Here is a 57,671-nt window from a genome sequence, read left to right on the forward strand (position 1 = left end):
AAATCAGCCTCGCTGCTGAGGAGCTTTCTCCCGCGGTGATCGCACAATATCTCTTTGATTTGGCAAAAGAATACAACCGCTTCTATGCGGATCTCCCCATCTTCCATGAGAAGGACCTGGCCGTCCAAGCCTTCCGCGTAGCGCTCTCCGCATTGACTGCAAAAACAATCAAAAAGGGAATGAGTTTACTTGGTATATTGGTACCAGAACGCATGTAAACTATGAAATCGAACTTGGCAAAAAAGTCCTACTCTGGGATTGTACCAATCCTGTGAGATTCTCCCGAATCAAGTTCGGGACAGGCTATGTGTCCATTAAAAAACAAATTATTAACACATGAAAATACTATCCTTAATAATCAGCATTGCCCTGCTCGCCTGCGGCAACAGTTTGGAAAGACCCGCTGACCAGGCAGAACTTCACCCCTCATTTGACCAAACTATGGAAAGCTCCTTCTACGACTTCAAGATGAAAGACATCAATGGGAAAGAAATTGACTTTTCTGAGTTCAAAGGCAAGAAGCTGCTCTTGGTAAACGTGGCTTCCAAGTGCGGCTACACTAAGCAGTACGCGCAGCTGCAGGAACTCTACGCAGAGCACGGTGACGACATCTTGATCCTTGGCTTCCCGGCCAACAATTTTGGCGGTCAGGAGCCCGGCTCCAACGAGGAAATCAAAGACTTCTGCTCCACGGAGTACGGCGTGACTTTCCCCATGTTTGAGAAGATCTCCGTGGCAGGTTTTGACAAGCATCCACTTTACAGATGGCTCTCTGACGCTTCGCAAAACGGCTGGAACAACGAAGAACCGAGCTGGAATTTCTGTAAGTATTTCATCAATGAAAAGGGCGAACTCGTGAAGTTCTTCCCTTCCAAAGTGGCTCCGTTGGACGAAGAGATTCTCCAGCTCATCGGCGCCTAATTCAAGAATTTTTGCTTTGAAATCGAGCCTGTCGTCCACGACACACACTGGGATAGTTATTAACTGTGCGAGATTCTCCCGATCCGCCGCGGCGAACGGGACAGGCTATGTGGCTTTTTAAAAGCAAATAATAAGCACATGAAGAAAGAGATTACCACAAAAAAAGAAGCCTGGCTGCACGCGGTCAGGCTTCGTACTTTACCTCTGGCCTTGGCCAGCATCTTAGCCGGATCATTTCTCGCAGCTTGGAAGGAAAGCTTCCGCTGGGAAATCCTACTCTTGGCGGCTTTGACCACGATCTTCCTTCAGATCCTTTCCAATCTCTCCAATGATTACGGTGATACCGTGCACGGAGCAGACTCCGCAGAAAGGCAAGGCCCTGTTCGTGCCGTTCAGTCTGGCATCATTACACTGCCGGAAATGAAGCGGGCAATGTACCTGTTTGGCATCTTGTCTTTGGTATCAGGCCTGCTCCTGCTCTATCTTGCGGTTGAGGATTGGAAGTTGTTTTCGCTTTTTCTTGCTCTCGGCTTGGCCGCGATCTGGGCGGCCATCACGTATACGTCGGGAAGCAATCCTTACGGATATGCAGGCTTGGGCGACATTTCCGTCTTTTTATTCTTCGGTTTACTTGGGGTGCTGGGTACTTTCTTTCTCCATACGCTGAGCTTCGAGCCTCTGACTTTGCTGATCGGTGTGGCGCTGGGACTTTTCAGCGCAGCTGTGCTCAATATCAACAACATCCGCGACATCGAATCGGATGAAAAGGCAGGTAAAAAATCGATTCCAGTACGAATTGGCAGAACAGCCGCGGTACGCTACAACTGGGCACTTTTGGCTGGAGGTTACCTGTGCCTGATTGGATTTGTGCTCGTCAGCGGGCAGCATCTCGCTTTGCTTGCGCTCCTTGCCGGACTCGTGATGTGGAAGGTTGGCTCGGGAGTCCAGCGTGCCAAATCCTCCGCCGAGACTGATCCCTTTCTGAAAACGATGGCGATCAGCACCCTGCTCTGGGTGGTGCTTTTCGGAGTGGGTTTACTTTTTTAGCAAAAGCTTCTAAAAATCATTTTCCTGTCGCTTTAAATAGCTAATTTGGAAAATACAACAACCCTTTGAGCCATGATAAAAGTCCTCGTACCGTTTGATTTTTCTCAGACTGCGCATCACGCCCTGAATTTTGCAACCGGGCTCGCAGCTATCTACCCCCATGTCGAAATCAGTCTTTTACACGTGATCGAAACTCCCGTCACCACGGGAATGAGCGCGATGGGCGGAGGATTGGAATCTATTCCTGACTTTCAAAACCAGATCTTCTACATGGAACTGATCGAGACTCGAAAGAAGCAATTCAAAGAACTCGAAGGAAAATACGTCGGATCCGAATATGCCTTTAAGACCAAACTGGTGCTCGGCAATGTCTTCAAAGGCATCAGTGACGCAATCCTGGAAGAAGCTCCGGATCTGGTGATCATGGGATCGAAAGGGTCATCGGGACTGGAAGAGGTGCTGATCGGCAGCAACACTGAAAAAGTGGTCAGAAATGCCTCATGTCCAGTCATCACGATCAAAGCGGACACTCCTGTTGACAAGATGAGAAAAGTCGTCTTTGCTTCTGACTTCAGAGAATCCGACGACAGGGTAGCTGCCAGAATCAAACGCATGCAGGACCTCTTCCATGCTGAGTTTTACTTCGTGGTAATCAATACTCCGGGCAATTTTGAGACTACCCGGGAGTCTATCTCCAGGATCAAGACCTTTGTGCAGAAGCACAAGTTTGAAAACATCAAGGCAGAGATCTACAATTCCCTTTCGGAGGAGTCCGGCATCCTGGAGTTTGCCGACGATATCCAGGCGGACATGATCGCGATGACTACCCACGGGAGAACTGGCCTGCTGCACCTGATCACCGGCAGTATCGCCGAGGACGTAGTCAACCATTCAAAAAGACCCGTTTGGACCTACAAAACCAAGTAATTCCCCATTAACTTTGCGGCCTCCACTTCGGTGCGGGCCTTTTTATTTCCCCTATGGCAAAGAAAAACAACGACTGGAAAAAGCGCGACGGAGTGGTTTTTTCAACAAGCGACGACTTCGAGTACAATCATGGTGATCAGGATGACGCCGAAACTCTTCCTGCTTCCCAGCAAAAGCTAAAGGTATTGCTTGACAAGAAAGCCCGTGCCGGAAAGCAGGTCACGCTCGTGGAAGGCTTCGTCGGCACAGAGGACGATCTGAAAGAACTGGGCAAGCTGCTGAAAAACAAGTGCGGCGTCGGCGGTTCCGCCAAAGACGGAGAAATCCTCATCCAAGGTGATCACCGGGACAAAGTCCTGCAAGTGTTGCTTCAGGCGGGCTACGGCGCTAAAAAGTCGGGAGGCTAAATCTCCTCCTTATTTCGGACCTTCGATCTCTTCCAAAAGATCCTCATACCAAGCTTCCCCATACTTCCTGATCAAAGCATCCTTGAGAAAACGGTAAAGCGGCACTTTCAAGCTTTGACCAAGCTGACAAGCCGGGTCGCAGATGTGCCAGCGGTCATAGTTGAGCGCATCAAACTGATCGTACTTAGTCACCCGAATCGGGTAAAGATGACAGGAAATTGGCTTTTTCCAGGAGATTTTTCCCTCTATGTAGGCTTGTTCGATCCCACACTTCAGAATGCCACGCCCGTCATAGAGTGCGTAAGCACATTCCCGATTGTCACCGATGGTCGGAGTTCCCTTATCGCCATCTTTGTCAATCACCCACACACCCTGCCTTTCGATGGCCTGACGTCCTTCCTCGGTGATGTAGTCTTTGACTATCGGGTAGATTTCCTCCAGGATCTTGGTCTCGTCATCTTCCAGCGGCGCACCGGCATCGCCCTCTACGCAGCAGGCACCTTTACAGGCATCCAGGTCACAGACAAAAAAGTTTTCTTTGATATCGTCCGATAGCACGGCGTTTCCGACCAGAATCATACACTTGGGTTGTTTCCCCAAAGGTAAAAATCTAAGTCTCGTAATCCTACATTTCCGCATAGAAGCCTTGTCGACTCACTCCCCCAGTTTGACTTTATAAAATCCCACATTTCGACAATTTCAAAGCCAGTTGCTCACCGGCCACTTTAATCTACGGCCAAGGGTCGACATTTCAGATCTCGCCATCGAAGTCCAATTATATCTAAATATGCGGGATGGTAGAGGTATCTTTTTGGCACACAGCAGATAATAAAATGGATAAATAGAAGACAAATATTGGCAGATATGATCTTTTATGTAAATTAAGATATTACTGATCCCTGTTTCAGACACGCTTCTGTCCAGCATTCCTTTTTAGATTTTCGAAGAATTAATTCAACTCTGTTTATAATTTTCAAAACCAATTTTTCAACCCAAACACAAAAAAATATGAGGCAACTAAAAACCCCAAACACATTATCCCTACTCCTAGGAATCGGGATTTTATTTTCATCCTGCGAAAGCAGCATCGTGCAAGAAGAGCCGATCACACAGGCTACGCTTGCAGAGGAAGCAGAAACCAGCAAGTATAATCTCAACCTGCTTCCCCAAGTCACGGATTTTTCCAACTTACGGGTCGGCACCTATACAGGCCGATACCTGATCATCAACAAGGGCGGCAGTCTATCCAAGTCCCTGGCAGGAGATATTCAAAAAGCCGGCGGCGAGATTGTGAAAACTTATCCGCAAATCGGAGTATCAGTCGCAGTTTCAAATTCCTCTGATTTCTTGACCAAGGCCAGGGCGATCAGTTCAGTAGAGTCTGTGACTCCTGATTTCATTCTTCAATATACCACGGAGCCTGAATTTGCGGGAGAGGTCACAAGTCTTGATCTGGGAAACATCAGCGCTACCGCCGAGCCATTTGACTACCAAAGCGCAATCTTTGATGGATTTCAATGGGCTCCGGCTTCCATTGATGCTCCGACTGCATGGGATAACGGAATTACAGGTGAAGGGGTGCGTGTGGCAGTCATCGACGGTGGAATCCACTCTACCCATTTTGACCTAGCTCCCAATCTGGACGTGGCTAGCTCCATCTCCACAGTGCCGGGATTTAATTTCAACGAAGATGTCGGAACCTTCTGGCATGGAACCCACGTCGCCGGTATAGTGGCGGCGTCAGGATTTGGTGCGGTAGGCATCGCGCCAAAAGCCACCATTATCGGCGTCAAATCCCTTCACAATGGGACCGGTGCCTTTGAATGGATCTTGGAAGGACTCCTCTATGCTGCAACCCCTCAATCCATGGGCGGAGCGGGCGCCCAGATTATCAACATGAGCTTGGGAGCAACGATCCCCTATAGAGACGAGTGGAAAGACAAAGAATTTCGGGACGCATTTCGCGAGCTACAGAAAATCTATGACATGGCCACCCGATATGCTTACCAAAATGGCGTGACAGTCGTAGTGTCTGCGGGCAATGGAGCGACTAACTATGATGTAGCAAAATCGCTCTATAAACTCCCCGCAGAAAACCAACACGTTCTCTCCATCAGTTCTACCGGACCTGTGGGTTGGGCCTTGGGTGCTACCAATTTCGCTCAACCCGCCTACTACACGGACTTCGGTAAGTCATTGGTAAGCTTTGCCGCTCCAGGTGGAAGTGCCGGTCTTTTGGTGGTAGACGGATTCGCCGGTAACTGTACCGTTGTAGGTACCAGCCGCACCATCATCAACCCGTGCTATGCCTTTGACATGGTCTTCAGTACCGTCAGAGGAACTACCGATGGAAACTACAGCTGGTCACAAGGCACCTCAATGGCCTCACCGGCGGTGGCCGGGGTAGTAGCACTGATGATGGAAGAAAGTGGAGGAACCATGCAGCCTGGGGTAGTAAAAACCAGACTGACAAATTCAGCCACCGATCTAGGCAAGCCTGGGAAAGACGAATACTACGGAAATGGCTATGTGAATGCTGCAAAAGCAATTGGTCTGTAACAACCGCTGTTCGCAAGCTGCTTTATTAAAATCCAAAGCCTTCCCAGTGGGAAGGCTTTTTTTACCCTTATTGATATCCAAGTGAGTTAAACGCTCAACGTAACTCATTGAAAGCAGTCGAAACATCGATGGGGCTTCAATCCTCCAGTCGGTAGATCTCCATAATGTCCGCCAAAGCTTTTTGGAAGTCGATCTTCAAGTCAATCAACTTTCCAGTCTTGATATCAAAGACCCAACCATGGACTTGCATGCCGCGCTTTCGAACTGCGCGCTGCACGGCAGCCATCTTGAGCACATTGATTGCCTGCTCCTTCACATTGAGTTCGACCAGTCGATCGTAGCGCTTTTGCTCGTCAGTGATCGCATTGAGTTCGTCCTTGTGGGCACGGTAGACATCCCGGATATTGCGCAGCCATGGATTCAAAATACCCATGTCCTTAGACTCCATCGCAGCCTTAACTCCGCCACAGGAATAATGTCCGCAGACCACCACGTGATTCACCTCCAGATATTTCACAGCATAGTTGATCACACTCTGCGCATTGAGGTCGATGGCGTTGACGATATTGGCGACGTTTCGATGGACAAAAAGCTCTCCAGGCTGCATGCCCATCAGGTCCTCTGCCGTCACCCGTGAGTCCGAGCAGCCGATGTAGAGCACGTTCGGTTTTTGGCCTTTGTTGAGATTTTCAAAATAGGCCGGATCATCCGCGGTTTTCGCCTGGATCCACTTTTCGTTGTTTTCAAAGATCTTGGATAAGTCCATGGGTTGAGTTTGGTAGCACGCTGCAACGATTATAATGGAAATATATCGGAGTACACAGTATTGAATCTAGATCTCTCCCATTGTTTTCAAGCTCACTTCCTAAGGAAGTCCCTGAGCCTTGGGATACTTTGCCAGCTTTGCTTCCAATTCTTCAACTATCTCAGGCCTGTCCTTGGCGATGTTTTTAACCTCTAGCGGATTGTCTTCGAAGTCGTACAGCTCGTATACCACCTCTTTGTCTTTGTCCTGCGTGTGAGTCCATCGCACCATGCGGTAGCGGTCGGTCCGAATGGCTTCCCCAAGGTATCCGCCGCGGATAAACGCATGATACGCGTGATCTTTCAGTAGGTGTCGGCCGTCGTTTAGCGTCGGCACAAGATTGATCCCATCGATCGGCTGCGGACCCGTCGGTCTTTCCAGGCCTGCCAACGCCGCCAAAGTCGGGAAGATGTCGACCGACTCAGCAAACTGTCTAGTACTGCTGCCACTGCTTGTCACACCAGGAGCGCGGAAGATAATGGGGATGCGGTTTGCTTGCTCATAATTGGTGTGCTTGGTCCACATGCCGTGATCTCCCAAGTGCCATCCATGATCGCCCCAAAGAACCACAATCGTATTTTCATCCAGATTCAACCGCTCCAGTTCCGCCAGAACTTTGCCGACTTGGGCGTCCATATAAGTCAGGCTTGCATAATAGCCGTGCACCAGCTTTCGCTGCAGATCCTTCTCATAGATGCTCTGATGGTTTGGGATGGGAAAAAACTGATTGACCTCCCCTCCACTTTTGACAGCAAAATCCGGGGCATCTTCAGGATAGTCTTCAAATTCCGCCAAAGGGAGCTTCTCGGGATCATACATGTCCCAGTATTTTTTGGGCACGCTGAAGGGCAGATGCGGGCGGGCAAAACCCACCGCCATAAAAAACGGTTGGTCTTGATCCTTGCTCAAATCCCGTAGCCGGTCAATGGCATGACGAGCCACCCGACCATCAGCGTATGCTTCGTCTGTCACATCCGGACTTTCCCAAGCCGCTCCTCTGGGCAATTCATGGTTTGGTGGCGTGTCCTTGATGTACATGCGGGTGTTTTCGAAAAAGGCCTCCTCCCGTGTCAACTGTCCATTGGTGCTTGCAGGATCTAAATACTCAATCACCTTTTCTTTCCAATGCGGGATACTCCAAGACTCCTTGTCGTTGGTGTTGCCATGGCCGATGTGAAAGACCTTGCCCATAGATTCCGCATGGTAACCCGCAGCACGGAAATATTGCGGCATGGTCACTGCGTCAGGGATCACGTCCCGGAATTCCTTCCCAAAATCATAGAGACCAGTGCTGGTGGACCGGGACCCCAAGATCAGATTGTACCGGCTTGACACACACACTGCCTGATTGCTATAGGCCTGATCAAATCGCATCCCGCTCTTGGACAGCGCATCAATATTGGGACTGATGGCATGCGGATCACCGTAGGCACCCAAGTTGGGTTTAAGGTCATCGACAAGGATTAGCAGGATGTTGGGCTTTTTCACTTTTTGGCCGTATGCCGCAGACATCGCAAAAAACAGCAGCCCGATAAGAGCACCTTGTCTTAGAAAAGTCAAAAAAGAGGTACTGTTAATCTTCATGGTTGTAAAATATTTTTGCGAACGTCAACTCCTTTGCGGTCCTCTTCAAAGAGCCAAAAGCCACATTGAAAAAACGGCCCTCCGAATCTCTCCGGAGGGCTCGTAAATCTTAATCAAATTCGTGATCGTAATACCAGATTGCTTCGCTCCTCTGTCGCTCGTAACGACGTTAGACCTTCGGCACTTTCCAGCCATTATGATAATTCGCCTTCATCAGATCATTGGCATCTGAATCGGTGAACATGTTTTTCGCAGCGTCCCAATAGACTTTCTTGCCGGTCTTGTAGGCGATGTTTCCCATCTGGGCGTTGATCGCAGCTACCGAACCGGTCTGAATTGCACACTTCAGTTTCGAAGGATCGTTGGTTGTCATTGCCTCTACGAAGTTCACAGCATGCAGATCCAAGGCGTTTCCGTTGGGCTTGGTATGTGCAACTTCCTCGGTCTTGTTTTCCTTTTTGCCATCGACCGTCTGGGTTTCCGGGATTACTTTCCAGCCACCACGGTTGACCACCAGAGTCGCGTTGTTACCGATAAAGGCAATGCCCTCTGTGGTGCCGTAGTTCCCTCCGTCAATGCCGGTCGCGTGCTCCCATAACATGTTGAAGCCATCGTATTCGTACACGGTCTGCAGTGTATCCGGTGTTTCAGAAGCGTCATCCGGATAGGCGAATTTCCCTCCTGAGGCCATCACGGATTTTGGCGCACTTACACCCATCGCATAGAGCGCGATGTCAATCTCGTGCACACCCCAGTCGGTCATCAGTCCTCCGGCATAGTCCCAAAACCAGCGGAAGTTGAAATGAAAGCGGTTGGCGTTAAACTCTCTTTTTGGAGCGGGACCGAGCCACATGTCGTAATCGACACCTGCCGGAACCGGACCGTTTGGCACAACCGGGACAGGCTTCATCCAACCCTGATAAGCCCAACATTTGACCAGACGAATCTGGCCCAATTTGCCGGACTTCACGTATTGGATGGCTTCGTCGTATTGGGAACCAGAACGCTGCCACTGCCCGACTTGCACGACTTTGCCGTACCGTTCCTGGGCTTTGACCATGATCTGGCACTCTTCGATGGTATTGGCGATGGGCTTTTCGACATAGACATGCTTGCCAGCAGATACCGCATCCACCATGTTCAGGCAGTGCCAATGATCCGGAGTCCCAATGATGACCACGTCAATATCCTTGTCTTCTAGGAGCTTGCGATAGTCTTTGTATTGCTTGGGTCGGGTCCCACGAAGTTTGAACACATCTTCAGTTCGCTGATCAAGTACGCTCTGATCCACATCCGCCAATGCCACACAGTTGACCTGCGGGATCTTCAGATGGGCATTCATGTTGGACCAGCCCATTCCTTTGCAGCCGATCAGGCCGTAGTTGATCTGGTCGTTGGGACCGATGCTTCGGGTGAATTTCCCAAAGTCTGCTGCAGTCAGGATTGAGGGCATGCTCAACCCTGCTCCCAGCAGCATGGTGTTTTGTATAAATCGTCTTCTTGAGGACATAGATAGATGGTTTTGGGGTTATTGGTTATTGAAAAAGTACGATTTCAGATTTACGATTTACGAGGCTAAGAATAGCACCAATCCCAAATTCTCAATTGAACTTTCCTTTTTGAAGTTCTAAAAAGATTGGATCAGAAAACGAGTTCAACTTATCCAAGACCTCGTAAATCAAAAATCGTACTTCGTAAATCACAAAGGTCTTACCCAGATATTTCTGAATTTTACCGGGTTACCGTGATCTTGCATCTTGATCGGAAGTTCCTCAGCGTGAGCTTTGTAGTTTGGAATCCCGATGTACTCAGTTGGACCTCTGAGGATCACATTGTTTTGTACCAACACGCCGTTGATCAGCAAGGTCACGGTCGCAGGCGAGGTCACCATGCCGTTTTTGTCAAATCTTGGAGCCTTGAAGATGATGTCGTAGTAGTTCCACTCGCCCGGAGCTCTCAGCGGATTGACCAACGGCGGGTGCTGCTTGTAAATCGATCCAGCCTGACCGTTGGTGTAGGTCTTGCTTTCGTAGCTGTCCAGTACTTGCACTTCGTAAATTCCCATCAAAAAGAAACCTGAATTGCCACGGCCTTGGCCTTCTCCTACGATCTCGGTAGGTGCAGTCCATTCCAAGTGATATTGAGCATCACCAAATGCCTGCTTGGACTGGATATCTCCTTTGCCCTTTACCACGGTCAGTTCGCCGTTTTCCACTTTCCACTCAGCAGGGCCATTGCCTTCCTTGGCACTGACAAAGCTGTTCAGGTTAGTGCCATCAAACAGAACGATCGCGTCGGATGGTGGTGCGGTATTGTTGGTACCGGCGGTGATTTTCGGAACCACCGGAGTGTAGAACTCGGTAGCTTGCGGTGGCAATTTGGGGGGAGTTTGATCTTGTGCCAGGGATAAAGAACTTACTGAAAGTCCCGAAGCAAAGAACGCGAGAGCAACTAACTGTTTTGTCATAACCAATAGATTATTTTAGGTAAAGAATGTTAACCCGATAAATTACTGTAAAAAAGCCGTGAATCGGAAAGCCGCTGATGGATTTTTACTGGATTTGAGCTATTCCTTTCCTACTTTAAGTGAAAATTGACCACCATGTATAAACCTTTACTTTGGGCGTTTTTTGCCCTTTTGTTGAGTCCTGCGGCCTTGGCTCAGGAAGATTATTACTTTCCGGGGGAAAAATTCGATCCCGCTATCCCGGCTCCCTCGCAGTTTCTTGGTTACCAAATCGGAGAATGGCACACGCGCTATGATCTGATCGTGAAGTACTTCGAAAAGCTGGACCAGGTAAGCGAGCTCGCACAGCTCCAGACCATCGGCTACACCCACGAGCATCGCCCGAAGGTGATTCTGACACTCACTTCAGCTGCCAACATGGCCAATCTGGAGCAAATCCGCCTCAAGCAAATCCAACTGGCCGATCCTAGCCAGTCTAAACCCGATGTGAATTCCATGCCGTCCATCGTGCATCTCGGCTACGGAGTCCATGGGAATGAACCCTCCTCTGCCGAGGCTGCGATGCTGACTGCCTATTGGATCTTGGCTTCGCAGTCAGATTTGGCTAAAAATCTCAGAGAAAATTCAGTCGTTCATATCGATCCCACGCTAAACCCCGACGGCCGTGATCGCCATAGCCTCTGGGCCAACTCCAACAAAGGCTTCCCTCCCGTGGCTGATCCGATGGATCGAGAGCACAATGAAGCCTGGCCGGGCGGTCGTACCAATCACTACTGGTTTGACCTCAACCGCGACTGGCTTCCTCTCGCCCATCCCGAATCCCGTGTCAAGGTGGAATGGTACCATCAGTGGTATCCTAACGTGACTACGGATTTCCATGAAATGGGCACCAACAGCACCTATTTCTTCGAACCGACCAAACCGTACGGTTCGGAAAATCCCGTCGTGCCCCGCAAAAACTACGATGACATCAACCCGCGCTTTGCGAAGTATTTTGCCAAATACATGGATGAGATCGGCGCGCTCTACTGGACCAAAGAGGTCTTTGACAACAGCTATCCGGGTTACGGATCCACCTATCCGGATATCCATGGCGGCTTGGGATTGGTCTTTGAAACCGCAAGCTCCAGAGGGCATGTGCAGAGCAGCCAGCGGGGTGACATCACCTTTGCCTTTACCATCCGCAATCATGTCGTCAACTCTCTCGCCACGATGGAAGCTGCCTTGGACAATCGGGTTTACATGCACGACTACCTACGTGAATTCTTCGAAAGTGCGAAAGCAGAAGGCGCAAAAGACGGGGCAAAAAGCTATGTCTTTGGGGATGAATCTGACGAAAGCAGAAACCGGCTATTTGTGAAGTTTCTCCTGGATCACAAGATCAAAGTCTACGAAAACTCGGCCGATCTGACCATTTCAGGTCAGGCCTTTAAGAAAGGAAAATCCTGGATCGTCCCCACCAATCAGACGCAATACCGAATGGTGCGGACGATGTTTGAATACGAAAAAGAATTTGCAGACTCGGTCTTCTACGATGCCTCAGCCTGGACCATGGCGGCAGCTTATGGAATGCCTTTTTCGGCCGCAGCTGGCGCAAAAGCCGGATCGGAAATCACTGAAGTTTCTGCTTCAACATTCACTTTCCCAGAAGGAAAAGCCTACGCCTATCTAATCGATTGGTCGGATTACTACGCGCCAAAGATGCTTCATGAGCTGCAAAAGGCAGGAATTCACGTGGAAGCGGTTCATGGAGGTTTTTCCTCCCAAACCCAGGACGGAAAAGTCGACTTCGCTGCAGGAACCCTCATGATCCCGATGGGCTTTCAAAAGCTGAAGCCTGAAGAAGTCAGTGGCAAAATCAAAGAATTGGCGGCCAAAAACAATCATAAAGTCTATGCTGTCACCACCGGCCTCAACTTGAGCGGGATCGACTTGGGCTCCAATCTAGTCTCTGCCATCGAGCAACCGAAAGTGCTCATGATGGTAGGCAACGGGATCAGCGCGGGTGAGGCGGGAGAGATCTGGAACCTGCTGGATCAGCAGTTTGGCATGCCGATGACTAAAGTAAATTCAGATCAGTTTGGACGCGTCAATCTCTTCGATTACACGACGTTGATCTTGCCTTCCGGAAGCTATAATTCACTCTCTGAAGGTCAAGTCAACCACCTGAAGGACTGGATCAACCGCGGCGGAACCGTCATCTCGATGAAAAGTGCTTCACTTTGGTTGAACCAGAAAGAGATCACCAAGGAAGTTGCCGTCGAACTGGAAGATGCGCCAAAGGACCCGGACTCACTGCCATTTGCTGTCAGAAATGATTTCGAAGGAGCCAAAGAAGTGGGCGGAAGCATCTACCTCGCCGAGTTGGATCTGACTCATCCGATTGCTTATGGCTATCATGCGAAAACCCTCCCGGTCTATCGGAACTCCACCATTTTCATCAAACCCGCTGAGGACAAATACCTCACACCCGTGAAGTATTCGGCAGGTCCGCATTTGGGTGGCTACATCTCCAAAACCAATCTGGACAAACTGAAACTCAGCGCTGGCGTGGTGATTTCGTCAGTAGGTCAAGGTCGAGTCATTCATTTCTTCGACAGCCCTAACTTCCGTGGCGCGTGGTTTGGAACTAACAAGCTGTTTATGAATGCGATCTTTCACGGAGAAAATATGAATTAAAGAATCTGAAGTGGGAGATTTGATCTCCAACACTGACTCATTAAGAATAAAAAAGCCGCTTAGCGATTGCAAAGCGGCTTTTTTATTTGCTGGGTTTGTCTACAACTTGAACTGGATCGGCAAGACCATCTGGGTAGCGACAGCAACGCCGCCCTGCTTGCCGGGAGTCCACACGCCTGAGTTCTCGACCATCCGTACAGCCTCTGCATCGCATCCGCCACCAATCCCCTGAGTGACCTCAATCGCACTGACTGTGCCATCAGATTTCACCACAAAGGAAACCAAAACCTTTCCCTCGATCCCAGCTTTCCTGGCCTGTTTGGGGTATTTTAGGTTTTTGATCATGTAGTCGGTCAGACCTTCAATGCCGCCTGGAGGCACGGGCATTTCGTCCACTGAGTCATGGACGGTCTCTTGTGCGTTAGTCTCGACCGGATTGATCATCCAGGCCATCGCAACCAACATCATACACAGCAATTTAGAAACAGCTTGATTTTTCATAATATTATAATTTATAGAGTTTTGAACAATTGATATTTATACTACAAAACCGAAGTTAGCTCAACTTAAACCTAATCGGTACTCTCATCCTGCAGTTGACCGCTTGCCCCCTCTGCTGAGCAGGGCTCCATTTTGGAGAGTTTTGCACGATTCGCAAGGCCTCCTCATCCGCGCCCGCTCCGATGCCTCGCAAAATCTCCGCATCAGAGACGGATCCATCAGAATTGACCACAAAAGCCGCGATCACAGTACCCTCGATTCCCATAGTTCGAGCTTGCTGGGGATATTTCATATTACCTGCCACATAACTACTCCAGCCTTCCATGCCTCCGGGAGGAATGGCCGGAACCTCAGTGATGTCGAAGATTTCTTTGTTGTCTTTTCCCACATCGTTTATCCTCGCCGTGATATTGGTCGGACCGATGCTTTGCTTAGCCTCTACCTGTGTAGGTCCTTCGATTTCCTCCTCGGGAGTGATCTCGCAGGAGGTCGACAGAAGCAGGACACATACAGCCGGAATCCACGCCAGCTTACTGATTTTCAATACATTCGTGTTCATAATTTACTTGGTTTTTGGTTAAAATTTAGATGTAGTTTCCCTGCCTTCGGATTTTGTCCGAAGGAAAGGGAGGTCTTGCAATTGATTTAAGATTAGTTTACCTGGATGCGGTAGGGAGGTAGCCGATCACCACGACGCCTTCTTTGCCATAGAGTTTAGCGATTGCAGTTTCCCTGCTTCTGGCCAAAGGATTAGAATCAGACGCCCCACTTAGTTTAAATTGGATCGGCATACTCATTCGCGTGTTCACAGCTTCTCCACCGATCTTGCCGGGTGCCCAGTTTGGGCCGGCCGAGACCACACGGACCGCCTCCTGATCACTTTCTCCGCCGATGCCCCGCAAGATTTCGACATTGTGGACAGATCCATCCGCGTGGATTTCAAATCCGACAATCACCGTTCCTTCTACACCTGCCTTCCGGTCGTCTTGAGAGTATTTTATGTTTTTGGACAGGTAGGCATACCAGCCATCGTCACCGGTCTCGGGTCTTGGATTTTCCTCCACCCGGTCAAAAACGGGATGACTTTCAGCGGAAATCGATGAAACAGTCTGAGAAAAAGCCTCCTGCTGACAGCCAAGGTTGACGATCCCCACTAAGATTAGTAACCGAAATAAAACTTTATTTTTCATAGCTCTATGGTTTTTTAGTAGATGTATGGGTAAAAAAACCAGGAATGAAGGCTGACCTTGATGCCTGGATTTGTTCTCTTTTTTGTTGAAAGACTCTGCTTATAAATCAATCATACGCTACTACGACCACCTGTGGCTTTACACCGGTTGTCATTTCTTCCGCAAGATCAGAAGCGATTGACTTATTGTCGCCTAGCTTGAACCGGATCGGCAATCTCATACGCGTCACCACTGCCCGGCCCCGCTGTCTTCCGGGCTCCCATTTTGGTGAATTGAGGACGATTCTGATTGCTTCTTCGTCAGCGCCACCACCGATGCCACGGAGGATTTCCGGATTGCGAACCGTGCCGTCTTGGTGAATCTCAAACACCACGATGACCGTACCCTCAATACCCATTCTGCGAGCTTGATAGGGATATTTGAGGTTTTTTGAAAGATATTGATTCCAACCTTCCATTCCTCCCGGAGGATTTGGCTGCTGCTCCACCACGTCAAAGATTTCGTTGGAGGCGGAAATATTGAGCGTTTCGGTAAAATTATCCACCAGCTGCAACTGGGGATCGATATCGTCTTTTTCGCAGGAAAAGACAAACAACAACAATCCCACAGCAGGAATCAAGGCCAGAAATCGGAGTCGCTGAAAGGGCGCTGACGCGGATCTGCCCATCATCTGAATGCGTTTTTTGGTCTGAAACTGGTTGAAGTTGTTCATAAACTGCCAACCACGTTTGGCTGTGATCAATTGCAGAAGCAGCGTAGCGTATTCCTTGGGTGCTACTTTGCTCGTGACTCCCTGATCCGCCTGAAACTCGTGAACTTCACGCAGTGATTTTTCAAAAAGGTAGATCATCGGATTGAACCAAAACACGACCTTGGCGAAATTCACCAGCAACAAGTCCCAGCTGTGCTTCAACCGCACATGAACCGACTCGTGGGTCAGGATCTGCCTTTGTCTTGGATCCTGCGGATCAAAATCCGGCATGAGGATGTAATCGAAAAAGGAAGCCGGAACAAACTCCGGATGTATCGCCACCCAGAAATTTTCGAAGCGCTTCATCTTTGCCTGACCGAGCAACTTTTGGGAAGCCATGAAACCGAAGATCAACCGCGCTGTCGTCAAAACAGCACCTACCACGTAGATCCAGAGGATGATTTCGGTCCAAGAAAGCGAAAGTCCCATAGCAGGATTCACCTGCTCTCCAACTTGGAATACCGGCAAGGTCATCTCTGAAACGTCGCTGCCGATCCCGAAAAGCTGGAGACGAAGCAATGGAATCGTCGCTGAGAGAAGCAACAAGCAAATCAGAATCGACCTATTCCAAGCGAAAAAGGTCAATCCGCTCAGCAAAGCCCGATAGATCACGAGAGAAATCCCCAGACAAATGGAGACCTCGACCAGATATGCCAGCAGCGCGTTCATTACTTGGAGGGCTCGTCCATCTTATCTATCATGTCCTGCAGCTCTTTCACTTCCTTGTCAGAAATGTTCTTTTCCTTCACCATAAACGAAAGGAAATTACCGACCGAACCGCCGAAGAAATGGGTTACCAGTCTGTTGAAGCTCTTTTTGCTATAATCTTCCTGATTCACGGCGGGCTTGTAGATATTCACCGTGCCGTACATTCTGTGTGTGAGGTAGCCTTTGCGTTCGATGTTTTTGATCGTCGAGGCCAAGGTGGTGTAGGGTGGCTTCGGTTCAGCGATCTGATCGAGTACATCGCGGATCAGCAATTCTCCCTGGGCCCAGAAGATCGCCATGATCTGCTCTTCGTTTTGATTTAATTCTTCCATAAGTGAAAGATAAAAAACCCGGAAATACTTTCCTACGATTTTTTCGTATATCTACTTCGCTGAAGTATAAATTTGCATTCTGAGCCAAGAAACATGTAAATTCCTAAGAAAACGAGGCTGGAGATTAAAATAATTTCAAGAGATCGATCGCCGAGACACTCTCCCTTGTCAGTCGTCTTCGTCAGTGATGATGACTGTCTGGGACAAAACGGGAGTCACCACAAAATATCCCAACACTTCCGGATCTCCCTGTATTACGGTGATGTTGGTGTCCGGATTTTGGGGTGGCGGACTGAACAACCCTCCGTCATTGTAGAGCAGATTCACCAGTTGATTAAGGTACTCAAAGGCGTTTCTGTTGAGTCTGAAAAGCTCCAACCGAACTTTGTCATTTTCCTCAAATGCGTATCCCAGCTCAAGTCCCTCTTCAAAAAACTGCAATCCGAACGTATCGTCAAAAAGCAGGTAATCTTCGCGTCCGTTTTTCAAGGTGTCGTTTTCAATGACCTTTATCCGATAGTTGTTGTCCTCGGTAAAAGGGATTTGGCCATACACCTTGATATAATATCCCTCATCTCGGAACACGCGCTCTTCTTCATAGTTCCAGGTGACGCTGTCGACTTTGGGGGGCTGCAGCATCAATCCCTCAGAGGCATAGACATTGTCTTTCCATTTGACGTTGAGCTGATAGCTTTCACCCACGATGGCACGATCCTGAGGATTGGCGGGGCGATAGAGACCGCTCCCCTGCAGGAATATAAACGGAATCAACCTCCCGCTACTGGCAACGGTAATCGACACCTGCGCGTCGTCAATTACAGTCACTTCGAGCGAATCATAGTAATCCTTCGAAAGTGTCAGCCTCACTTCGTTGAAGACTGACTGGTCGGTCCAATAGCCCTCAATGGTCGGGACGAGCTCTTCTTTTTCTCCCAAGGGTAAAGTCACTTCCTCCTGGCAAGACCAGCATAAAATAGCCAATAAAACTCCTGTTATTCTTTTCATATGATTATAATTCTCTTTTCAGAGGCCACATGGAATGCCCCAAATAATCATTCCCCTTGTTTGAGAGCTTTTCTGATGGGCATTTCATCAGAACTGGAAATTATAGGTAAGTGAAGGAAGGAACGTGAAAAGGTAAGTCATGACTACCCCAGGCTTGGCAGAAATGATCTCCCCATCCGAAGGTTCAAAGTTGATGTCGTCGTTGTAGATAGTCCTGAATTCATACGCAAACGGATTTTTCCGACCATATAGATTGTAGATGCTGAAATTCCAGCTCCCCCTCCATTTCCTGCCCTTGTCGGCGTTTTTCCAGGTGACCGAAGCGTCCATTCGATTATAGTTGGGAAAACGGTCCAGATTGCGTGAATCCGAATAAAGCGGAACGGACTGGTTGTCCACTTCATATGAGCCAACCGGATAGGAAACCGCCTGACCCGTGGTGTAGACGAAAGTCAGACCAGCCGACCAGCTTGGAGAGAACTCATGATTCAGTACCAAAGTCAAGTCATTAGGTCGATCAAACCGGGGATTGTACGCTTCGTTTCTGCTGACACCGTCGATCTTTCTCCAGGTGCGAGACCAGGTATAGGCCAGCCAGCCGGTGGTCTTGCCGACATTTTTGCGCAGCAAAAATTCCACTCCATACGCCCAGCCTTTCCCTGCAAGCAGTTCTGTTTCGACCTGGTCTGTGAATAGCACCTGTGCACCATTTCTCAGATCGATGACGTTATCCAGATCTTTATAGTATCCCTCGACCGAAAATTCCCAGCGGTTTTGGTTGAAATTGTGAAACAATCCGACCGAAATCTGGTCGCTCCGCACCGGCTCGATGTACCTTCCCGACAGAATCCATCGGTCGATCGGCAACCCAGCAGAGCTGTTGGATGCAATCTGGATGTACTGAAAGTTGCGGTTATAGGCTGTTTTGACCGAAAACTGCTCGTTGATCAGGTAGCGAAAAGCGATCCGCGGTTCCAGACCTTGGTACGCATGCATCTTCTCAAGCGTGCCATAACTCAACGTATCAGACACCTCCACATCCGGCCCTGGAACACCTCCCTCATAAAGGTAGTCGACGCCCTTTCCTACCTGACTGAATAGCCCCCATCTTAATCCTCCTTCCACGCTCAGTTTTGGAGAAAAGGCATACTGGCCGCTGATAAAAAGATTGTTCAAGAGCCCGTTTTTTGGGTTGGTGACGATCTCTTCGATGGCGCTGTTGGGTGCTGGCTCCAGATCCACCGGAGCAAAATTGTAGTATTGACTGTGGATACCCCAGTTCAACTCCGTCTTAGAATCCGGCAAAAAAGTCCAGATCGCCTTCAGTCCGCTTTCAGAGAGCTTGTTGGTCCATTCAAAGCCGTTGTCCGGATCCTCAAACTCCACACTGTAGCTATAGCGGGAATGATACCCTTCCAGGTCGAAAAAGAACTTTTCTGAATGTACTCTGCTCCAGGCCGCCGAACTCACCCAGTTGGTCCAGCCCAATCCAAACTCCTCGTCAAGTCCCAGAAAGTCGCTTCCCTGATAGCTGGAGACGGTAATTTTATCACGGTCATTTAGGACAAAGGCCAACTTCCCGCTCAGGTCGTGGAAATTGAGTTTGTTGTTTTTAAGATTTTCATCCGAGGAAAGCTTTAAAAAGACATCTGCATACGTCCTGCGGGCACTTACTATGAACGTCGAATTTTTCCCAAAAAGCGGCCCATCCAACGTCAGTCTGGACGAGATGCTGCCAATGCCGCCTTCGCCTCTGATCTGCTTGTTGTTGCCTTCGCGCAACGAAACGTCGATCAGCGAAGCCGCTCTCCCGCCAAAGGAAGCCGGCATATTGCCCTTATAGAGATCCACGCTTTTGATGCCGTCAGGATTGAAGACCGAGAAGATCCCAAAAAAGTGCGAAGGATTGTACACAGGTGCTCCATCGAGCTGCACGAGATTTTGGTCAGCTGAGCCACCTCTGACGAAAATCCCCGTGGTGCCTTCTCCCGCTGACTTTACGCCGGGAAGGAGCTGTAGACTCCGGAGCAAATCTACCTCGCCAAACAGGGCCGGGATATTTTTGATCGTCTCGATCGGCACGGTCGACTTCCCCATCTCCATGTTTTTGACCTGCTCATCCGGTCTTCTTTCCTGGATAATGATCTCATCCAAGGACATTTCGTCTGGCTTTAGGAAAAAACGGATGGACTTCTCGGCCTCCTTCGCGCTGATGATTCGGACGGACTTCTCGTAGCCGACGTAAGAAATGACCAGCTTGTTGGGGAAATCGATGGCTTCCAATTGAAATTTCCCGTCCAAGTCTGACACCACCCCGGCGGTACTGTTTCCTTCCCAGTACACATTCGCGCCGACGAGCGGTTCAGAATTACTGGCGTCCACGACTTCACCCGAAATAAATCTTCGCTCCTGCGAAAATGCCTGATAGCCAAGGCTTGTCAAAAAAAACAGGGTCAGAACTCTGAAAAAGGACATGAAGTAATTTTTTGTACGAACTCTGTCAAGCCAACGACCGGTTGGATTTAATGTTTGTTAATTCTGCCAAAAGATTCGCCGTCAGTGAATCAATACGCAAAACCAGACTTTCAAAGTTAGGTTTTATTCCTAATTTCAGGCCATGATTTGGGCATACCCTGACATCAGACTCACCCTCTTGCTGGCAGGAGTCTTTGTACTTCTTTACCTGCTTTATCTCACAAGATTCTGGGCCATCAACCGCAAGTTGAAGGTGGAGAAGCAGCGCCTGTTCACCAAACTGATCATTCGGTCAGCGTACTTCATCCTTTTTTTGATCGCTTTCGCAGGGCCCTCTATTGGTAATTCCTTCAAAGAAGTCAAAGAGGAAGGCAAAGACATCTTCATTGCAGTCGACCTTTCGCAGTCGATGAACGCGACAGACATCGGCCCCAGCCGCCTCCAGCGGATCAAATTTGAATTGAAAAATCTCATCAAAAGCTTCCCTTCAGACCGGATCGGGCTGATTATCTTCAGCTCGGAAGCATTCATGCAGTGTCCACTGACCTTCGATCAAGCGGTCATCCAGCTCTACATCGACGGGCTGAACACCGGCCTAGTCCCCAATGCCGGCACCGATCTGACTGCGCCGCTGAAGATGGCGATGGATCGCTTTATGAAAGATGAAAGTCAGGAAGTAAAGGCAAAATCCGTCATCCTGATCTCTGATGGGGAAAACTTCGGAGATGATTTTGAAAGCATCGTTTCAGAGCTCGCAGATAACAATATCAAGGTGTTTTCCCTCGGGATAGGAACTCAAAAGGGTAGCCAAATCCCGCGAGGAAATGGGGTCATAATAGATCCCGGTACTGGAGAGCCCGCCATATCCAAGTTGGAATCCCAGTCGCTGCGTCTGGCGTCTTCCGAGACCTCGGGTGAGTACTTCGAAATCTCCGACGAAGCCCAGCAAATCGGCGATCTTGTCTCGGCCATTGACCGACTGGAGGGTGGCGTTGCCAATACCCGAATGGTGGAAGCCAGCTCCAACAAGTACTTTTATTTCTTGCTGGCAGCGTTGGGACTGGCGCTTTTGGATATGATTTTACCCATCAAAACAATCAAACTTTGATGAACTCGAGCAAGTTGATATTGGCTGCTTTGCTACTTATCCCGAGTTCTTGGACGCGGGTCACTCGACTCAACAACGCTATCAAGACCGCTGAAAAAAGCTATTCCGAAGCCAACTACGAGCAGTCCGTTGCCGATCATCTGGTCCTGGTCAACGAATTTGAATACAAATCTTCGGAACTTCACTTCGATCTGGGGCTTAGTCACCAATATGCCGAAAAGGTGGACGAAGCACTCACCTGGTACGACCAGACTACACAAAGTCCCAACAAGAAGCTGGCGTCTTTTGCCTTCAACCAAAGTGGGGTGATCACCGGTAACAAAAAAGAATACGAGGCTGCACTCAGCAAATTCCAATCTGCGCTGATCCAGGATCCGACCAATGAGCAGGCACGATACAACTATGAAATGCTGGCCCGCTGGCTGCAAAGAGACGAAGAGCGCAAGAATCAGGATCAGAATAAGCCGGAACCGTCCGACTTTGCCAAGCGCAAAAAAGCCGAGGCAGATCGATTGGTGGAACAATTCAACTTCAATGATGCGTTAAAAGTAATGCAAGACGCGATGTCACAGGATTCTACTGTGGCTGCCTATCAGGATTTTATGACCACACTTCAGGAGGTAGTTGAGATCGATGAAAATTAAACTGCTTGTATTCACATTGGCCGTTTTTCTGTTTTTCACAGAAAAAACACAGGCTCAGTCCGCCGGAGACTACTTTAATCGGGCGGCCCGCTCCTATGTGAAAACCGAAAAAGAAAATGCGCTGAAAGAAGTCAACGACGGCTTGGGCAAATACCCCGAAGACGCCAAACTCAAGGCTTTGAAAGAAAAGCTGGAGAAAGAACAGGAAGACCAAGAGCAGGAAAATAAGCAAGATCAGCAGCAGCAACAACAAAACCAGGAGAACCAAAAGCCGGAGAGCGAAGGCGAACAGGGTGAAAGTGATTCGCAGGAGAAGGACGGTGAACAAACTGAGGAAGACAAAGCTAAAGAAGGTCAAAAAGGTGAAAATCCTTCCCAGCAAAGTGAAGAAGCGGGCGAAAATGCCAACGACCAGATGGACGCGAATCTAGCAGACCGACAGAAGAAGCTCGAAGAGATGCGGGAAAAGCTGAAAGGTATGAATCTCACTCCCGAGCAAGCCGCCCAGATCTTGGAATCTCTCAATGCCGCCGAACTCCGCTACATTCAAGACAACAAGAAGAAACCGACGCAACGACCTAAGCGGGGATTGCCGGATTGGTAAAATGTGGGATGTTGGATGTAGGGTGCCAGATGTTGGATGTAGGATGTCTGATGTCTGATGTCTGATGCTGTTTGTAGAATGTTTGGTAGCAGTTAGAGACAAGGTGTTTTGTGCCTTTGATAAGATTGGCCGCCAGATAAGTTCACCCCAAATCCAATCATCATTCAACAATTCTCATCCCACAATAGGCATCAACTCTCGAGCACCCCTCATCCAACATCAATCATCCCGCATCTAACATAAACCCAAATAGCCATGATCAAAGAAGTGTACATCGTCTCCGCCGTCCGCACTCCTATCGGGAGTTTTGGAGGAAAGTTGGCAGGAATGACTGCTATCGAACTCGGAAGCATCGCCATCAAAGGTGCTTTAGCCAAATCCAGTGTTGCCCCTGAAGCTGTCAATGAAGTGTTTATGGGAAACGTGATCTCGGCCAATCTCGGTCAGGCTCCCGCCAGACAAGCGTCGATTGGCGCTGGGATCGGCTACAATGTTCCCTGTACCACCATCAATAAAGTCTGCGCGTCCGGTATGAAAGCTGTGATGCTCGCCGCCCAATCCATCATGCTCGGCATCAACGATGTGGTCGTAGCCGGCGGGATGGAGAGCATGTCCAATGTCCCCTACTACGTTCCAAAAGCCCGATTTGGCTACAAATACGGAAACGCCGAGCTGACCGACGGACTGGTGAGAGATGGACTTTTTGAAGTTTACTACAAGTTCCCGATGGGAAACTGTGCCGAAAACACGGCCAAGGAAATGAATATTACCCGCGAGGAGCAAGACGCTTACGCGATTCAATCCTACAAACGCTCTGCGGAAGCATGGGAAAAAGGGATGTTCAAAGACGAAATCGTCCCGGTGGAGATGATCGGAAGAAAAGGCGAGACCATCCTGATCGACGAAGATGAAGAATTCAGAAACGTGATGTTTGACAAGATCCCGTCGCTTAAACCTGTCTTCGACAAAAACGGAACCGTCACCGCTGCCAATGCATCCACGATGAATGACGGCGCGTCGGCTTTAGTCTTGGTGAGCAAAGATAAAGCGGAAGAACTCGGATTGAAACCTTTGGCAAAGATCCGCGGATTCGCGGATGCTGCTACGGATCCGCTTTGGTTTACCACCGCCCCTGCTCTGGCCATCCCAAAAGCACTGAAGCACGCTGGAGTATCAGCAGACGAAGTCTCCTACTACGAAATCAACGAAGCCTTCGCTGCCGTTGCCATCGCCAACCAGCGTGAGTTGAAGTTAGACAATGACAGGCTAAATATTTTCGGCGGAGCTGTTGCCCTAGGCCATCCGCTGGGAGCATCCGGCGCTCGAATCATCACGACCCTCAATTCCGTCCTTCACCAAAAATCCGGCAACATCGGCGTAGCGGGTATATGCAACGGCGGCGGCGGCGCTTCGGCGATTGTGATTGAGAGGATGTGAGACGGCTCATTTGAATGGTTTACAAAAAAGGCCCTCGATAGACCTCGAGTGCCTTTTTTTTGACTTCGATTTTGGCGTCGAAAAATACGACTGCAAACTGATCACTGAGACTGCTCACTGCCTTCCGGCTTCGGAAATCCACTGGTAAACTCCATCTCCAACTTTTCCTTTCCACCAATCACAAACATCGCTTCCACACCGGGGAGACTTTCAGCAAGGATTTTGGCTTTCTCATGTCCCATGCCCATAAATGCCGTCGCCAGCGCGTCCGCTTGAGTCGCAGAGGGCGCCAGAACTGACACGGACACCATGCTATGACTTACCGGATAGCCTGTCTTTGGATCGATGAGATGAGGTCTGCGGTTTCCGGCTTCGTCGATGTAAAACTTCCTGTAGTTGCCCGAGCTGCTGATCGAGCGGTTGTCCAGCTCCACCTTGGTGAGCATGGTGCTGGTCACACCCATCTCCGCCTGCGCCGGATCTTCGATTCCAATCGTCCACAGCGTGTTTCTTGGATTTATTCCCTTCGCTTTCATCTCGCCACCGATTTCCGCCATGTAATTGGCAATCTTATTTTTCTCCACCACCTCGACCAGTTTATCGATCGCATAGCCTTCACCCAATCCCGTAATATCGAGCATCACGCCCGGTTTGGTGGCAAAATATCCGGAGTCCGTCACCGAGATCAATTCATCAAAACCGATAAATCCGATCAATTCGGCGACCTTCAGCGAGTCCATTTCTTCCCTTTTCTCAAAAGAAAAACCCCAGGCTTTGATCAGCGGAAAGAGCGTCGGTTCAAAATAGCCTTCAGACAGCTGGTTGTATTTGGCTGCCGAATCCATCATGTCTTTGAAAGTAAAAGATGGATTCAGAAGTTTTCCCGAACGGTTAAACTCCGACACTTCAGACTCCTGTACGTAGGAATTGGCCGCGGCATTGATCAGCGCGAAAACCGAATCAAACTCGGGCTGCAGATCCTGTCCCAAGTCTTCAACCTGAATGCGGTAATAGGTACCGAACATTTCACCTTCGTAGGTTTTGAAGGCTTTTTCTTTCTCCGAGCAGGAGCCAAAACCGATCAGCGCAATTAGGAAACAGATCAACTTGAGTCTCATATTTTGTGAATTGGGCCAAGGTCGACAAGGGCAACTTTAGGCCAGAACTAGAAATTTTGCCCAAAAATAGTCAAATTGAACTCCTTCCCCGTTAATTTTCCGGGAAGTAAATTCACCCGAGCGAGGACTTCTCTCCTGCTACTTCTCAATTGATTCTGCCCATGACCCGATCTATATCAAAAGCTTTCCTTCTGAGTACAGTTTTCGTCCTATCCGCTTGGACGGCTGGGTTCGCTCAGGACACGCTTCGGACCTTTTACGACGAGGATTCGCTGCATGTCAAAGAAATCCTCACCAAGATCAACGGCAAAGCGGAAGGTGTCGTCCGGCTTTTTGATCCGACCGGCAAGTTGATCCTGATCGGAAACCTCAAAAATGATCAACGAAATGGCTTTTTCTATGATTTGGATCCCGACACGGGTGACACGCTCCGAATCGTGGAGTTTCACAACAATCAGCGGGAAGGCAAGGCACTGAGCTACTTTCCCGGAGGCAAACTGAGTCAAGAGTCGACCTTTGTCGGCAACCAGCTCGAGGGACCTTTGACCTCTTACCTCGAAGATGGCACAGTCCGCGAGCGAGTCAATTTCAAGAACAACAAGCCTGAGGGCATTTCGGAGGCCTTTTATCCTTCGGGAAAACTCAAATCCAAACACACGTTCGTCGCCGGGCAGTTCGACGGAGTGAATGAAGAATACGCGGAAGACGGGCAGCTGATCTCCAGCACGAGCTATTCCAGGGGAATCCTAAATGGTCCGGAAGCTCACTATTTCCCTGACGGGAAAGTCAAATCAAAGCGAAATTTTGTGAATGGGAACATTGAGGGAGAGTATGTATTATACTTTCCCGATGGAAAAGTAGAGCGGAAAGGCTTCTACAAAAAAGGCAACCCTGAAGGTGAGATGAATGAGTACTTCGCGGATGGCAGTGTGAAGATGCAGGCTGTTTATTCGAAAGGCGTTCCAACACGTCCCATCCTCTATTATCACCCAAACGGCCAGATTCGGCAGCGGGTGACTTTTGACTCCTCAGGAGAAAAAATCCGGGAAGAAAACTTCTACGCCAGCGGAAAGCCCTACTCGGTGGTTCCGTTTTCGGGCGGATCCGAACACGGAGAGGTCAAGATTTACTTTGAAAACGGCAACATCAAGGAAATCCGCTCCTATAGCTATGGTCGACTCGACGGCAAACAGGAAACGTACGACGAAGCGGGCACTTTGATCAAAAGCGAATCCTACGACAATGGAATTATTGTCAAGAAAACCTGATAATCTGAGGCAGGGGAAATCCATTTTTCTATTTTTGCCGAAACAAATATCAAATGAGCAAGGCCATCAAGGAAACCCATTTCAATTTTCCAGGACAAGTGGGTTTTTACAAAGGAAAAGTACGGGACGTCTATATGTTTGACACGGAACTCGTAGTAGTGGCTTCCGACAGAATTTCGGCGTTTGACGTGGTCCTTCCCGAAGCCATTCCCTTCAAAGGCCAAGTATTGAATCAGATTGCCGCCGGTTTTCTGAAAGCCACCTCCGACATCGTTCCCAACTGGGTGACAGCTACGCCGGATCCAAGTGTGACGATCGGAAAGCGCTGCGAGCCTTTCAAAGTAGAGATGGTCATCCGAGGTTACCTAGCCGGACATGCCGCCAGAGAATACAAATTAGGCAAGCGAGTGCTTTGCGGTGTTGCTTTGCCCGAAGGGCTCAGAGAAAACGACAAACTCCCCGAGCCGATCATCACCCCGACCACCAAGGCTTCTGAAGGTCACGACGAAGATATCTCAAGAGAAAATATTCTAGCGCAGGGTATCGTCAGCGAGGCGGATTACCTGATCTTGGAGAAATACACCCGGGCGCTTTTCCAGAGAGGTCAGGAGATGGCTGCGGCGAAAGGACTCATCCTGGTAGACACCAAATACGAGTTCGGGAAATTTGGAGAGGAAATCCTGCTGATTGACGAAATCCACACGCCGGATTCCTCCCGCTATTTCTATGCAGAGGGATATGAAGAAAATCAGGCGCAGGGAATCGCCCAAAAACAACTGTCCAAAGAGTTTGTGAGACAGTGGCTGATTGCCAATGGTTTTCAGGGCAAAGGCGGACAGACCGTGCCGGAAATGACCGAGGAAATTGTAGAAAGCATCTCGGATCGCTATATTGAGCTCTTCGAAAACATCACCGGGCAAACCTTCGTGAAAGCGGAAACCGAAAACATCGAGTCAAGAATTGAACGTGCGATTCTGGCTCACTTGGGCCACTAAAGCCAATATTAAAAACTATGAAATCGAGCATAACCAATGGCTCGAGATTTCAGACAATCTTAAAAAGCAAATTATAGCCCTATGAAATACACAATCGATAAGAAAGAGCAATATGTAGTCTTCACTCCACTGGAAGAAAAGATTGACTCTTTGCTTGCTCCAAAGTTAAAGTCCGAGTTGCTAACCATCCATGCAGAAGGGTATCCAAATGTCGTATTGGACATGAGCCAAGTGAAATATGTAGATTCCAGCGGACTCAGCGCCTTGCTGGTTGGAGACAGAGAATTTGGTCGAAATGGCGGGATTTTCATCATCTCCGGAGTTCAGGATCATGTGATGAAGTTGTTGAAGATCTCCATGCTCGACAAAAAGCTGAACCTGGTCAACACACTCGAGGAAGCTGGTGAAGCGATCTTCATGCACGAAATTGAGGGAGGCGAAGAGGAGGAAGGAGCTTGATTCCGGATTTTGAAGTCACCATATTAGGTAACACCTCTTCCATCCCAGTACATGGAAGAAATCACACTGCCCAAGTCGTCAGATTTGGGCAGGAGTGTTTATTGATAGACTGTGGCGAGGGGACGCAGATCCAGATGCGGCGGTACAAGGTCAAGTCTTCCCGCATCACCCACATCTTTATTTCGCATCTCCATGGCGATCACTACCTGGGTTTGATGGGCGTGCTGTCCAGCTACAACCTCTCCAAAAGAACCAAACCTCTCACGATCTTTGGCCCCAAAGGTCTGGACGAGATCATCACCACTCAGTTTCGCTGGAGCAATACCAAACTCACCTACCCGCTCGCCTTTGTGGAAACCCGGCCCGACGGATTGAATCTACTGCTCGATCATCCGAGATTTACGGTTTCCAGTTTCCCGTTGACGCATCGCCTGCCGACTACTGGTTTTTTTATCCAGGAGAAAGAAGGATTCAGGAGCTTGATTAAGGAAAAACTTGCTGAAAAGAAAATTCCGCTAGCGGCGATCCAAAGTCTACGAAAAGGGGAGGATTTTACAATAAATGGGACTACGTACTCATTGGAGGAATATACGCATCCCCATCCGCCGTTGAGAAGCTACGCGTTCTGCTCCGATACGTGCTACGAACCTGCACTTGCCCGCTATCTGAGCGAGCCAACACTGCTCTATCATGAGTCCACTTTTATGGAACTGGACGCAGCCCGTGCCGCCGTCACATTCCACAGTACAGCCAGGCAGGCTGCTGAGATCGCAAATTTAATAAAAGCAAAAGCACTGATTTTAGGCCATTTTTCCTCCCGATATGTAGACCTGCAGCCGATGCTCGAGGAGGCACAGACGGTCTTTCCGACTGCCGAGTTGAGCGAGGAAGGCCAGAGTTATCCAGTCTAAGAGCTCAGTCGACTGGGTTGGTCCGAACACTGCGACTGATCACTCTTTTATTCCCCCAGCTTCACCTTGACGGCTTGTCCGTGTCTGATTTCTTCATTTGGAAAAACCAATAAGGTATCTCCTTTGGTCAGCTCCCCAAAGACTTCAGCGCTGGTCAGATCTCTCCGTCCATTGTTAATCGCAATCCATTCTGCTTTGCCATCCTTTTTTCGGATGACAAAATTGCCTGTGGTAGAACTTAAGATAGAGCTGGAAGGAACGATGAAAGATGCTCCGGAGGATTGAATCGGAAGCGTCACCTCTGCGACCATTCCCGGTAGGAGTTCCGACTTGGGATTTGGTACATCCATTTCGATCCGTTCGGAGCGCAATCTATCATCCAATGCGCCAGCAAGTCGTGAGACTTGGGCGGTAAAATCCCTGCCAGGGATCGACTGTACCGTGAAGGACACCGAATTGTCTTTCATCAAATTCGCGGCATAGAGCTCGGGCACATTCACCACCAGTCTTAATTTGTCGAGTTCCTGAAGGGTAAAAAGAGGAAACTCCGACCCTCTACCCGACGGCCCCACATAAGCGCCTGGGCTGACATTTCGCGCGGTGATCACGCCGGAAAAAGGCGCCCGAATCTCCAGATAGGCTTTGGTATCTGTGATCTCGCGGAAAGCCGCCTTGGCAGATTCCCAGTTGGCGAGGTCGGACTGTTGATTTGCAAATGCCATCTCCAGGTCATTTTCAGAGACAGTTCCGGGAGTTTCGCTGGTTCGTTTGAGGCGATCGTACCTGGCTTTGCTCGCCAAATAGATCGCTTCGAATGACTTTAGACGCGATTCTGCTCCTGCCAGTTGGCTGCTGATCTCCGGAGCTTCGAGTGTCGCCAAGATCTGCCCTTTTTTCACTTCCGAGCCGACATCCACCGTCAAGCGCTCCACGAAACTGCTCACCTTGGCATACAAGTCAACCTGCTGATAGGCAATGAGTTCTCCGGGAATTCTGAACGTAGAAGAAAGAGTGTCAAGGTTCAGCACAAAGGCCTCATGTTCCTTTTCCGCGACAGCTTCAGTTGCTTTTGCTCCCTCAGGATTGGAGTCACAGCCCACAGCGGTCATCAGCAAGATTGGCGTCCAAGCCAAACTGATTAGCTTCAGCACCGAGCCTTCATATATTTTTGGAATATTCATAGCGGGTTTCTTCAAAGAAATTAACTAACGGGTACATAATGAATGCTTTCCTCGTCTTCTGGATCAAGGGAAACACTCTGGGTGCTGGTCTTTTCCTGCGCCCAGGAAAATGCCAAAGGAAGAATAATCAATGCGGCAACGGTCGACATGGCAAGCCCACCGACCACCGCTCGGCCCAAAGGAGAGGTCTGATCACCCGCTTCTCCAAAGCCAATGGCCATCGGGATCATCCCGACGATCATCGCAAGCGCGGTCATCACAATCGGTCGAACCCGAAGCGAAGCCGCCTCACGTGCAGAAAGCAGCGCATTGCCATTTCTTCTCCGGAGTTCCTCTGCGTTGGTGATCAACAAAACGGCGTTAGAGATCGACACACCCACTGACATGATGATACCCATGTAGGACTGCAGGTTCAGCGTAGAGCCTACCGATATCAACAAAAGCAAGGATCCAAAAAGAACCGCCGGTACAGTCACCAATACGACACCGGAAACCTTAAAAGACTGGAAATTCGCAGCCAACATGAGAAAGATTACGATGATCGCAACCAATAGCCCGCTCTCCAAGCTCGCCAACGTATCTATCAACGTGGCGCTCATCCCTACCTGCTCCACCGTCAATCCTCTCGGTAGATTGCCAAGCGACTCAATAGCTTTGCCGACCTCTTTAGAAGCAGACCCCAGATCGATGTCGTGGATATTCGCAGTCACCGTCAGCATGGGAGTCGTGCCGATATTATTGATTTCCCCTTCGGTAAAGCCCTCCTCAAACGTGGCAATGTCACTCAATATCGGCCGGGAGGAGTTTCGCAGAAGCGGAATCTCTCCCAGATCGTCCATGCTGCTCATGCTGCCCTCCGGCACCTGAATCTGCACGCTATAGCTGTTGCCGATTTTCTCATCTATCCAGATGTTCTTTTCTACCAAACGCGACGAAGAAATCGAGGCAATCAGCGAGCGGGACACATTCTGCACATCCACGCCCAGTCGCGCTGCCTTCTGCCGGTCAATGTTGATCTTGATCGTCGGATATTTGATCGATTGGCCGAGCTGGACGTCTCTCAGAAAGGGATATTCTTTCAGCTTCGCAATGAGTTTTTGGGCATATTCCTGATTGTTTGCTTTGCTTCTGCCCGAAAACCGCACCTCGATCGGAGTCGGTGAACCCTGGCTCAGGATCTTATCTGTGAGCTCGATCGGTTCGAAGGAAAGTCGAATGTTTGGATTGATCGCCAGCGCTTTTTCCCGGATCTTATCCTTCAGCTCATCGAGTGTACCCTCCACTTCCCCTTCCATCGAGAGCTGCATCGCCGACTCATGCGGTCCCTGCATCCACAAAAATACCGGGTTGATCGAGTAAGTCTGCGGGTGCAATCCGATATAGGCAGAGGAGGTGATCTTTACCTGATCGCCCACCACTTCCTGGATTCCGTCGAGCAGCTTGATCGTCTCCAGTTCGGTCACCTCCATCCGGGTGCCGTCAGCCAAACGCATCCGAAGCTGGAATTGTTTCGTCTCTACCTTCGGCAGGACATCCCGTCCGATATAGGTGACCATCAGCGCGACCGCCGCAATACTCAAGATCAAATAGCCAGCGACAACCGGTTTTTTGTAAGGCATCAACCGATCCAGAAAAGCGATGTATTTCATCCTTCCCCGTTCGAAATAGCTGATCTTGCCGTCCAGATTCGTGTCTTCCCGCTCTGCCAATACCTCTTTTTGGTGCCAAAGCTCATTCGCTTCCGCCTTGGTATCATGGCTCAAATGTGCCTTATCTCCTTTAGTTTTTGAGTGTCCTTTCATGATCCAGTTAGCCAAAACCGGGACAAAAGTCTGCGAAAGAAAATACGACGCTACCATGCTAAAACCGATGGCCAAAGCCAAGGGTAAAAACAGCGAACCCGGAATGCCACCCATGCTGAAAGCCGGTGCAAAAACCGCCAGGATACACAGCAAGATCAGGAGTTTTGGAAATGCGATTTCCTTACAGGCATGCCAAATCGCAAGCGCTTTCGGCTTTCCCATGTCGAAGTGTTGGTGGATATTTTCGATGGTCACCGTGCTTTCATCGACCAGAATTCCGATCGCCAAGGCCAAACCACTCAGGGTCATGATGTTGATCGTCTGCCCAAAAAGATTGAGGAACAACACGGAAACAATCACCGAAGTAGGAATCGTCAGGATCACGATCAAGGCGCCTCTTGGATCGCCAAGGAACAACAAAACCATCAGTCCAGTCAAGATCGCCCCGATAATTCCCTCGTGAAGCAGGCTTTCCACCGAATTGACCACATACTCAGACTGGTCAAATTCGAGATCGAGCCTCACGTCTTCCGGTAGTTGCTCCTGGATTTTGGGAAGGCTTTTCTTCAGATTTTGCACCACCTCCCAAGTCGAGGCATCGGCACTTTTTGCAATGTTGAGATAGGCTGAGCGTCTGCCATTGACCAAGGCATAGCCAGAAGTAATGTCCGAGCCGTCCTCGACAGTCGCAACGTCACGCATGTAGAGATTGTGGACGCCGCCGTCTTTGAACAGCGGTATGTTTTCAAAATCCTTGACCGAACTCAGCAGGGTATTCGAGGGCGTGATGTAGTTTTTGTCTCCGATTCGGATGTTTCCCGAGGGCGTGGTAATGTTATTCACCCGCATCGCTTCGACCAATTGATCGGGACTGAGGTTGAACTCCCGCAGCTTTTTGGGGTCGACGCTGATCACCACGGTTCGGTTACTCCCGCCGTTTGGAGGAGAAGAGACCAGCCCGGGGATGGAGGTAAATGTAGACCGCACGTACAGGTTCGCCAGATCCAACAACTCGTTGTTAGTCCGTGTTTCGCTGCTTAGCACCAGCTGTGCCACAGGCAAGGTTGACGCGTCAAATCGAATGATGAACGGTGGATTAGATCCTGGCGGAAAGGCTACTTGGATACGGTTGGAAAATGAACTGATCTCTGCCGAGGCCTGAGCCATGTCCGTGCCGGGGTAAAACTCAATCTTCATGAGCATCAGGCCCTGAATGTTTTTGGTCGTTATCTGCTTTATCCCGTTGACAAACAGGAAGATATTTACATACGGCTTGGCGTAAAATGCCTCCATCTGCTCCGGCATATAGCCTCCGTGCGGGTGAGACACATAGAGCACCGGCAAGTCAAGCTGCGGAAAGATGTCAATTCGGATGGAGTTTACCGCCTTTATCCCGAAGAAAAGAAGCCCCAATACAATCACTAGAATCGTGATCGGTTTTCGAAGGGCAAATCGTATCAATTCCATGGAATAGGTAATTAAAGTTGATTTTCAAATAATCCAAAATCGCCGACCGCGGCTGCCTGATAGAGCAATGCCTGCCAGACATTATTGTTGGCAATTGCCAAATCGGTCTCCGCCCGGATCAAGAGGTACAAGGCTTGAGATACACTCACCAAGTCGGAAAGGCCATTCTCATACATCACCACCTGTCGCTGATAGGCTTGGGATGCAGCCTCTACCTGCACGGGAGCTTCCATCGCATTGTCTCTTGCATTCTTCAGTTTGGATTGGGCCAATTCAGCCTGCATCGAGAGCTGCTGCGACGCTTGCTCAAATTCACTTTGAAGACCGCCGATCACCAATTCCTGTGCAGCGGTCTGCTTGGAGAGGCGGAGTATCTGAGTCAGATTCCAGTTGAGACCAACCCCCAGAAGGTAATTGGAACGTGTAGGTTTCACGCCTGTAAGGTATTCGTGGGTGTAGTCGCTCGGATTGGAATTGTAGGTACTTCCAAATCCCGAACCCCGCGACTGAAAGACACCAACCAGAGTCACCGCAGGATATTTGAAGGTGGCGGCATAAGCCCGCTCCTCCTCTCCTGTCTTGATGCGGCTTTGGTACCAAGAGAGTGTCGGATGATTTGCCAGCGGGGCAACTTCGCCCAGAATCGCGGGAATATTGGAAACAAACAGGGTGTCGGGTTCAAAATCACCCAACTCGCTTCCCGTAAGAAAATCGAGCAAATACCTCGTTTCCTGCTCTCTGTCGAGCGCATTGACGTAGGCGATTTTGGCATTGGAGAGCTCAGCGTCGGCCTGAGAAGAATCCGCTCCGGGGATCAGGCCATTCTTCGCCCGTGTTTTCACGATCTTTTGGAAAGTCTCGGCCCGATCGAGGTTTTTCTCAAAAGAAGAAGTCAGCTGCCTTGCAGCCAGCAGATTGAGGTAGGCGCTTGCCACTTTGATTTTATGCTGAAAAATCTCCTGCTCCAGATCCATCTCACTCTGTCCCGCCCTGGCCGCTGCAACTTGGATGTTTCTTTTGGCCCTGCCAAACGCAAAAACCTCCCAGTTGATATTAGCCAAATAAAGCGCTCCAAATGCCGCGTCCCAACTCTGCGTGTCCCTCGGAAGGCCGGAAGAAGCGACGGTCAACCCAAAACCATAAAGTGGCCCGAGCTGCCCGTTTACCGTACCATAGACCTGCTGCGCTCCCAGATTGAAGTTGGGCAGGTAGTCTCTCCGTGCTTTGTCCGTGAGTGTCTCAAAAGACCTGGAGTATTGTTCTTTAGCTTTGATCGTGCCAAAATTCTCCACCGCCAGCTCCAATGCTTCTTGAATAGTGACCGTCTCCTGGGCTGACAAACCGCGTCCCAGAAAAACCAAAACAACTACGATCATCCATTTGATACGCATGCTGAGTTTGCTAAGAGTTGCTGAATTAATTGATTTCCAATTCACCGAAAAAACTTTCCAGTTCATCAGAAAGGCCGTTCACAGGTCTTTGTCTGACTTTTGGAAGATAGGATTAGATTGGGCTGGGACGTTTCCTTTCCGCAAAAACTTTCCCGCACAGCGGTCAAAAGAAAAAGAAACATCCTCTCTGCATATTAGCAGGTATTCCAAAATTCCTTTGGCCTAGACTACATGACAGTCTGATATTGGTTACCAATGGAAAATGGGTTACAGGAACAATTCAGTTAAATGTCATGACATGAGTTATCGTCTTGGATTTTGTCGTTGATTCCTCTGAAAAATCAAATACATTTGAAATCGACCCATTTTTCAAGGTCACATCACGCTTAATTTGTTTTGATATAAGGCCACTACAACTGAATTTAAACCGATGAAGTCCGTTCAGCAAAACCGCAAAATCAATCTTTTTATCATCCTTGCATCGATCTTCCTGACCAATGCGATCTTGGCGGAGATCATTGGCGTCAAGATCTTTTCTGCCGAAAAAACCCTCGGTTTCGAGCCCGTCAACTGGAGCTTTTTCGGTCAATATATCCTGGATTTTAACCTGACAGCAGGGGTGATCATTTGGCCAGTGGTATTTATCACGACGGATATTATTAATGAGTATTTTGGCAAAAAGGGCGTACGAAAGATCAGCTTCATCACCGCGGGACTGATCGCCTACGTGTTTCTGGTAATCAGTGTGGTGACTGTTTTGACACCGGCTGATTTCTGGCTCGAAGTGAACGCGAAAACACCGACCGGGGAAAATTTCGACATCAGTTACGCCTTCAACTCCATATTTAGGCAAGGCTTGGGCATCATCATCGGCTCCTTGACTGCCTTCTTGATTGGTCAGCTGATCGATGTTTATGTATTTCAAAAGTTGAGAAAAGTCACCGGACAAAAGATGATCTGGCTCCGGGCAACGGGTTCTACGCTGGTTTCCCAGTTTATAGATTCCTTCGTCGTGCTGGGGATTGCTTTTTACGTGTTTGGCAATTGGAGCATCAGCCAGATTATCGCCGTGGGGATTATCAATTATGTGTACAAATTCTCAGTCGCGGTCTTGCTCACGCCGCTCCTTTATCTGGGCCACGGTCTGATAGATCGGTATCTGGGGGAAGAACTGGCTGAAGAAATGGTCAAAGAGGCGAGTGGCGATCGCTCATTTCTGTAATTTTTTCTATGATCGCTTGGCTTCACAAAGCGCCTAAAGCCATCGTGTTTCTTGTTTAATTGCATTCACTATCAGCGGAATACCAAATCGATTGCTATTTTTTCTCCTGTTTTCATCGAAATCTGTTCATCTGTTGGAAAAAAATAAAAATCTGCCATTTTCGCTTTTCGCCACAGGAACTCTTCTTTTTTTCACGATCAAAAATACTTTTCACACCCTTCGAAATCGATTGAAACCAAATTTATTTCGCTTTAAGTCTCCTAATCGTATTGAATCTTCTAAAAACTTTTGACTGAGGATTGGATTTTCGAAAATATAATCATACTTTTGCATCGTCAATTTTGACACAGCTATTTTTCGTGCCGTGAATCCTTACTGTCGCTTGTCTGGGATTTAGGAGTACATGGCAAGAAAAAGTAAGGAAACATTCATGGAAAACACAGTAAAATTCTCAGACCTGGGGATTTCGGGAGAAATCGTGCGGGCAGTGGAAGAGATGGGTTATACAACCCCTTCCCCAATTCAATTACAGGCTATTCCTTTCGTACTGGAAGGACGCGATGTCATCGGTCAGGCTCAAACCGGAACCGGTAAAACCGCAGCTTTTGCAATTCCAATTATCGATCTTGTCGATGCGGACTTCAACAAGCCACAAGCCATCATCCTTTGCCCTACCCGTGAACTTGCTGTTCAGGTAGAAGGCGAAATCCAAAAACTTGCCAAGTTCCACAGAGGTATCAATTCTGTAGCGATCTACGGCGGAGAATCTATCGACAAGCAGATCAGAGTACTTAGAAAAGGTGTTCAGATCGTAGTAGGTACTCCCGGTCGTGTTCAGGATCACATCAACAGAGGCACATTGAAGCTTGACAGCATCGGCATCATCGTATTGGATGAGGCTGACGAAATGCTCGACATGGGCTTCAGAGACGATATCGAAGCGATCTTGGGCCAAATGCCAGAAGAAAGACAGACCGTCTTCTTCTCAGCTACTATGGCCAAGCCAATCATGGACCTGACAAGAAAGTATCAGAAAGATCCTGAAATCATCAAAGTCGCCAAAAACGAGTTGACTGTCTCTAAAATTGAGCAGATCTACTACGAAGTGAAGCCTTCTTTGAAGATGGAACTGATGACGCGATTGATGAACATCAACAATTACGCGTTGAGCGTGGTGTTCTGTAACACCAAGAGAATGACCGACGAAGTGACGGAGTCTTTGGGTGCCAGAGGCATCTTGGCTGAAGCGCTTCACGGTGACCTTTCTCAGGCTCAGAGAGATAAAGTAATGGGTAAATTCCGTAAGGGACTCTGCTCAGTATTGGTAGCAACTGACGTCGCTGCCCGTGGTATCGACGTAGACAATGTAGAGGCGGTTTTCAACTTTGACCTTCCATTGGACGAAGAATACTACGTACACAGAATCGGCCGTACCGGTCGTGCTGGTAAGTCAGGTACAGCTATCACGTTCATCACAGGTCGCAGAGAGACAATGAAACTCAGAGACTTGGAGCGTTATACCAAAGCTACCATCGCCAAGATGACTCCTCCATCTGTCACTGAATTGGTTGAGCTGAAAAAAGCACAACTGGTGAAGGACGTATACAGAGTCTTGGCTGTAGAAGAGGACAACCAACTATTCGAAGCAACTATCGGACAGATGTTGACCGAAGGTTTGGCTATCGAGCAGATCGCTTTGGGCTTGATCAAGATGACCATGGGTGAGACCGTGAAAGAATTGAAAGAGCAGGATTTCGGAATCGAAGCATACGGAGCCAGAAGAGAAGGATCAAGAGACGGAGGTCGTGATTTCGGTCGCGGAGAGAGAGGATCTGATCGATTCGGACGTGGCGAGAGAGGTTCTGACCGATTCGGCAGAAGCGAAGGTCGTGGTGATCGTTTCGAAAGAGGCGGCGAGCGCGGCGGAAGATTCGGTGATAGAAAAGAAGGTGGAGACCGATTTGCAGATCGCAGAGAAGGTGGCGCACCAAGAGAATTTGAAAGAAGAGCTCCAAGAGAAGAAAGAACGCGTGATGTCAATATGACCCGCTTGTTCTTGAACCTTGGCAACAAAGATAGAATCCGTCCTAACGATATCGTAGGTGCAATCGCTGGAGAAACCGGCGTACCGGGCAAAAGCATCGGTGGCATTGACATCTTCGACAACTTCTCCTTCGTGGACGTTCCTCACAAAGATGCAGAACACGTAATCCGCGTCATGAAGAACAACACGATCAAAGGAAAGACCGTGAACATGGAAATTTCAAAAGGTTAATTTGGTTAAAGGTTAATAATGTTAAAGGCACATTTCTTCAAGAAATGTGCTTTTTTTGTGTCCAAACCGCCGTATTTCAGATGCAACTTTTTTTTCAGGAGAAAATAGAAACGCCCCTCACCTATCTCGACGAGGAAGAATCCAGGCATTTGGTCAAAGTGCTCCGCAAAAAACAAGGTGAGGCCGTCCGCTTGACCAATGGTCAGGGGAAGGTTTTTGAAGGAGTGATTCTAGAGGCAAGTTCAAAGAAAACCAGCATAAAAATTCTGAGTTCTGCGGAGGTTCCCGAAGATCCATTTCACATTCACTTGGCCATTGCTCCGACCAAAAGTCCGGATCGGATGGAATGGATGGTGGAGAAAATCGCCGAAATCGGGTTTCACGAGCTGACACTTTTGGAGACTATCAACTCCGAGCGAAGCTTTCTTAAGACTGATCGGCTGCACAAAAAAGTAATTTCAGCCTGCAAGCAGAGTCTGAAATACAGAATTCCGGTTTTGCATCCTACCACCAAATTGACACAGCTTCTCAAATCGAAGGATTTCGAAGGCTTCCAAAAATTCATCGCCTATGTGGACGAAGCGCACGAAAACCATCTTTTGGATGTGGCGCTGCCCGGCGGAAAATATCTGATTCTCATCGGCCCAGAGGGCGATTTTGATCCAAAAGAGATCCAAGCAGCTTTTGAAAGCGGCTTTTTGCCCGTCTCCTTGGGAAAAAGCCGACTCCGAACCGAAACTGCCGGGCTCGCGGCAATTCAAATGCTTCAGGTACTAAACCGCTGAATTCAACGTTTTTTCACATAAGCTTCAAGTATCCCTTGAAGTGACCGCGCAAATTTTTATCTTAGATATTAAACCAAACTTTCCAAAGTCGAGATTAAGCAAGAATCGCCTTGGTAAGAGATAATCAGAAACTGCTGTGCCGTACAAAGAGCGAGAGATCGAAAAGAAATACCATTCCATAGGGGAAGTTGCCGAGATGTTTAAGGTAGCACCATCGCTGATTCGCTATTGGGAAGGTGAATTTGACATCATCCGTCCGAAAAAAGACAAGAAAGGCAACCGTCGCTATACCAAAGACGATATCCAAAAGATCCGCTATGTATATCATCTGGTCAAGGAAAAGGGATATACTCTTCAAGGTGCGCAGGAAGTGATCTCCTCGGGCAAAAACCAGGGATTCGACAAAGTGGCAGCAGTTCAAAAGCTTCAGGAAATCAAAGACTTTTTAATCAATCTGAAGAATGAACTCAAAACCCGAAACGGATCCTGAAGACCTCCGCTACCATCTAGCACTTACGCAAGCACCTAAAGTCGGCCCTGGAATATTCAAAGCGATTCTGGCTTACAGCGGCTCGGCTAAAACTTTCTTTACACTCAACAAAGGCAGAGCAGCCAAGATCCCGCGGGTCGGAGAGAAAATCCTCGAAATTCAAAACCAGTCCGAGTCTCTACTCCGCAAAGCTGATGAGCTGATTGACCTTTGCGAAAAGAAAGGATTCCGAATCCTGATTTCCACTGACACCGATTTTCCGTCCAGATTAAAAGTACTGGAAGACGGGCCTGTCATCCTGTTTGTACAGGGAAACTGCGACTTGAACTTCGAGCGAAGCGTCGGAATCGTCGGGACGCGAAGTGCGACCACCTATGGCAAATCCATCACCCGAAAGATCGTAGAGGACCTCCTACCCTATCAACCTATTATCGTTTCCGGATTGGCCTATGGGATTGACATCGAAGCACATCGGGCGGCATTGCAGGTCGGACTGCCGACCATCGCCGTGATGGGTTCGCCTCTTTCGCAGATCTACCCAGCTGCACACAGAAAGACCGCGGAGCAGCTACAGGAGACTGGCATTCTCATGAGCGAATATGCTCCGGGAAGCACAATGATGCCAGGAAACTTCCCCGCGAGAAACCGGATTATCGCAGGACTTTCCGACGCGCTGATCGTCGTCGAAGCTGCGGAAAAAGGCGGAGCGTTGATCACAGCAGAGATCGCCTATAGCTATGACAAAGACGTCTTCGCCGTCCCGGGAAATCTGCAATCGCCCTTTTCCGAAGGTTGCAACCAATTGATCCGAAAGATGAAAGCGGGGATCTACACCGGCCCAGGAGACATCGCTGAGGCACTTTTTTGGACAAAACCCGGAGAGGAAAAGATCAAACGGCCAAGCCTGGACTTTAGCAATCGGGATGAGGAAGAAACGCTGATCCTGCAACTTCTGCTTGACAAAGGCGAATCCGAGATCGATCAGATCAGCTACCAGACCGAGATCCCTCTGGGGATGCTTTCCTCCAAGTTGCTATCACTTGAATTTGAGGGAATCGTAAAGTCCCTTCCCGGAAAAAAATACAAGCTGTTGATTTGAGATGCTTGATCTATTGCCCAAAAATATCTTCTAAATCCAGCGTAAAGCCCGGCAAACAGGCCGATGTTACTTCATCTTCGGGAACAAAAAACCGTGAAGCTTGATATCTTCCGTCTACTAGGGAGTAGATCAGCAATGTCTGTTCATTTGGATGGATCACCCAATACTCCTTGACTCCAGCCTCTTCATAGACTTCAAACTTATTTTTCAACTCCCTTTTGTTATTTCCTGGTGACAGAATCTCCACCACCAGATCCGGTGCACCAAGGCATCCCGCTTTATCGAGCTTACTTTCATCACAGACTACACAAATATCCGGTTGCAACACGGTATCTATATCGCTGTTTTTCTTGGACTTAACTGGAAGTCTCACATCAAATGGGGCGTGAAAAACCTGACAGGTTTTCCCCTTTAAAAAAGCGTAAAACGCAGCGACCAAATGAACTGAAATTCGTTGATGACTCATCCCAGGGGCAGCAGCAGCCCTCTTGAATATTTTCCCCTTGATGAGTTCCACCATCTCATCCATCTCCCAGGTCAGGTAGTCAGCATACGAATAGCGACCGTATTCGATATCCGGCTCGTTTACGACATCTGATTTCTTGGATTCCATGGGTAAAAGTTACGAAATATCAGATTCACAAAACCGGTTTAAAGAACTAGAAACTAGGGATTAAACACGAATTGGGTAAGCTTCATCGCCTCTGCCAGTTCAGACTTTTTCAGACCCAGATCATAGCCCTCCTTTTCGAGCGTCTCGATCATTACTTCGGTCGCCATGTTTCCGACTAGCTCGTCTTTTGCCATGGGGCAGCCTCCATATCCCTTCAGAGCTCCGTCAAAGCGCCTGCAACCGCCTTTTAATCCCGCCAAAACTTTCTCGGAAATAGAATCCGGCCTGCTGTGCAGATGTGCGCCAAACTCAATCTGGGGAAACGCATCAATCTGAACTCTCAGCAATTCGGTGATCAATTCCGGAGTCGCAACGCCAACCGTATCGGAAAGTGAGATCGTTTCAATGCCCAGCTGCACGAGCTTTTCCACAAATTCCGCGACCAGCTCAGGAGAATAGCGATCGCCGAAAGGATTTCCAAAACCCATACTGAGATAAACTACCTGCTTTTTACCTTTGATCTCACATAAGTTTTGAATTTCCTCTACCAGGGTCAGCGCTTCAGCGATTGAAGCATTGGTATTTCGCTGTTGAAATGTCTCGGAGATAGACAGCGGAAAACCCAAAAAATCGATCTCCTGAAAGTGAAGGGCATCCTCTGCCCCACGGATATTTGCCACGATGGCCAACAGCTTTGACTTGCTTCCATGCAAATCGAGTAAATCAAGAACTTCGGCCGTGTCCCGCATCTGCGGAACGGCCTTTGGACTGACAAAGCTCCCAAAGTCCACCGTGTCAAATCCGACTTCCAAGAGTTGGTTGATATAGGCAGCTTTGATAGCCGTGTCAATAAATCCCGGAATTCCCTGCATGGCGTCCCTGGGACATTCGATGAGTTTGATCATAGTCGAAGTTACGGGATTTGGGAGGAAAAAGGCGCTCTAACTTAGTTTGAAGCGGAGAGGCAGTTTCACCACGGTTTCGATGGGTACTCCGTTCTCTGTAGCGGGCACCCAGCGATGCGGATATTCCTCTACGACTCTCAACGCTTCCCTTTCCAGCGAATCATGGCTTTCTCCACGATTTAGGACAGTGAGATCGTGAATTTGTCCTTCCTCATCTACCCTGAAAGAAACGATGACAGTTCCCTCCGCCTTCACATTGCGCGCAACCTGAGGATATCTTAGCACGGAAGCCAGGTATTTATTCCAACCATTCACCCCATCTTTTGGCGATGGTGAAGAAAATTCCGGCTTCGGAATCTCAGCACCATCGACGTTGTAATACTTTTCGGAAACCACCTCACTATCCCTTAGAAACACCTCGCTTTTTAGCGCTCCATTTTCATAAAACGTCTTGGTGGACTTTTCCTTAGCCAGTTCATCCGTCCGTTCCATTGATTTGGTTTTTCTGGATGCGAAAAACTCTTTTTTACTCGAACCTATCTCATTTCCCAAACTGTCAAACAAGATTGTGTTTTCATAAATCTTGGTAGAATCCTTCAAAAACCTGTGGACCAATATGACATTCCCTTGTTCTTGGATCAACTCAAAATGGGTAAAGTCATTCTTGCTCGTATCCTTCACCTCGATGTCATACTTCCCCAAAAACCGCACATAGTTCTGGGCGAGGGCAAAATTGCAAAGCAAAAAAATCGGTATAAAAAATAACAGTCGACGCATATCAGAGTTTTGTTTTTTTTAACTAAAGGCTCTATTTCAACCAAAATATCACCTTTGGTCCAAAAAACAAAATGCCCAATCCCCAGGGGAATTGAGCTTTATTGTTGCTTAGGGCAAATCTTCGTTTAGAATACTGCCTTAGCAATCTTATAAGTCGTGTCCGCTTTGCTCATCGTGTAGAAGTGCAGCGATGGCACATTGGCGGCAATCAGCTCTCTACACTGCTGGATTGACCAAGCGATCCCCACTTCTTTGACGTCAGCATTTGTCTTACATTTTTCAAGTTCGTCGGTCAACGCATCGGGAAGATCCAAAAAGAAGGTCCTCGGCAGATTGGTGATCTGGCCGATCGTGGCGATTGGCTTAATCCCCGGAATGATCGGAACGGTGATGCCTGCTTGACGCACCTTGTCAACATATTCGAAGTATTTCTGGTTGTCAAAAAACATCTGAGTTACAATGTATTCCGCACCCTTGTCGACTTTCTCCTTCAAATACTTCAGATCAAATTTCAAACTCGGTGCTTCAAAGTGCTTTTCCGGATAGCCCGCCACTCCCACGCAAAAATCGGTGTGGAAGCTGTTTTCTGTTTCCTCGTGCAGGTAGCGCCCGTTATTCATTCTTACGATCTGCTCCACCAACTCACTCGCATAGCTGTGACCCTCGGTCTCCGGAATAAATCGCCCTTCGGTCTTCGGCGCATCGCCGCGTAGCGCGAGCACATTATCAACGCCGATGAAATTGAGATCGATCAGAGCATTTTCGGTTTCTTCTCTGGAAAAGCCTCCACAAAGCAAATGCGGCACCGCGTCCACGTGAAATCGGTTCATGATCGCTGCGCAAATACCGACGGTTCCCGGGCGTTTTTTGGTACTGATTTTCTCCAAGAGTCCGTTCGGATGCTTCTTGTAGATAAACTCCTCCCGGTGGTAGGTGACGTCCACAAAAGGCGGCTTGAACTCCATCAAAGGAGCAATTCCTTCTAATAGTTCTTTGAGACTTTGGCCTTTGAGCGGAGGCAGAATTTCAAATGAAAAAAGCGTGGATTTCGCGTTATTAAGGTGTTCGGTTATTTTCATGTGATTAGTTAATGCTTTTCAATTGCCTCATGAAATCTCGCATGATTGACCCGGATTTCCATTGATGGCATCCTTCATCATGCTCGATTTCATTAGTTCGATGTTGCTAAAGTTGGAGCTGGAGAATAAGCCAAATTTGGGGAGAGCAGGCGCTCAGCTTGCTGAAGCGTGATTCCTTTTCGCTCTGCGTAGCTTTCGACTTGATCCACTCCGATTTTCCCTAAGCCAAAATATTTACTTTCCGGATTGCCAAAATAGAACCCAGAAACCGAGCTCGTTGGATACATCGCAAAACTAGAAGTCAGCGTGATTCCGACAGATTTTTCCAAGTCAAGCAAGCGGTCGATCGTCATCTTCTCAGAGTGCTCCGGACAAGCCGGATAGCCTGGCGCAGGACGAATTCCCGGATATTCCTCGCGGATCAAAGAGTCATTGTCCAGACTTTCCTCCGTCGAATAACCCCAATAGTTCTTTCGGACTTCCTCATGGATATATTCCGCTGCAGCTTCGGCCAATCGATCAGCCAATGCCTTGAACATGATGTCGTTGTAGTCGTCACCGGCAGCCTGGAACTCCGCCAACTTGGTCTCCATTCCCAACCCCGAAGTCACGGCAAAGCAACCCATGTAGTCGGTTTTATCCGGATGTAGATAATCAGCCAGTGAGCGGTTTGGCACGCCCTTTCCTTTTTTGCCCTGCTGGCGCAAAAAGTGGAAGGATGCGATTTGCTCCCCGTTTGGCGCAAAGACCGCGGCGTCGTCGTCCGTTCTCTGCACAGGATATAGGCCAAAAACGGCATTTGCAGAAAGCCATTTTTCCGAAATCATGCGATCCAGCATCTCCTGTGCATCTGCAAAAAGCTTTTTCGCTTCATGGCCAACTGTCGGATCTTCGAGGATTTTTGGATATTTCCCACTCAGCATCCAAGTACTGAAGAAGGGAGTCCAGTCGATATACTTTCGCACGACAGTCAGATCCAGATCCTTCAAGACAGTCTTTCCGAGCGCTTTTGGTATCACGGGTTCATAAGAACTCCAGTCAATCTCCACCGGATTGGCCTTCGCCTCCTCGTAGCTGACCAGTTGCTTCAACGACTGCTTCGCCTCGTGCTCTACGCGTAATTGACGGTAAGTTTCCTTCAGTTGAAGCCGATAGCTTTCTTTGGTTTCCTCAGAGATTGCTTCGCCCGCTATCGGAACCGACTTACTCGCGTCCGTCACATGTACGACCGTGCCGGAGTACACCGGATCAATCTTCACGGCAGTGTGAATTCGCGAGGTGGTAGCGCCACCGATCAGCAAAGGGATCTTGATGCCCTGTCGCTCCATCTCGGAAGCGACGTTGACCATTTCGTCCAGAGACGGCGTGATCAAGCCACTCAGCCCGATGATGTCCACGTTATTTTTGACAGCTTCGTCGATGATCTTTTGAGCATCCACCATCACTCCCAGATCGATGATCAGGTAGCTGTTGCAAGCCAAAACAACCCCGACAATGTTTTTTCCAATGTCGTGTACGTCTCCTTTCACAGTCGCAAGGAGGATTTTCTTCAAGGTCGTCACCTGCCCTTCTTCTGGTAAAGGCATAAATGGCTCCAGATAGGCCACCGCTTTTTTCATTACGCGGGCGGATTTCACGACCTGCGGAAGAAACATTTTCCCTTCTCCAAACAGGTCTCCCACCACGTTCATCCCGTCCATCAGCGGGCCTTCGATCACCTTCAGCGGATTGCTGAGTTCGAGGCGAGCGGCTTCGGTGTCTTCGACAATGAAGTCCAGGATCCCCTTGACCAAGGCATGCTCGATCCGCTTGGCTACAGGATCTGTTCTCCACGCTTCGTTGACCACTTCCTTCTTTCCGGCGGCTTTTACCGTTTCTGCAAAATCCAACAGTCGCTCCGTGGCGTCATCTCGCCGATCAAAAAGCACATCTTCGACTCGCTCCAGGAGATCCTTTGGAATGTCATCGTACACTTCCAACATCGTGGGGTTAACGATGCCCATGTCCATGCCGTGATGGATGGCATGGTAAAGGAACGCCGCATGCATGGCCTCTCTCATTCGATCATTTCCACGAAATGAAAAGGACATATTGCTGACTCCCCCACTGACTTTCGCTCCGGGAAGGTTCTCTTTGATCCACTTGGTACCGTTGAAAAAGTCCAGCGCATTCTTGCGGTGCTCTTCCATACCGGTTGCAACCGGGAAGATATTCGGGTCGAAGATGATGTCTTGGGGATTGAATTTGACCTGATCGACGAGGATTCGATAGCTTCGTTCGCAGATCTCCACTCTCCGATCATAGGTATCGGCCTGTCCTTTTTCGTCAAACGCCATCACGACGACCGCCGCTCCGAATTTCTTGACGGTTTTGGCTTGCTGGATAAATTCCGCTTCGCCGTTTTTGAGAGAAATCGAGTTCACGATTCCCTTCCCCTGCACACACTTCAAACCTGCCAGGATAATGCTCCACTTGGAGCTGTCGATCATGATCGGGATTCGGCTGATTTCCGGTTCGGACGCGATAAGATTCAAGAACTTGACCATCGCAAACTCTCCATCCAGCATTCCTTCGTCCATGCACACATCCAACACCTGCGCACCACCACGCACCTGATCCAGGGCGATTTCGAGGGCGTCATCGTATTGACCGTTGAGAATCAAACGGGCAAATTTCTTCGAACCCGTGATGTTGGTCCGCTCTCCGATGTTGACAAAATTGATATTGGGGGTGAAAATCAAAGGCTCTAAGCCCGAGAGTTTCATGTAGTTTTTAAACATTGCTTTCCTCCTCCTCAGTTACTTCCTCGATTACTCTTGGCTTATATTCAGCGGCCATCTTGGCCAATGCCGAAATGTGATCCGGCGTGGTACCACAGCATCCGCCGAGGATATTCAGCATTCCTTCTTTCAAAAAGTCCCTCACCTGATCCGCCATTTCGTTGGCTCCCTGATCATACAGTCCAAATTCGTTTGGCAGGCCTGCATTTGGGTAAGCTGAAACATAGAAAGGCGCATTTTGGGCAAGCACCTTCAGATAAGGCCGAAGTTCTTTGGCCCCCAAAGCGCAGTTTAATCCCACGGAAAGCAAAGGAACATGCGAGACAGAGATCAGAAACGCCTCGGTCGTCTGACCGGACAGCGTGCGGCCTGAAGCATCCGTAATCGTACCGGAAATCATGATCGGAATCCCGCCATCTTTTGGGTCAAGCGGAATGTTTCTTTCCTCGTACACATCCTGAATCGCGTACAATGCGGCTTTGGCATTCAACGTATCGAAGATAGTCTCCACCAGGATGATGTCCGATCCACCGTCGAGCAAGCCTCTCACCTGCTCAGCGTAGGCCTCGGCCAGCTGGTCAAAAGTAATCGCGCGATAGCCGGGGTCGTTGACATCCGGAGAAAGTGAGGCCGTTCTGTTTGTTGGCCCTACAGCGCCTGCCACGAAGCGGGGTTTATGGGGTTCCTTGGCAGTGAATTCGACAGCAATCTCACGGGCGATCTTCGTTGACTCAAAATTTATAGCGTATGCCAAATGGGAAAGCTCATAGTCCGCCTGCGCGATTGTCGTACCGGAAAAGGTATTGGTTTCGATAATATCGGCACCAGCTTCCAGGTATTCCTTATGAATCTGACGGATGATATCCGGCCGACTCAGCGAAAGCAGGTCATTGTTGCCTTTGAGTGATTTGGGATGACTCTTAAGCTCCGGGGTACGAAAGTCCTCTTCAGTCAGGGTATATCTTTGGATCATGGTCCCCATGGCTCCGTCTAGGATCAAAATCCGGTTCTGAATTGCCTGGAGCAGGGTTTCCGTTCTGTTTTGCATCGTGATGTAGTTAATTCAAAAAAGCCAATCGAGCAAAACACGGAGAAAAGTACAGGTACTTGTCCGCTCATCTGTTTCCGGCATCTCCGGAATTGGGAGTTAGCACCTTGGTTACAGGTTGCTAAGACGTCGCAGGGCCCTTCCCTCGGTCTTTCTCGATAAGCTTAGCAAAGGTAACAGCATTTCGCTAAAAATGATGTAGGTATAATTCAATTCCTTGTTTTTTGACAGCAGAATTATTCAAATTCAGGAAATCAGGGACGAACGCCCACGCTAAAACCAATCATCGGCGCCGACAGAAACTCCGCCATACCAAGGTCTCCGAGGCGGTAATTCCCCAAGGCAAGTTCATACCCCGCTGAAGCACTTACTACCAAGTCAAAAAGCTTCCTGTTAGTCATCGGAATTCCATATTCAACCATGATCTCTGGCTTAGCCATCATTCCCGAGCTTTTCAGATATCCATCAAAATAGCGCTGTTCAAAAAGCTCCGGAAAATTCGGCTTTTCGTTCTGACTCAGGGTGTATCGGATGTTGCCATACCCAATTCCTCCCATCGCTCCGACTGCGAAGTTTTTGAACTGAAAAAACTTCATCCCGCCGTTGGCATAGACCCTAAGGCTGTTTAGAGATTGGTTTTGATAATTGCTCGCAGGGCCTTCCATGGCGGAATTGAACACGTCGACTCCGTACAACAGCCCTTCGGTCTCACCCAACACTCTCAAACCCCAGTTGGAAGGAGTTCCCGGCAAGGGCTGATAGCCCTGCTTCATCAATTCGTTGTTGAATTTCTCGGGCTTGGTGAAATGAAAGCCTTTGAAAAACGACACGCCGATCGAGGCATCTTTGTAGAAGAAATTCCTGTCCGGAAGCGAAATCCCCGCTCCGACCCGGACAAATGCGCCCGATTGGGTATTGTCAAACGAATAGCCGTTCATCTCCCATTTTCCTTCAAAAGGGCTAAAAGAGTAGCCAACCTTTGCCAAAACCTGAACGGCTTCTTTTCTCCCAGGCAGATCGAAATCATAGCTGAGCTGAAAGCCGATTTCGGTCAGAAAGTCCCCAAAATACTGGGTTCCTTTTTGGATATTGTTTTCCCTTAAGATGAATCCCTCCTGAGGTTTTTGAAGAAAATCAGCCAGGTTGGAATTTCCTTGAGCAGGCAGCATCTCGAAGTTCAAGTACCCGACGCCGATCGACATGTAGTGAATCAGCTGGAATCTCCCCTCTTCGGTCAACGAATACCCGACGTTTACAAGCGCTCTGGAAGTACGATACCGAATCTCAAACTCATCCAATTCGCTGACTTTACTTTGATGCTGCGAAAGCTCAAGACCCAAAATAAAGTCATTGATTCTGGCCTGATAACCAAGGCCGTAGGTTCGATATCTGTTCCGCAGAGGTGACAATCCCCGATCTGCCAGCATTTCATTAAACTCCCTAAGTTTGGCGCCCGAGACTCCCGTAAAGGCATAAAATGACGAACGCTTGTTGACCAGTTTTTGTGCCTGCAGGAAATTCGGAAGAGATAAAAGAAAAAGGAAAAGCAAAAACCTTCGTAGAAGAGTCATGAAATCAGGTTTGTGAAGAGGCTGATAAGTTTAGCTGCCTCTAGGCAAAATTAGTGCTAAACGCCCACTCAATCCCGATCTTTTGGGTTGAGATGCTTTAAAATTTTATCAAAAAGTAGCTCGGGGGTGAATGGCTTCGGCACAAAATCGTCCATTCCGCTGGCTTTCATCTCCTCTTTGACTTCATGCAAAGAAGCCGCGGTCAGCGCCAAAATCGGAATATTCTGCTTTTTGGGATCCGCATGACTGCGAATCGCAGTAGCCACCGCAAATCCATCCAGCTCGGGCATCTGGAGATCCAGCAGCACCAGGTCAAAAGTCCCCAAATTAAATTGATCCAGCGCCTCCCGCCCGTCCGAGGCGATGATCAGATTTTTGACATTCCACTTGGTGAGGAATTTTCGGATCAAAATCTGATTGACCACGTTGTCTTCCGCCACCAAGATGGATGCATGTTCAAGAGATCTTTGATGGGAAATGAGCGCCGCCCGCTCTGCCTCCAGCTTTCGCAAATCGATAAATTCGAACGGAATGGTAAATTCAAAGAGGCTTCCTCCGCCCTTGCGCGGTTGCACCTCGATATCTCCGCCAAAAAGCTCCACCAAGCGCTTGACGATCGCCAAGCCCAGGCCGGTGCCCCCATATTTTCGGCTGGTGGATGAAGATGCCTGCGTAAAAGCTTCGAAGATCGCTTTTCGCTTTCCTTCCGGAATCCCGATACCGGTATCTTCGAAAACAAAACGGATGTCGGTCTGATTGTCCTGCGAAAACTCCCTTGAGATCGAGATCCTCACAAAGCCTTTGTCTGTAAACTTGATGGCATTAGACACCAGATTATTGACAATCTGACCAATCCGAAGCGAATCCCCTATCAGAGTCTGTGGGATGGCCTCGTCGATTTCACAGGTGACTTTGAGCGATTTTTCATTGGCCTGATAGCTGTGGGCGTGCACGATCCTGTGGACGACATTTCTCAGATCAAAGGGAGCCTGCTCCAATTCGACTTTTCCAGAATCGATCTTGTTGTAATCGAGAATGTCATTGATCAAGGCCATCAGGTTTTCGGCCGAAAACTGGAGGGTTTTGAGGTTTTCCAGCTGGTCGGGCCGCGGGCTTTCCTCCATGAGGAAATGTGCCAGACCAATCACGGCATTCATCGGCGTTCTTATCTCGTGGCTCATCACGGAGAGAAACTGTGACTTGATCTGGGATGCCTGCTCTGCTTTTTCTTTTGCAAGCAAGAGTTCGCGCTGCGTTTCTTTGAGCTTGGTAATGTCCCGTGCTACTCCGGTGTAGTAGCGATGGATTCCGTTTTTGTCTTCGATCAGCTTCCCATTGGAATTAAAGACTCGATACTCGCCATTTTTGTGCCGGAGTCGAAACTCCAAGAACTGATTATGTGCCAAAAAGTCTTTGGTCTCGTCGAGCAAAACCTGAAAGATGCCCAAATCATCCGGATTCAAGAAGTCGAAAATGCTGCGTCCGATGACCTCCACTGAGTCATATCCCAGGAATTGGTTCACATTGGGCGAGACATAATGGAGCAGAAACGTCTCCGTCAGGGAAAAAATGATCTCGGTAGATTCCTCCACCAGTCTGCGGTATTTCTCTTCAGACTGCTGCAAGTCAAGCTTCGTCTGAAATTCGTCATGTACGTCCCTGACTATACTGAGGGCATATTTGGCCTCACCTCCGATGACAATCGGCCGGATCGTGCGATGGTAGTGACGTCCCTTCAGGACAAATTCCGTCTCCACGATCTCCAATTCCTGAAAAACAGTATCCAGTATTTTACTGATCTCTTTATAGGGGGTGAGCTGCATTTCCTCCAGCTTTTTCCCCTCAAAATCTTCCCGGGTCAGTCCCCATTTCTCAAAATTAGTCCCCTCGGCAACGATGTACGTTCGATCCGAGTCAATGAGGAAAATATTCGCATCAGGGATATTGGCTGCCAACACCCGATATTGACTGTCCCGCTGACTTTGGATGGCTTCGAGATTCTTTCTGTCCGAGATGTCCTGAAAAAGTCCCTCATGCAGGATGATCTTGCCCGAATCGGCGACCACGTCGCGAGTCCGGTCTTCTACCCATATGAATTCCCCAGATGTATTTTTGATCCGATATTCTCCGGAAAAAGACGGGACACCCTCCGCTCCTTTTGCCATGGTAGATTTAGCGCGGATTCGCTCCGCATCCTCAGGATGCAGCAAATCCAAAAACGAAACCTGATTAGCAGTCAAATGCGCTGCGTCATATCCGAATCTCTTGATATTCTCGGAGATGAAATGGATCTTATAAGACTCCTCGGGGTCAACTCTGAAAAGCACCGCAGGGCTGTTTTCTACGATTATGTGGGCGTTTTTTGCAATCTGTTCTGCCTTATATTTTTCTTCCAGCCCTCTTAATATCACAGAGTACCCCACCTTCTCTTTCCCTTCTGCGTGGATCGCCTGGATCGAAACTTCAAACGGAGCACTTCCTTTTGATTGGGTCTCAAGCTGACGTTCGGACTTCCAGACCTCCCCGACTTTTAGGTTAGAAGAGATCTGGGCGAGACTCTCCCCTTTGTCCCACTCGATCTGCACCAATTCGGTGAAATGTCCCTCAAAGTCTCTGGTCAGATCGATACAACAGAGCTGTGCAGCCGCGTCGTTTTGATAAATAACTTCAAACTCCAAATTCGTCACCAAAATCGGATCGCTCACTTGCGCCAAAATCTGAGACTGCAACCTGAGATAGCTGTCAGAGGCACGCTTGTGGGATATGTCCGTACAAAATCCATATACCTCAAGCCCCTGGGTCAGAAATTCCCGCTTGCCTTCAATTTCATAGCTGACAAATCTGATCTTACCGTTTTTGTCCGTCAGTGTAAACTCCCCCGAGGTCCGGATCAATTTATTGATCGAACGCTTGAGATCCCGGATGAATCCAGGGCGGGAGGCTTTGTCGATCTTATATATCAAAACGGAAAAGTCCTGGGTCACGGGTTTGGACCCCAAGTCAAACAGACTTGCCAGTCCGCTCGAAAAAAAGAAGCGCTTTTTGGGCACGCTAAGCCTCCAGGATCCCGACTTGGAAAGCAATTCGGTGTAGGCCAGTAGGTTTTCGTTCCGCTCTATCTTCTGCGTCATCTGGCTACCCAGATAAGCCCCTGCCAGCACGTCTCCCAGTTGCCTCAGCACTTGAATCTCTTTTTCCACAAACGGAAAATCGAGTTTCTCAGACTCAAATCTCACCAAGCCAAGCAGTCTATTTCCGGAAATCATCGGGACGAGAATCCTGGAGTTGCTTAGATCCCGGATAGCGTGTTGCTCCGGCAGTTCGGTGGCAATCAGCCTCACTTTTCCTTTCTCCAAAAAGGCCTGATTTTCAAAAATCAGGTTAAGCTCCGCTTTGGAAAGCTCAAAATTCCGGTATCCTTCTTTGCCAAGGGACCAGGAAGTCAGCACTTCCAGCTGCTCGGACTCCCTGTTGAACACCAAAATCTCTGCATTTCTAGCCTGCAAAAACTCCCCAAACACCGAAATCGCCGAAAAATACTCCGCTCCAAGTTCTAACAAACTTCCATTGATCAACCGGGAAGAAATCTGTATGATCAGATTCTCGATCTCATAGCGCTTTTGGAGTGACTGCTTGGTCTGTACATATTCGGTGACATCGCGAGAGCTAAACATAATCCCCTGAATCTCCGGATGACCCAGAAGATTTTTGGCAAAACTCTCCAGGTAGATGCGCTTGCCATTCCCGAGTTTCACCCAGAAATCAATCGCGACTTCTTCATTTGAGTCCAGAACATCCGCGAAATTCCCCTTGACGATTTCTATAATTCCAAGCGAGGAAAATTCCCTGAAATTCTTCCCTATGATAGACGAAGGCGGATAACCCAGCTTTTCAGTAATCGAATCGCTGATAAACTTGTAATTCCCCTCCCTGTCCAAGATGGCAATCAGGTCGTGACTGTTATTGAGAATACTCTGCATGAAGCTGAGCTCATCCGTGCTTAGATCGTCCTCTTTCAGGACCGCGTCTGCCTGCTCCACTCCGCGGGCCCTTATCCGAGTACCTTTGGCAATCAGAAACCGTATATTGTAGCTGGACGGTAATTGAATGAAGAACCAATCAAAACGGACTTTGTGTCCGTCAGCTAAATAATGTGTTTTCGAAAATTTGCTTTTTGGCAAAGTCCCAGTTTGGAAATAGAGCTCCAACTCCTGGACTAATTCGGCATTGTCAAAGAAAAGCCTCCAATCATCCGCCACGGGGTAGAGATTTTCCTGAAAGAATCTGTTAAAAAAAACAATCTCCTCCCCATCCATCAGAAACATGGGTTCCTTTATCTCATTCAGAAAATCAGAAATATCAAACTGCTGGAATTGGCTCATGAATCAGCGGAAAGGATTTTTGGGAAACGAGATCGAATTCCCCAAAAGAAGAAGGTAATATTTGCAAAGAAAACGTTAAAGACAAACGAAGAACTTCAAAATTATCGAGCTTAGTCCGTTATTTTCACTTCTCCATATTTCGCAAAACCAGAATTTCAGATTTCCGGTCTCAACTTTCTCATCAAATTGACGTCTCAACACATAAATTACATTTAAATCTTATCTAACTCCCTTTCTATGATCATTTCCACGACTCCCTCTCTCGAAGGCTATCAGGTAGATCAGTACCTAGGTATTGTTTCCGGCGAGACCATTATCGGCGCCAACGTTTTCAAAGATTTTTTTGCCAGCATCACCGATATTGTCGGTGGGCGCTCCTCGGCCTACGAGCAGGTTTTGAGAGAGGCAAAAGCCACCGCAATGTCAGAGATGGAAGTGCAGGCCAGACATTTTGGCGCGAATGCCGTGATCGGCATCGACCTCGACTATGAGACGATCCGCGACGGAATGCTGATGGTGACCGTGAGCGGCACGGCCGTGAAAGTCACCAAACTCTAATTCATCAAAAAGGCCTGAAATGATTCAGGCCTTTTTGATTTGCTCCATCACCGACTTCAAATCTGCTTTTTTACAAAAATGATTGTCCACGATCACCATCGGGGCAGTCTTGCACATGTCCATACATTTGGTCTGGAAAAACTTGCAATGCCCTTTGAGAGTACCGGCAGTCGCTGCCTCCTTGAGCTCCTTTCGGATTTTTTTTGAACCGGCTTTTTTGCAATCCGATCCGCTGCAGATGAACACCAACCGTCTGTTAAACTTCATGTGTTTGTAGTTGATTTTGTGGTAAGATCGCCTGCATCACATTGCTGAAATAGACTGCATGATCAATCCACTAATATACGCACCGTAAGTACCTAAAGCATACCCCAACACCGCCAATAGTACTCCGACAGAAGCAAGCGACGGATCAAATGCCGAGGCAACAATAGGTGCCGAAGCCGCTCCACCCACATTAGCCTGAGACCCGACCGCCACATAAAAGAACGGAGCTTTGATGATCCAGGCTACCAAAATCATCGTGAGCGCGTGGAAAATAATCCAGATGAGTCCTACCAAAAACAGAATTGGGCTGTCCAATACCGCCCCCAGATCCATCTGCATACCGATCGTCGCTACCAAGACATACAGCAAGACACTTCCCATGCGGGAAGCTCCGGCACCTTCAAGTTTACGCGCTTTGGTAAAGGAAAGCAAAAGTCCAAGCGTCGTGGCGATAACCACAATCCAGAAAAACGCTGAATTCAGCGAGTATTGATTGAGCTCGGGATAATTAGCCTCAAACCAGGGAGCCAAAAAGTCAGCGCATAAATGAGAAACGCCAGTGACACCAAATCCAAAACCCAGGATCAGCATCGTGTCTCCCAAGCTGGGGATTTTCATGATCCCTTCGCGGTACTTAGCGATTCGGTCTCTCAGTTCATAGATCGCCGTGGAGTCAGCTTTGAGCAGTTTGTCAATCTTCTCCGGCTTAGCTGCCCAATACAGCAAAACAGCCATCCAGAGATTTGCAACCAAGACATCTACTGCGATCATCTGCCCAAACAACGTAGGGCTCGCTCCGAAGACCTCCAGCATTGCTGTCTGGTTAGCTCCGCCACCTATCCAACTCCCGGCAATCGTCGACAGTCCCCGCCAGATCTCGTCCGAGCCCGTGCCGGAGTAGATCTCAGGATAGAAAAATCCCACCGTGATCAGCGCCACAGGTCCGCCAAGCATGATTCCGACCGTACCTGCCAAAAACATCGTCAAAGCTTTTGGGCCCAGTTTCAGGATCCCCTTCAAGTCAATGCTGATCGTGAATAGCACCAAAGACGCGGGTAGCAGATAGCGGGATGCAACTTTATATAAGCCAGATGATTCTCCCGATATCAATCCCAGCGAATTGAAAACCGCCGGGATAAAATAGCAAAGCAAAACGGTAGGAACATAGGTATAGAACCTGACCCAGAATGGCCTTTTGCTGGCAGAGGTAGCGAACACAAACGCTAGAGTTGCCATCAGCAGACCAAAGACTACGGCATCGTTGCTGATGATCGGGGCATTTTCTTCCATGGGAATGTCGTGGGATTGTAGTGCAACAATACCAACAAAAGAGCAAACAGACCAACTTTAGCCTTCCTGATGCTCCAGAACTTGGATCAGCTCGTTCAAAATCATTGCTGTAGCTCCCCAGACCACTTCTCCGTCGATTTCAAAATAGGGTGTGTCCAGTCGGATATTTTCACCGAGCTCAAGTACCGTCTGCTTACGTATCTCTGGACTTAGCAAAAAATCAAGATCGGTCTCCACAATCCTCGACACTTCATTCTCATCTGGAATGAATTCAGGAATGCCCTCCAAAAACCCGACCACGGGACTGACCAGGAAATTGCTGGTGGGAATATAAAGATCGGTCAGCTTGCCAAGCAAGCGAACTTCATGTCGATCAATACCGACTTCCTCCTCAGCCTCCCGCAGCGCTGTTTGGATGACATTTTCATCTGTCTTTTCCATTTTTCCGCCGGGAAAAGCCATCTGTCCGCTGTGAAATCCGAGGTATACCGGTCTTTTGATCAAAGGAAAAAAGGTGCTTTTTCCGTCAGTGTACAAGAGGATCAGGACACCGCTATTTCTGACATTCGCTGGCAAAATGGGCTCAAATCTCCGTTGATCGACGGGCTGAGGGGACATCTTCAGATGGGCAACTTTACCGGGAAGGGGCGCTTTGAGCCTTCTTTCAAGAAGTCCAATCAGTTGATCAAACTCCATCAGATCCCAGATCCACCGACTTCAGTTTCTGATCGAGATAGGATTCTTGAGCGTAGTCCTTCACCACCTGATTCATCTTAAATTGGCTAAACCGGTGACTGGTCAGATCAATAATCCACGCCATCGGCCTAAACCCCGCGTCCTCTTGAAAATATCCCAAAACCAGAAATTCGCTGGCGTTCAGCCACAAACCCTCTTCAAACATCCCCGAAGGTCCCATGAAAAGCAGGCGCTCCTTCATCCCGTCAGCCCGATACCAGATCACCTCTGAGTCCGGGTTCAAAAACGGCTGATCCAAACCTTCCTGTGCTTCCACCTTGTAGGAAAATATGTCCATTGTTCCATTCCCCTCAGGATGCGGAAACTGATAGGGGAAAAGCGGATCGCTCTCCAAGATGGGATTCCTCTCCGGCATCTCCATTGCGTCGATCGAATCCGTCGTCACGAATTCAAAGTTCTCGGCATCAAATCTCCCGATTTGACTTTCCCAGTGTTTTTGCCAAGCTGATTTTTGCGCCAAACCAATGTTGATCTCGTTGCGCATTTCTTCCAGCAATTCGCCATTTGCCTCCAAGTCAGCGACAGCTTCATTTTTCACAGAATCCGAAGATTCGCAGGCTGTTAATACAACCGACAACATAATCCAAATCCTGTAATAAGGTAGCTTCAATGCGCTCATAGGGGAAAATTGAAAGATGAAGCTAAGAGAAGTGCGCGAAAAATCAAATCAAGGAGCCCCTGACAAATTGAAGATAATTTTTGCGGGACCACCGTCGGGCCAAAAGTAATTGAGAGATTGCCGCCGCCTAAAAAACAAAAAAGGCCTGGATATCATCCGGGCCTTTTCCTGCTCTCAAACCTATTAAACCTATTGTAGATATTCAATTCATGAATACAGCCGAAAAGTAGAAAATGTTTTCATATCCTCCAAACAATCGATTGCGAAAAAGTTTCAAAATTTTATTCGGCCCGAAATTCACTCTCCTAAATCACAGAAAATCAGCGCTTTTTTAAAAAAAAGCAATTCGGAATTGCTCAAAAAAGCTAATTTTTCACCGCCGCTACAGAATATTCTATGCCACAAAGAGCCC

The 57,671-nt window shown here is 48.7% G+C and carries 49 protein-coding genes, 2 pseudogenes and 1 riboswitch (2 of these 52 only partly in view); of the genes and pseudogenes, 22 read left to right on the forward strand and 29 right to left on the reverse strand.

What is annotated here, in order from left to right; translation table 11 throughout:
• The 5 genes from argS to G459_RS0124860 all read left to right on the forward strand — a co-directional run.
• Positions 1-218, forward strand: the 3' end of a protein-coding gene (argS, locus tag G459_RS0124840) for an arginine--tRNA ligase (protein WP_026969992.1). The gene continues 1,573 nt to the left of window position 1, outside the view; only the last 218 of its 1,791 coding nucleotides appear in the window; the start codon falls outside the window, past its left edge; it ends in the stop codon at positions 216-218.
• 118 nt (positions 219-336) lie between these two features.
• The gene (locus tag G459_RS0124845; RefSeq protein ID WP_026969993.1) at positions 337-921 is read left to right on the forward strand and encodes a glutathione peroxidase; all 585 of its coding nucleotides are present in this window, start codon (positions 337-339) and stop codon (positions 919-921) included.
• 138 nt (positions 922-1,059) lie between these two features.
• Complete coding sequence (locus G459_RS0124850) at positions 1,060-1,968, forward strand: 1,4-dihydroxy-2-naphthoate polyprenyltransferase (protein ID WP_026969994.1); 909 nt, start codon at positions 1,060-1,062, stop codon at positions 1,966-1,968.
• Positions 1,969-2,040: 72 nt separating this feature from the next.
• Positions 2,041-2,895, forward strand: a complete 855-nt coding sequence (locus G459_RS0124855; RefSeq protein ID WP_026969995.1) for a universal stress protein — start codon at positions 2,041-2,043, stop codon at positions 2,893-2,895.
• A 53-nt stretch (positions 2,896-2,948) separates the two neighbouring features.
• Positions 2,949-3,302: a translation initiation factor gene (locus G459_RS0124860; RefSeq protein WP_026969996.1), complete on the forward strand. Its 354-nt coding sequence runs from the start codon at positions 2,949-2,951 to the stop codon at positions 3,300-3,302.
• A 9-nt stretch (positions 3,303-3,311) separates the two neighbouring features.
• On the opposite strand, the gene G459_RS0124865 is transcribed toward G459_RS0124860, so the two are convergent.
• Positions 3,312-3,881: a DUF3109 family protein gene (locus G459_RS0124865; RefSeq protein ID WP_026969997.1), complete on the reverse strand. Its 570-nt coding sequence runs from the start codon at positions 3,879-3,881 to the stop codon at positions 3,312-3,314.
• Positions 3,882-4,310: 429 nt separating this feature from the next.
• Between G459_RS0124865 and G459_RS0124870 the strand changes: the two genes are divergently transcribed.
• Complete coding sequence (locus G459_RS0124870; RefSeq protein ID WP_084454695.1) at positions 4,311-5,861, forward strand: S8 family peptidase; 1,551 nt, start codon at positions 4,311-4,313, stop codon at positions 5,859-5,861.
• 136 nt (positions 5,862-5,997) lie between these two features.
• Here the strand turns inward: G459_RS0124870 and G459_RS0124875 are convergent, their stop codons facing one another.
• The 4 genes from G459_RS0124875 to G459_RS0124890 all read right to left on the reverse strand — a co-directional run bounded on the left by G459_RS0124875 (position 5,998) and on the right by G459_RS0124890 (position 10,717).
• Positions 5,998-6,627 (reverse strand): carbonic anhydrase, encoded by a 630-nt coding sequence (locus G459_RS0124875; RefSeq protein ID WP_026969999.1) that lies wholly within the window; start codon positions 6,625-6,627, stop codon positions 5,998-6,000.
• 99 nt (positions 6,628-6,726) lie between these two features.
• Positions 6,727-8,250 carry a sulfatase gene (locus tag G459_RS0124880; protein WP_084454697.1) on the reverse strand — a complete coding sequence of 508 codons (1,524 nt, stop codon included), beginning with the start codon at positions 8,248-8,250 and terminating at the stop codon, positions 6,727-6,729.
• A 169-nt stretch (positions 8,251-8,419) separates the two neighbouring features.
• Complete coding sequence (locus G459_RS0124885; RefSeq protein ID WP_026970001.1) at positions 8,420-9,760, reverse strand: Gfo/Idh/MocA family protein; 1,341 nt, start codon at positions 9,758-9,760, stop codon at positions 8,420-8,422.
• A gap of 189 nt (positions 9,761-9,949) precedes the next feature.
• Positions 9,950-10,717, reverse strand: coding sequence for a 3-keto-disaccharide hydrolase (locus G459_RS0124890; protein ID WP_026970002.1), 768 nt, complete (start codon positions 10,715-10,717; stop codon positions 9,950-9,952).
• 135 nt (positions 10,718-10,852) lie between these two features.
• On the opposite strand from G459_RS0124890, the gene G459_RS0124895 reads away from it, so the two are divergent.
• Entirely contained in the window at positions 10,853-13,396 is a 2,544-nt protein-coding gene (locus G459_RS0124895) for a M14 metallopeptidase family protein (protein WP_026970003.1), read from the forward strand.
• A 99-nt stretch (positions 13,397-13,495) separates the two neighbouring features.
• Here the strand turns inward: G459_RS0124895 and G459_RS0124900 are convergent, their stop codons facing one another.
• The 8 genes and pseudogenes from G459_RS0124900 to G459_RS0124930 all read right to left on the reverse strand — a co-directional run bounded on the left by G459_RS0124900 (position 13,496) and on the right by G459_RS0124930 (position 20,358).
• On the reverse strand, positions 13,496-13,897 hold the full coding sequence (locus G459_RS0124900; RefSeq protein WP_026970004.1) for an energy transducer TonB: 402 nt from the start codon (positions 13,895-13,897) through the stop codon (positions 13,496-13,498).
• 55 nt (positions 13,898-13,952) lie between these two features.
• Positions 13,953-14,456 (reverse strand): energy transducer TonB, encoded by a 504-nt coding sequence (locus G459_RS28575; protein WP_051315423.1) that lies wholly within the window; start codon positions 14,454-14,456, stop codon positions 13,953-13,955.
• A 97-nt stretch (positions 14,457-14,553) separates the two neighbouring features.
• Complete coding sequence (locus tag G459_RS29280; protein WP_051315424.1) at positions 14,554-15,087, reverse strand: energy transducer TonB; 534 nt, start codon at positions 15,085-15,087, stop codon at positions 14,554-14,556.
• Positions 15,088-15,277: 190 nt separating this feature from the next.
• Positions 15,278-15,592: pseudogene (locus G459_RS30715) on the reverse strand (energy transducer TonB); the annotation flags it as partial.
• A 174-nt stretch (positions 15,593-15,766) separates the two neighbouring features.
• Positions 15,767-16,507, reverse strand: a pseudogene (locus G459_RS30720) (M56 family metallopeptidase); the annotation flags it as partial.
• Positions 16,507-16,878 (reverse strand): BlaI/MecI/CopY family transcriptional regulator, encoded by a 372-nt coding sequence (locus G459_RS0124920; RefSeq protein ID WP_026970006.1) that lies wholly within the window; start codon positions 16,876-16,878, stop codon positions 16,507-16,509. The pseudogene G459_RS30720 and the gene G459_RS0124920, both read right to left, overlap by 1 nt.
• Before the next feature lie 168 nt (positions 16,879-17,046).
• Entirely contained in the window at positions 17,047-17,883 is an 837-nt protein-coding gene (locus G459_RS0124925; RefSeq protein WP_026970007.1) for a DUF4249 family protein, read from the reverse strand.
• Positions 17,884-17,970: 87 nt separating this feature from the next.
• Entirely contained in the window at positions 17,971-20,358 is a 2,388-nt protein-coding gene (locus G459_RS0124930; protein ID WP_051315425.1) for a TonB-dependent receptor, read from the reverse strand.
• 142 nt (positions 20,359-20,500) lie between these two features.
• Between G459_RS0124930 and G459_RS0124935 the strand changes: the two genes are divergently transcribed.
• From G459_RS0124935 to G459_RS0124950, 4 genes are all read left to right on the forward strand, one after another.
• A complete protein-coding gene (locus G459_RS0124935) occupies positions 20,501-21,466 on the forward strand; it encodes a vWA domain-containing protein (RefSeq protein ID WP_026970009.1) in 966 nt (321 codons plus the stop codon).
• Positions 21,466-22,110, forward strand: a complete 645-nt coding sequence (locus G459_RS0124940; protein ID WP_026970010.1) for a hypothetical protein — start codon at positions 21,466-21,468, stop codon at positions 22,108-22,110. Before G459_RS0124935 ends, G459_RS0124940 begins: the two co-directional genes overlap by 1 nt.
• Complete coding sequence (locus tag G459_RS0124945; protein WP_051315426.1) at positions 22,100-22,714, forward strand: hypothetical protein; 615 nt, start codon at positions 22,100-22,102, stop codon at positions 22,712-22,714. The genes G459_RS0124940 and G459_RS0124945 overlap by 11 nt, the downstream gene beginning before the upstream one ends.
• A 258-nt stretch (positions 22,715-22,972) precedes the next feature.
• Positions 22,973-24,151, forward strand: a complete 1,179-nt coding sequence (locus tag G459_RS0124950) for an acetyl-CoA C-acyltransferase (protein WP_026970012.1) — start codon at positions 22,973-22,975, stop codon at positions 24,149-24,151.
• A 101-nt stretch (positions 24,152-24,252) separates the two neighbouring features.
• Here the strand turns inward: G459_RS0124950 and G459_RS0124960 are convergent, their stop codons facing one another.
• Positions 24,253-25,269 (reverse strand): FAD:protein FMN transferase, encoded by a 1,017-nt coding sequence (locus G459_RS0124960; RefSeq protein ID WP_051315427.1) that lies wholly within the window; start codon positions 25,267-25,269, stop codon positions 24,253-24,255.
• A gap of 161 nt (positions 25,270-25,430) precedes the next feature.
• Here G459_RS0124960 and G459_RS0124965 point away from each other — a divergent pair, with 161 nt between their 5' ends.
• The 4 genes from G459_RS0124965 to G459_RS0124980 all read left to right on the forward strand — a co-directional run bounded on the left by G459_RS0124965 (position 25,431) and on the right by G459_RS0124980 (position 28,902).
• Positions 25,431-26,537 (forward strand): toxin-antitoxin system YwqK family antitoxin, encoded by a 1,107-nt coding sequence (locus tag G459_RS0124965; protein ID WP_026970014.1) that lies wholly within the window; start codon positions 25,431-25,433, stop codon positions 26,535-26,537.
• Between the two features lie 53 nt (positions 26,538-26,590).
• On the forward strand, positions 26,591-27,532 hold the full coding sequence (locus tag G459_RS0124970; protein ID WP_026970015.1) for a phosphoribosylaminoimidazolesuccinocarboxamide synthase: 942 nt from the start codon (positions 26,591-26,593) through the stop codon (positions 27,530-27,532).
• A gap of 81 nt (positions 27,533-27,613) precedes the next feature.
• Entirely contained in the window at positions 27,614-27,991 is a 378-nt protein-coding gene (locus G459_RS0124975; RefSeq protein WP_026970016.1) for an STAS domain-containing protein, read from the forward strand.
• Positions 27,988-28,902 (forward strand): ribonuclease Z, encoded by a 915-nt coding sequence (locus G459_RS0124980; protein WP_026970017.1) that lies wholly within the window; start codon positions 27,988-27,990, stop codon positions 28,900-28,902. Before G459_RS0124975 ends, G459_RS0124980 begins: the two co-directional genes overlap by 4 nt.
• A gap of 47 nt (positions 28,903-28,949) precedes the next feature.
• Here the strand turns inward: G459_RS0124980 and G459_RS0124985 are convergent, their stop codons facing one another.
• From G459_RS0124985 to G459_RS0124995, 3 genes are read right to left on the reverse strand one after another with little or no spacing between them, the layout of a single operon-like run.
• Positions 28,950-30,083, reverse strand: a complete 1,134-nt coding sequence (locus G459_RS0124985) for an efflux RND transporter periplasmic adaptor subunit (protein ID WP_026970018.1) — start codon at positions 30,081-30,083, stop codon at positions 28,950-28,952.
• 20 nt (positions 30,084-30,103) lie between these two features.
• Positions 30,104-33,352 (reverse strand): efflux RND transporter permease subunit, encoded by a 3,249-nt coding sequence (locus tag G459_RS0124990; RefSeq protein ID WP_026970019.1) that lies wholly within the window; start codon positions 33,350-33,352, stop codon positions 30,104-30,106.
• Positions 33,353-33,363: 11 nt separating this feature from the next.
• Positions 33,364-34,743: a TolC family protein gene (locus G459_RS0124995; RefSeq protein WP_026970020.1), complete on the reverse strand. Its 1,380-nt coding sequence runs from the start codon at positions 34,741-34,743 to the stop codon at positions 33,364-33,366.
• A 430-nt stretch (positions 34,744-35,173) separates the two neighbouring features.
• Between G459_RS0124995 and G459_RS0125005 the strand changes: the two genes are divergently transcribed.
• The 5 genes from G459_RS0125005 to dprA all read left to right on the forward strand — a co-directional run bounded on the left by G459_RS0125005 (position 35,174) and on the right by dprA (position 40,614).
• The gene (locus tag G459_RS0125005) at positions 35,174-35,965 is read left to right on the forward strand and encodes a queuosine precursor transporter (RefSeq protein WP_026970022.1); all 792 of its coding nucleotides are present in this window, start codon (positions 35,174-35,176) and stop codon (positions 35,963-35,965) included.
• Between the two features lie 430 nt (positions 35,966-36,395).
• Positions 36,396-38,240 carry a DEAD/DEAH box helicase gene (locus G459_RS0125015; protein ID WP_026970023.1) on the forward strand — a complete coding sequence of 615 codons (1,845 nt, stop codon included), beginning with the start codon at positions 36,396-36,398 and terminating at the stop codon, positions 38,238-38,240.
• Between the two features lie 80 nt (positions 38,241-38,320).
• On the forward strand, positions 38,321-39,025 hold the full coding sequence (locus G459_RS0125020) for a 16S rRNA (uracil(1498)-N(3))-methyltransferase (protein ID WP_026970024.1): 705 nt from the start codon (positions 38,321-38,323) through the stop codon (positions 39,023-39,025).
• A gap of 136 nt (positions 39,026-39,161) precedes the next feature.
• Positions 39,162-39,515 carry a MerR family transcriptional regulator gene (locus tag G459_RS0125025; RefSeq protein ID WP_026970025.1) on the forward strand — a complete coding sequence of 118 codons (354 nt, stop codon included), beginning with the start codon at positions 39,162-39,164 and terminating at the stop codon, positions 39,513-39,515.
• Positions 39,487-40,614 (forward strand): DNA-processing protein DprA, encoded by a 1,128-nt coding sequence (gene dprA, locus G459_RS0125030; protein WP_026970026.1) that lies wholly within the window; start codon positions 39,487-39,489, stop codon positions 40,612-40,614. The genes G459_RS0125025 and dprA overlap by 29 nt, the downstream gene beginning before the upstream one ends.
• A 10-nt stretch (positions 40,615-40,624) precedes the next feature.
• Here the strand turns inward: dprA and G459_RS0125035 are convergent, their stop codons facing one another.
• The 8 genes from G459_RS0125035 to G459_RS0125070 all read right to left on the reverse strand — a co-directional run bounded on the left by G459_RS0125035 (position 40,625) and on the right by G459_RS0125070 (position 53,769).
• Positions 40,625-41,227, reverse strand: a complete 603-nt coding sequence (locus G459_RS0125035; protein ID WP_026970027.1) for a Uma2 family endonuclease — start codon at positions 41,225-41,227, stop codon at positions 40,625-40,627.
• Between the two features lie 53 nt (positions 41,228-41,280).
• Positions 41,281-42,132 (reverse strand): hydroxymethylglutaryl-CoA lyase, encoded by an 852-nt coding sequence (locus G459_RS0125040; protein ID WP_026970028.1) that lies wholly within the window; start codon positions 42,130-42,132, stop codon positions 41,281-41,283.
• 36 nt (positions 42,133-42,168) lie between these two features.
• A complete protein-coding gene (locus tag G459_RS29285; RefSeq protein WP_084454699.1) occupies positions 42,169-42,909 on the reverse strand; it encodes an energy transducer TonB in 741 nt (246 codons plus the stop codon).
• 125 nt (positions 42,910-43,034) lie between these two features.
• Complete coding sequence (gene metF / locus G459_RS0125050; RefSeq protein WP_026970029.1) at positions 43,035-43,988, reverse strand: methylenetetrahydrofolate reductase [NAD(P)H]; 954 nt, start codon at positions 43,986-43,988, stop codon at positions 43,035-43,037.
• Between the two features lie 92 nt (positions 43,989-44,080).
• Positions 44,081-46,768: a methionine synthase gene (gene metH / locus G459_RS0125055; RefSeq protein WP_026970030.1), complete on the reverse strand. Its 2,688-nt coding sequence runs from the start codon at positions 46,766-46,768 to the stop codon at positions 44,081-44,083.
• Positions 46,761-47,816 (reverse strand): homocysteine S-methyltransferase family protein, encoded by a 1,056-nt coding sequence (locus G459_RS0125060; protein WP_026970031.1) that lies wholly within the window; start codon positions 47,814-47,816, stop codon positions 46,761-46,763. The genes metH and G459_RS0125060 overlap by 8 nt, the downstream gene beginning before the upstream one ends.
• Positions 47,817-47,880: 64 nt before the next feature.
• Positions 47,881-47,981: riboswitch (SAM riboswitch) on the reverse strand.
• Between the two features lie 89 nt (positions 47,982-48,070).
• Positions 48,071-49,387: a hypothetical protein gene (locus tag G459_RS0125065; RefSeq protein ID WP_026970032.1), complete on the reverse strand. Its 1,317-nt coding sequence runs from the start codon at positions 49,385-49,387 to the stop codon at positions 48,071-48,073.
• A 68-nt stretch (positions 49,388-49,455) separates the two neighbouring features.
• A complete protein-coding gene (locus G459_RS0125070) occupies positions 49,456-53,769 on the reverse strand; it encodes a PAS domain S-box protein (RefSeq protein ID WP_026970033.1) in 4,314 nt (1,437 codons plus the stop codon).
• A gap of 237 nt (positions 53,770-54,006) precedes the next feature.
• On the opposite strand from G459_RS0125070, the gene G459_RS0125075 reads away from it, so the two are divergent.
• Positions 54,007-54,327 carry a YbjQ family protein gene (locus G459_RS0125075; RefSeq protein WP_026970034.1) on the forward strand — a complete coding sequence of 107 codons (321 nt, stop codon included), beginning with the start codon at positions 54,007-54,009 and terminating at the stop codon, positions 54,325-54,327.
• Positions 54,328-54,351: 24 nt separating this feature from the next.
• On the opposite strand, the gene G459_RS0125080 is transcribed toward G459_RS0125075, so the two are convergent.
• From G459_RS0125080 to G459_RS28590, 4 genes are read right to left on the reverse strand one after another with little or no spacing between them, the layout of a single operon-like run.
• Complete coding sequence (locus G459_RS0125080; RefSeq protein ID WP_026970035.1) at positions 54,352-54,594, reverse strand: (2Fe-2S) ferredoxin domain-containing protein; 243 nt, start codon at positions 54,592-54,594, stop codon at positions 54,352-54,354.
• Positions 54,595-54,630: 36 nt separating this feature from the next.
• Complete coding sequence (locus G459_RS0125085; RefSeq protein ID WP_026970036.1) at positions 54,631-55,884, reverse strand: DUF819 family protein; 1,254 nt, start codon at positions 55,882-55,884, stop codon at positions 54,631-54,633.
• A 57-nt stretch (positions 55,885-55,941) separates the two neighbouring features.
• Positions 55,942-56,580 (reverse strand): NUDIX hydrolase, encoded by a 639-nt coding sequence (locus tag G459_RS0125090; RefSeq protein WP_026970037.1) that lies wholly within the window; start codon positions 56,578-56,580, stop codon positions 55,942-55,944.
• Positions 56,570-57,259 (reverse strand): bifunctional isocitrate dehydrogenase kinase/phosphatase, encoded by a 690-nt coding sequence (locus G459_RS28590; protein WP_157373455.1) that lies wholly within the window; start codon positions 57,257-57,259, stop codon positions 56,570-56,572. Before G459_RS28590 ends, G459_RS0125090 begins: the two co-directional genes overlap by 11 nt.
• A gap of 396 nt (positions 57,260-57,655) precedes the next feature.
• Between G459_RS28590 and aceK the strand changes: the two genes are divergently transcribed.
• Positions 57,656-57,671: the beginning of a bifunctional isocitrate dehydrogenase kinase/phosphatase gene (gene aceK, locus G459_RS0125105; RefSeq protein ID WP_026970038.1), read on the forward strand. The gene runs 1,709 nt beyond the window's last position; 16 of the gene's 1,725 nt are visible here — the first part of the coding sequence; the start codon lies at positions 57,656-57,658; the stop codon falls past the right edge of the window.

The sequence above is a fragment of the Algoriphagus terrigena DSM 22685 genome, assembly GCF_000429445.1.
Taxonomy (GTDB): domain Bacteria; phylum Bacteroidota; class Bacteroidia; order Cytophagales; family Cyclobacteriaceae; genus Algoriphagus; species Algoriphagus terrigena.

Excerpts from the sequence above, each read along its gene's own strand:
- G459_RS0124845 (WP_026969993.1), top strand. The coding sequence starts at position 337 with ATGAAAATACTATCCTTAATAATCAGCATTGCCCTGCTCGCCTGCGGC.
- G459_RS0124850 (WP_026969994.1), top strand. The coding sequence starts at position 1,060 with ATGAAGAAAGAGATTACCACAAAAAAAGAAGCCTGGCTGCACGCGGTC.
- G459_RS0124855 (WP_026969995.1), top strand. The coding sequence starts at position 2,041 with ATGATAAAAGTCCTCGTACCGTTTGATTTTTCTCAGACTGCGCATCAC.
- G459_RS0124860 (WP_026969996.1), top strand. The coding sequence starts at position 2,949 with ATGGCAAAGAAAAACAACGACTGGAAAAAGCGCGACGGAGTGGTTTTT.
- G459_RS0124865 (WP_026969997.1), bottom strand. The coding sequence starts at position 3,881 with ATGATTCTGGTCGGAAACGCCGTGCTATCGGACGATATCAAAGAAAAC.
- G459_RS0124870 (WP_084454695.1), top strand. The coding sequence starts at position 4,311 with ATGAGGCAACTAAAAACCCCAAACACATTATCCCTACTCCTAGGAATC.
- G459_RS0124875 (WP_026969999.1), bottom strand. The coding sequence starts at position 6,627 with ATGGACTTATCCAAGATCTTTGAAAACAACGAAAAGTGGATCCAGGCG.
- G459_RS0124880 (WP_084454697.1), bottom strand. The coding sequence starts at position 8,250 with ATGAAGATTAACAGTACCTCTTTTTTGACTTTTCTAAGACAAGGTGCT.
- G459_RS0124885 (WP_026970001.1), bottom strand. The coding sequence starts at position 9,760 with ATGTCCTCAAGAAGACGATTTATACAAAACACCATGCTGCTGGGAGCA.
- G459_RS0124890 (WP_026970002.1), bottom strand. The coding sequence starts at position 10,717 with ATGACAAAACAGTTAGTTGCTCTCGCGTTCTTTGCTTCGGGACTTTCA.
- G459_RS0124895 (WP_026970003.1), top strand. The coding sequence starts at position 10,853 with ATGTATAAACCTTTACTTTGGGCGTTTTTTGCCCTTTTGTTGAGTCCT.
- G459_RS0124900 (WP_026970004.1), bottom strand. The coding sequence starts at position 13,897 with ATGAAAAATCAAGCTGTTTCTAAATTGCTGTGTATGATGTTGGTTGCG.
- G459_RS28575 (WP_051315423.1), bottom strand. The coding sequence starts at position 14,456 with ATGAACACGAATGTATTGAAAATCAGTAAGCTGGCGTGGATTCCGGCT.
- G459_RS29280 (WP_051315424.1), bottom strand. The coding sequence starts at position 15,087 with ATGAAAAATAAAGTTTTATTTCGGTTACTAATCTTAGTGGGGATCGTC.
- G459_RS0124920 (WP_026970006.1), bottom strand. The coding sequence starts at position 16,878 with ATGGAAGAATTAAATCAAAACGAAGAGCAGATCATGGCGATCTTCTGG.
- G459_RS0124925 (WP_026970007.1), bottom strand. The coding sequence starts at position 17,883 with ATGAAAAGAATAACAGGAGTTTTATTGGCTATTTTATGCTGGTCTTGC.
- G459_RS0124930 (WP_051315425.1), bottom strand. The coding sequence starts at position 20,358 with ATGTCCTTTTTCAGAGTTCTGACCCTGTTTTTTTTGACAAGCCTTGGC.
- G459_RS0124935 (WP_026970009.1), top strand. The coding sequence starts at position 20,501 with ATGATTTGGGCATACCCTGACATCAGACTCACCCTCTTGCTGGCAGGA.
- G459_RS0124940 (WP_026970010.1), top strand. The coding sequence starts at position 21,466 with ATGAACTCGAGCAAGTTGATATTGGCTGCTTTGCTACTTATCCCGAGT.
- G459_RS0124945 (WP_051315426.1), top strand. The coding sequence starts at position 22,100 with ATGAAAATTAAACTGCTTGTATTCACATTGGCCGTTTTTCTGTTTTTC.
- G459_RS0124960 (WP_051315427.1), bottom strand. The coding sequence starts at position 25,269 with ATGAGACTCAAGTTGATCTGTTTCCTAATTGCGCTGATCGGTTTTGGC.
- G459_RS0124965 (WP_026970014.1), top strand. The coding sequence starts at position 25,431 with ATGACCCGATCTATATCAAAAGCTTTCCTTCTGAGTACAGTTTTCGTC.
- G459_RS0124970 (WP_026970015.1), top strand. The coding sequence starts at position 26,591 with ATGAGCAAGGCCATCAAGGAAACCCATTTCAATTTTCCAGGACAAGTG.
- G459_RS0124975 (WP_026970016.1), top strand. The coding sequence starts at position 27,614 with ATGAAATACACAATCGATAAGAAAGAGCAATATGTAGTCTTCACTCCA.
- G459_RS0124985 (WP_026970018.1), bottom strand. The coding sequence starts at position 30,083 with ATGAATATTCCAAAAATATATGAAGGCTCGGTGCTGAAGCTAATCAGT.
- G459_RS0124990 (WP_026970019.1), bottom strand. The coding sequence starts at position 33,352 with ATGGAATTGATACGATTTGCCCTTCGAAAACCGATCACGATTCTAGTG.
- G459_RS0124995 (WP_026970020.1), bottom strand. The coding sequence starts at position 34,743 with ATGCGTATCAAATGGATGATCGTAGTTGTTTTGGTTTTTCTGGGACGC.
- G459_RS0125005 (WP_026970022.1), top strand. The coding sequence starts at position 35,174 with ATGAAGTCCGTTCAGCAAAACCGCAAAATCAATCTTTTTATCATCCTT.
- G459_RS0125015 (WP_026970023.1), top strand. The coding sequence starts at position 36,396 with ATGGAAAACACAGTAAAATTCTCAGACCTGGGGATTTCGGGAGAAATC.
- G459_RS0125020 (WP_026970024.1), top strand. The coding sequence starts at position 38,321 with ATGCAACTTTTTTTTCAGGAGAAAATAGAAACGCCCCTCACCTATCTC.
- dprA (WP_026970026.1), top strand. The coding sequence starts at position 39,487 with ATGAACTCAAAACCCGAAACGGATCCTGAAGACCTCCGCTACCATCTA.
- G459_RS0125035 (WP_026970027.1), bottom strand. The coding sequence starts at position 41,227 with ATGGAATCCAAGAAATCAGATGTCGTAAACGAGCCGGATATCGAATAC.
- G459_RS0125040 (WP_026970028.1), bottom strand. The coding sequence starts at position 42,132 with ATGATCAAACTCATCGAATGTCCCAGGGACGCCATGCAGGGAATTCCG.
- G459_RS29285 (WP_084454699.1), bottom strand. The coding sequence starts at position 42,909 with ATGCGTCGACTGTTATTTTTTATACCGATTTTTTTGCTTTGCAATTTT.
- metF (WP_026970029.1), bottom strand. The coding sequence starts at position 43,988 with ATGAAAATAACCGAACACCTTAATAACGCGAAATCCACGCTTTTTTCA.
- metH (WP_026970030.1), bottom strand. The coding sequence starts at position 46,768 with ATGTTTAAAAACTACATGAAACTCTCGGGCTTAGAGCCTTTGATTTTC.
- G459_RS0125060 (WP_026970031.1), bottom strand. The coding sequence starts at position 47,816 with ATGCAAAACAGAACGGAAACCCTGCTCCAGGCAATTCAGAACCGGATT.
- G459_RS0125065 (WP_026970032.1), bottom strand. The coding sequence starts at position 49,387 with ATGACTCTTCTACGAAGGTTTTTGCTTTTCCTTTTTCTTTTATCTCTT.
- G459_RS0125070 (WP_026970033.1), bottom strand. The coding sequence starts at position 53,769 with ATGAGCCAATTCCAGCAGTTTGATATTTCTGATTTTCTGAATGAGATA.
- G459_RS0125075 (WP_026970034.1), top strand. The coding sequence starts at position 54,007 with ATGATCATTTCCACGACTCCCTCTCTCGAAGGCTATCAGGTAGATCAG.
- G459_RS0125080 (WP_026970035.1), bottom strand. The coding sequence starts at position 54,594 with ATGAAGTTTAACAGACGGTTGGTGTTCATCTGCAGCGGATCGGATTGC.
- G459_RS0125085 (WP_026970036.1), bottom strand. The coding sequence starts at position 55,884 with ATGGAAGAAAATGCCCCGATCATCAGCAACGATGCCGTAGTCTTTGGT.
- G459_RS0125090 (WP_026970037.1), bottom strand. The coding sequence starts at position 56,580 with ATGGAGTTTGATCAACTGATTGGACTTCTTGAAAGAAGGCTCAAAGCG.
- G459_RS28590 (WP_157373455.1), bottom strand. The coding sequence starts at position 57,259 with ATGAGCGCATTGAAGCTACCTTATTACAGGATTTGGATTATGTTGTCG.